Raw genomic sequence first — 57,671 nt, forward strand, 5'->3', positions numbered from 1 at the left:
CACTATTGCGCGTGAGTTAGAACTGGTGCTGACCAGCAAAGAGGCGGGCAAGGCGATCGGGCGGGTACCGTTAGCTGGCATTCCCCATCATGCTCTCGATCGCTACTGTATTCAGCTAGTCGAAAAAGGCTTTGCCGTTGCCATCTGCGATCAGGTAGAAAATCCGGCAGAAGCGCAGGGGTTAGTCAAGCGAGAAGTAACGCGCGTGATTACCCCCGGCACCGTCCTCGAAGAAGGAATGCTGAGCGCTCGTCACAATAACTTTTTGGCAGCGGTGGTCGTTTCAGGGCTGCATTGGGGGCTGGCCTATGCGGATGTGTCCACAGGCGAGTTTGTTACAACTCAGGCTAGCGACCTAGAGCAACTGACTCAAGAACTAATGCGCCTACAGCCCGCTGAAGTTTTGTGGCCGACCAATGCTCCCGATCTAGGGATGTTGTTGCGTCCGGGACAAAAATCGGAGGCTCTCCCCGCCTGCTTACCGCCACAGTTTTGCTACACGCTGCGATCGCAAGCTCCTTTTGTTCATAGCGAAGCCAGACAGCGCTTGCTACAGCGGTTTCGGCTGCGATCGCTAGAAGGCTTTGGCTGCGATCACTTGCCTCTAGCGGTACGGGCAGCGGGCGGATTGGTGGAATATTTAGAAGAAACCCAAAAAGCCACCCAAGCCCCTTTGCAGCCGCTGTGTACCTACACGCTCTCAGAATATTTGGTGATCGATCACCAGACGCGGCGCAATCTAGAAATCACCCAAACGGCGCGTGACGGCACCTTTAGCGGTTCGCTGCTTTGGGCTTTAGATCGGACGGTGACAGCGATGGGTGGGCGAGCCTTGCGGCGCTGGCTGTTGCAACCGCTGCTGCGCTTAGACGGCATTCGGGCACGGCAGTTTACCATTCAAGAGTTGCTGGCAGACGGCAACCGCCGCCGCATTTTGCAGCAGTTGCTAAAGCAAATTTATGACCTAGAACGGCTAGCAGGCCGAGCCGGATCCGGTACTGCCAACGGGCGGGATCTAGTAGCGCTAGCCGACTCCTTTGCCAAGCTGCCAGACTTAGCCGCGATCGCCGCCAATACCTCATCTGCCTATCTCAAAGCCGTTCAGTCCGTTCCCCCAGAACTAGAAACGCTGGGACAAAAGCTGCGATCGCACCTGGTGGAAACGCCGCCGCTGTATTTAACCGAAGGCAACCTGATTCGATCAGGCGTTAATGCCCAGCTCGACGAGCTGCGCCAGCAAGTAGAAACTGACCAGCAGTGGATCGCCAACCTAGAAGTGACTGAGCGAGAACGCAGCGGCATTTCGAGTCTTAAGGTGGGCTTTAACAAAGCCTTTGGGTACTACATCAGCATTTCTCGCTCTAAAGCCGATCAAGCGCCTGACGAGTATATGCGCAAACAAACCCTGACCAACGAAGAGCGCTACATCACCCCCGAACTCAAAGAGCGGGAAAATCGGATTCTCACTGCCCGCGAAGCTCTACAAAAGTTGGAATACGAGATTTTTGTGCAGCTACGCGAAGAAGTGGGACAGCACGTAGACCTGATTCGTAAAGTTGCCCGCGCCGTAGCCGCAGTGGATGTGCTAGCAGGCTTGGCTGAAGTAGCGATCGCCAAAGATTACTGCTGCCCGGAAATGGTCGCAGGGCGATCGCTAGACATTTCAGCCGGACGGCACCCGGTAGTGGAGCAGATCTTGCCTGCTGGGTTCTTTGTGCCCAACTCGACGACCTTGGGGGGAGAGGGGGAGATAGGGAGAGGGGGAGAGGGGGAGACGCGGAGAGGGGGAGACGCGGAGAGGGAGAAAGGCGGAGAGGCGGAGACGGGGAGTGCAGCCGAACGGGAAACGCAAGCAGGGCAAAAGAGAGCAACTCCATCCCCCCATCCCCCCATCCCCCCATCCCCCTATCCCCGCCCCTGACCTCATCATCCTTACAGGGCCTAATGCAAGTGGCAAAAGCTGCTACCTGCGGCAGGTGGGCTTGATTCAATTGATGGCGCAGGTGGGGAGCTATGTGCCTGCGCAGTCGGCAAGGTTGGGGATTTGCGATCGCATTTTTACTCGTGTAGGAGCCGTAGATGACTTAGCTACGGGGCAGTCTACTTTTATGGTGGAGATGAATGAGACAGCCAATATTTTGAACCACGCGACGCCTCAATCTTTGGTATTGCTCGATGAAATTGGCCGGGGGACGGCGACGTTTGACGGTCTATCGATCGCCTGGGCTGTGGCAGAACACCTAGCGAGTGAAATTCAGGCTCGCACAATTTTTGCCACCCATTACCATGAACTGAATGAACTCGCCGGAATTTTAGCCAACGTCGCTAACTACCAGGTGATGGTAAAAGAAATGCCCGATCAAATTGTTTTTTTGCACCGGGTACAGCCAGGAGGGGCCAGTCGTTCCTACGGGATTGAAGCAGGGCGCTTGGCTGGGTTGCCGCCGTCGGTAATTCGGCGGGCACAGCAGGTTATGGGCCAAATTGAGAAACACAGCAAAATCGCTGTCGGCTTGCGTAAAAGTCACCGATCTGGGCGGCAGAAAACAAATGTCCACTCTCCACCTACGGCTGGCGAAACCCCTGCTGAGCAGCTAGATATTTTTGGTTGACGCTGTCCAAGGTTGTTATAGCTAAAAAGACTCTGTCAGCGGCTTTCAGCCATTTAAGGGGCTTACAGTCTATTGGCTACGGCTATTTTTTTACGCCCATTGATTAGCCAAATCAGCCATCACCCAGACTACACGAGTAACTAAAAAACTCAAGGGTCGTTAAGAAACTGCCACTTGTAGACCTGATTCAAAGCGACTCATCTGCATTTGCTCAATCAGCTCATCGTTCTCACCCATTAGCCAGTTCGCTAAGCGAGTGGCGGTTGGCGGCAAAATCGCAAAGGGGCTGCTAAATCCGGCAAAAACCTGCAAGCCTTCCAGACCGGGCACGGGGCCTGCCAGCGGTAAGCCGTCACTGCTAAAGGAGACTAAGCACTGGTGCCAGCGTCCAGGAACCCCTTCTAAAACAGGCAGTAGAGGGGTGATGGCTGTGCGCAGTTGGGCTTCGCTGGCGGCAGCATCAACCGATGGCTGCGGACTGGTTAGCAAGCGGCTGATTTGCCCTATACACAACCGCCCATCTAAAAACTGAATCACCCCAGCGTCGAGAACGGGTGCGGCCAGTTGATGTTCAGGTTCTTGCCAGAGGGCTGCTGCTTCAGGTTGGCTAGCCTGACTTTCTAATTCAAAACGCCGTAAGCCAGCTGGCATGATCAGGCTACGAATTGAAAAATCAACGGCAGGTGTTTCTATCAGCTCAGCCTGAGTAAAGTAAAGGGGAACAATAATGCCCACTTTTTGCAAAAGCTGACGGCTTAAGGCTCCGGCAGCGACGACGACGTTGGCAGCCGCATAGGCTTGCTGAGGGGTTGTGATTCCGGTAACCCGATCGCCTATGCGCACCAGTCCCGTTACTTCTGCAATTAAGCGATCGCCCCCTAAGCGCCGAAAGGCTTGGTTGTAAGCAGCCACCAGAGCCATCGGTTCAACGTGACCATGCTTAACCGTCAAAGCGCCTGCGATCGCCTCAGGATTGAGTTGAGGTTCAAGGGCATGGGCTTCGGCTGGGGTCAGACGCTGAGGTGCGATCTCAAACTTTTGGTATTGGCGGGCGATCGCCGCTGGATCTTGCTCTGGACTAACGGTTAACAGCAGATCCAATTCTCGAAACTGAGTTTCTGCCTCTAATTCCTCAGAAAACTGGCGGTGCCGTTCAATGCCCTCCCGACAAAGCTGTCGCATCAAGTCGGTCGTCCCCGACCAGTAAGGAATGCCCCCATAGCTAAAGCGGGTCGCGCTTGCTGGTTCTAACGTGCGATCGATAAGGAGTACCGTCGCGGCTTGTCGAGCCAGTTCATAGCTCAAAGCAGCCCCAGCCAATCCGTTGCCTATTACAATCCAGTCATAGGTTTTCATGGCCTGTTCCTACTGAGAGCGGTTGAAGAGGGTGAACCTTAAGGATGAATTTGATTCAGAATTACCCGCAGGCGATCGTAGTCATCTTTGAGAACAACGCTAAGACTGCGGCCAGCTTGCACCAGCCACGCGCGATCGGCTTGGCGAAGCTGATAAATTTGGCGAATGGTAGCCCCGATCAGACTATCTGCGGGTGCCCCCCGTACCTCTAGCAACGTTCTCAAAAAATCTAGCTGTTCGCTGAAGTGAATAATGTCAGCCGCTGGGCAGCGATAGACGGCCTGATGAATTTGAGGTGGACGCGGTGGCAAGTGCTGGTAAACCATATTGCTAGCGCGATCGCCGACGTGAGGTTTAAAGCCAATAATGGCCGAACGAAATTCCGTCTTGAGCATGGCAAAAATCTGGGGCTGTTGCTCTCGTAGTTCTTCAAGCGAAAGCCCCAAAGCTCTGGCTCGATGGACTGAGTCAATTGGGCTAGTGGTAGCGTAATAAACCACAGCATAAATTTGGTTGCCCGACTCTTCATCAACTGAGGTTACCCAGCTACCAAAAGGGGGCATAGCCGGAAAGCTCAGGTCTTCAGGCTCTAAACACTGCGACAAAAATTCAGTTGTCGCTGTTTCAATGACCTCAGCAATATGATCAGCCTGTCGAGCTTGAGCAGAAAACTGCGGGAGGGAAAGACGCATACCCGTTTGCCGTCTCAACGCTTGAGATTGTCTACTTCTTGCCGCGAGATTTATCGACCAATTCCAAGTCAGAAAGCTTGAAGGTTACCAGCTTATCCCAGTTACCCCCTTCAAACAAAACCGCTATCTTACCGTCACTGATTCGCTGTACTTGGCCTTCAAAACCGTAGTAGGTGTCGTCAAGATTCACAACTTTAACGGGAGAACCTGGCAAAATCATATTCAAGCTGTCGTGATAGTTCTTTACTAATCAAGCTTACAGGCAGAAGCAAAGATTGTAAGCTTTTTCGAGCTAGACAAAAGCGTAGCCTAGCCGCTCGGTTGCCTACCGACTGGGCTAGTCGGTAAATTTGAGCCGATGGCGATGGTTAGCCACAGACTCAACCAAGCCAATCGCAATAAAGTTAGTCAGTAAAGCCGAACGCCCGTAGCTGACCCAGGGTAGAGGAATGCCTGTAATGGGAGCTAAGCCGATAGTCATGCTGATATTGACAATGACTTGAAAAATAATCATCGACAGCACGCCAATGGCCAAAAGTGAGCCAAAGTTGTCTTTAGCGTTTTGGGCAATAATCACCAACCGGAGGCAAACCAGCCAAAATACAACCAAAATGGCGATCGCCCCGATAAAACCCCACTCTTCACCAATGGCTGAAAAAATAAAATCTGTATGCTGCTCAGGAATAAAGTTGAGTTGGGTTTGAGTACCTTGGTGTAATCCCCTGCCCCAAAGCTGTCCTGCACCAATTGCAATCCGCGATTGAATTAGGTGATAGCCGCCCCCCAGCGGATCTTTATCAGGATCTAAAAATAGAATCAGTCGATCCTTTTGGTAGTCCTTGAGTATGCCCCAAAGCACATCTCCCAATTTGCCCGAAATCAGGTTTATAGCTGTAGCCGCCAAGGTACTCAGCAAACGCCACGGCAAGGTCAACCAGGCAATTACCCCCATACCAACGACCCAAACCAGCCAGACGGGCAAATAGATGTGAAACAAAATCGCAGCTACAAGCGGCGATATCATCAGCACCAGCCAGCCAGGATTGGCGTTTCCCCAGTAGAGCATGCCGATAGTGATAGCGCCAAAAACCAGCGAAGTTCCCAAATCGGGTTGCAAGAAGACCAGTGCCCACGGCACTGAGGTAATCGCTAGCGCCTTAATCATCCCCAGTAAGGTTGAAGCTTCTTTGCTCCGCAGCAAAGAGGCTAAGGTAACAATTAGCCCCAACTTGGCAAACTCAGATGGCTGAACGTTAAACCCACCAATTGTGATCCAGCGCTGGGCACCTAATCCAGAGGTGCCGATAAAAATAACGGCAAGTAGAGATAAATTGGTGGCTCCGTAGATAATCCACTGCCAGTTCAGTAAACCTTCGTAGCGCATCCGAGCAATCAACAGCGCTAATACGAGGCCAATCGTGCCTAAAAGCAGGTGATTCCAACCAAACTCAGTTGTCTCTAAGTTGATCTGAGTACTGGTAATCACGATGCTGGCAAATACGGTTAAGGCGGCAGGCAGCAAAAACAGCAGCCAGTCTACTTCCTGCCAGGCTTGGAACCACTTTTTCCAGCGTTTACTAATCAGGGTTGGTTGAGGCATGCTAACTGAGGGCGGCCACCGAAATACGGGCGGCAACTTGCTGGGCGATCGCTTTGAGAGCTTGGGCTGAAGCCGATTCAGGTGCATAGACGACAATCGGGATACCGCGATCGCCGCCCTGCCGCACAGGCATTTCTAAGGGAACACAGCCCAATAAAGGAATATTCAGCTCATCCGCTGTTTTTTGACCACCGCCAGAGCCGAAGATGTCGTATTGCTTATCTGGCATATCCGGTGGAATAAAGTAACTCATATTTTCAACAATGCCAATCACAGGTACCTGCAACTGCTGAAACATTTTCAGCCCTCGGCGCGAGTCAGCAAGCGCTACAGACTGAGGCGTTGTCACAATTACCGCCCCGGCCATCGGCACTGCCTGAGCAAGGGTCAGTTGCGCGTCTCCCGTTCCCGGTGGCATATCAACAATGAGATAATCTAACTCGCCCCACTGCACCTGATAGAGAAATTGGCGAATAACGCCGTTGAGCATAGGGCCGCGCCAAATGACGGGTTGATCGCGATCGATTAAAAAGCCCATCGATACGATCTTGACGCCGTGGTTAAAAGCAGGTTCCAGCACTTCCCCTTGCTCACCCTGGCGCACCATGACATCAGCCGTGTCTAACCCCATCATCATGGGCGTGTTTGGGCCATAAATATCGGCATCAATCAACCCCACTTTGGCTCCCATTTGGGCGAGGGCGGCTGCCATATTAACAGCAACGGTGCTTTTGCCTACGCCACCTTTGCCGCTAGACACAGCCAAAATGTTTTTGACGCCCGTAATTCCTTGTCGATCGGGAAGCGATCGCTGCTGTGGGGTTTCGGCGGTGACTTCTACCTCAACTTGGGCTACACCCGGTAGTTGACGAACCGCTTTCTCACAATCTTCGACAATGAACTCACGCAGAGGACAAGCAGGCGTCGTCAGTACCAGCGTAAAGCTCACCCGCCCTTCGGCTGCTATCTGCACATTGCGAATCATGTTGAGTTCAACTAAACTCTTGCGCAGTTCCGGGTCTTGAACCGGACGCAATACGTCTAGAACGGCATCCTTGCTTAAAGAAGAAATTGTCATTGACTAAAAGTTTTAAAGTCCCAGCCCAGCCAAGTGTCACATGCAATCAAACGATGTTTAACAATCCTAGCTTTTTGTGTTGAATTTATTGCGATTGATGTTGTCAATACTCAAACGCTTTTGCATAAGTAGCGATCGCTCATTGAGCTTAGCCCAGCAAATCTTGAGAAGGGCGTGAGGTCGAGGGTCGGGTTCCTACTAACGCCTGTCTAGCTGTTTGCTCAGCCGCATCCGCCAGGGCGGCTGCCACCTTAGCAGCGTGAGGGCGAATCAGCGACCAGGCCAAAGGAGACAACCATCCTCGTAACGTCACTGAATAGAAAATCCGAGTGCCACAAACCGTGGACTCAATCTGATAGGTCACTCGTTCTTCTAGTCCGGGTAAGACGTAAACTCGCACGCTTAAAAGTTCGCGGTGATCCACTCGCTCCACAAAAATATGAATTGGCAAGGGAAAACAATGCGTAGACGCTTTGTAAATTAATCCAGGCTTTGCCATTAACCCATTGGGAGCGTTGGTGCTTCTCAAAAGCGGGTGCCAGGAGACATCCGCCAAGTTTGCCACGACCTGCCACAGCACATCTGCTGAGGCGGAACTGACCGCTTGGTAAGTGCTGGCCAGCGATCGCTTGACATAGGTATGGGGCTGACGGGCAATTGCCTGAACGCAACCCCGCAGCCATTTCAACCAAAAGCAATTCATGGATACTGTCTCGATGGCAGAAGCTGAGGATTTGTGGATCCTACAATTTTAGTCTTTAATTATGAGGCCGTGATTTCCACTATTTGTAGGCAGAAATCGCTAGTCGAACAATGCCTGTCCGGCTTTTAGACAGCTATTGGAGGCAACACAGAGATGCAGCCTGATGTCTAAAATCTTGAAGGCGACCTCGCCACGAGCACCAGCAGCGTCACAAATCTTTTCATCAAATGGAGGGGGCTGCTTGGTAATTTTTACTGTAGGTAACATTTTGCGTCAGCATCTATGACATCTTCACTCCCGAAAATTTCAAGTCAGCCCGCTGTCCTGCCACCGAAAGATTCTCGTAAACGGGTGAGTCAAGCTCTGCAGGCGCTGCAGGACAGTATTTGCCAGAAGCTAGAACAGCTAGATGGTCAAAGCAATTTCCAAGAAGACCAATGGCAGCGTCCCGATGGCGGCGGCGGTCGTTCGCGAGTCATCAAGCAGGGTCGTATTTTTGAGCAGGGCGGGGTCAACTTCTCTGAGGTGTGGGGAGACAGTTTACCGCCTTCTATTTTGGTTCAGCGCCCAGAAGCGGCTGGTCACGGATTTTATGCTACGGGTACCTCAATGGTGCTACATCCGCACAATCCCTACATACCCACTGTTCATCTTAATTATCGCTATTTTGAAGCAGGCCCCGTTTGGTGGTTTGGCGGTGGCATTGATTTAACCCCTTACTATCCGTTTGAAGAAGACGTTGTACATTTTCACCAAACGCTAAAAGCGGCTTGCGATCGCCATCACCACGAGTATTATCCAGCCTTTAAGCATTGGTGCGATGAGTATTTTTATCTCAAGCACCGCCAAGAACCGCGCGGCGTTGGCGGCATTTTCTTTGACTATCAAGATGGTCGTGGGCACCTGTATCGCGGGCCTGACCAAGCGGGGCTAGCTGCTCAACACAGCCAAGCCGTGGGTGAACTGCCAACCCGAGGATGGGAAGATCTCTTTGCCTTTATCCAAGGCTGCGGCAATGCCTTTTTGCCTGCCTATGTGCCCATTGTCGAAAAGCGGCAAGCTCTCGATTACAGCGATCGCCAGCGTGATTTTCAACTCTATCGACGAGGGCGCTATGTGGAATTTAACCTGGTTTACGACCGAGGCACCATCTTTGGCCTTCAAACCAATGGTCGTACTGAATCAATTTTGATGTCTCTACCGCCGCTGGTACGGTGGGAATATAACTACTCAGTACAACCCAAAACGCCCGAAGCTAAGCTATACGAGGTCTTTCTCAAACCTCAAGATTGGGTTAACTGGCCGCTTTAGACGCCGCTGCCCCCAGCCCCCCTTAGCAAGTCAGTTCAAGCGATCGCCTGGGTTGGGCGATCGCCGATTGCTAACAAAGCATCGACCTTGACATTACGGAGGGGGCCGCTTGGTTATGGTGGGCATGACCCCTTAAGTATTCGGGAACATCTTAGGTGAAAATAAGGTCACGGTACGTCCGGTAATATAGGTAGCTCGTCAAAGAACATAGCGTTCGTTTGTGAGTTTACCTGGGCAACTTAAAACTGTGCCTCTCTCATTGGACGTCTAATCGGTATGCGATCAGCAGCTAGGCTAGCGCTGGCGACTTCTTATCAGAAGCCCTTCAACGACTAGCTGTTTTCGGTTGCTATCCTTCAATATTCGACTTAGCAACAGGGAGTCTGTAATCTCCATAGGAGAAAGTGGCGGCTCGAACATGGATCAAAAAACACTGACAACTGACGATGGAAAAACCGTGATTATCCTGACGCCTTCGGGTCGTCTAGATATCACCACAGCCTGGCAGTTTCGCCTGAAGCTGCAGGAATGTATTTCACGGGTTAGCCCTCATGTCGTCGTCAATCTCAGCCAGGTTAACTTTATCGACAGTTCTGGGCTGACTTCTTTGGTTGCTGGCATGCGAGATGCTGACAAAGTGAAAGGAAGCTTCCGGATTTGCAATGTGCATCCTGAAGCCAAGCTGGTTTTTGAAGTGACGATGATGGACTCGGTTTTTGAAATTTTCGAAACTGAGGAAGACGCGCTTTCTGGTGTTCCCAGAGGTATTGCCAGCTAAGCAGCAAAGTTAAACTCTAGACTATAGTCTTGCTGCTTTATCAAGTGAAACGGGCCTAACCGAGGCCCCCAAACAATTTTTTGAGTCGTTGGATCAACGCCTCTGTCATAGCTCAGCAGTTGGGTCTGGCTAATCGCCGCCTGCTGCTGAGTTTTTAGTTCAAAGCCTAGCTTGATATAGCGGGTTTGCCCTTGATAGTCAAAAGTCCCTATTGTATTTTCTAGCATTTCAGCCCTGACCGCGAATTGCGTTTCGTTAGACATCTGCACCTCCACCGCTAAACAACAAGTCGGCAGTAGAATCAAATCTTCAGCCGTGAGCGTTTGCAGTTTTTCAGGGTTAAGAGCGGCTCCACAAAACTGCGACGGCGCTTTGAGCGCAAAAAACTGTACCTTAATTTGTCCTGCCGTCTCACTTAGCTGAATCACCCGCTGACGGTAGGGGGGATGACCTGCCGCTACGCTAACCTGCTCGATAAACAGTGTCGGCCATGTCCCTATAAAACTAGGGATAGGTCTTTGCCAAACCCGAAGATGAACGTACCAGGCAGGTTCGTCTAGGGCTTGTTGGCGGTTTTCAAATTCGCCAGCCAGGGCACAGCTTAGGGCAAGCAAGTTAGGAGAAAAAGGCATGGGGCAAAGGGGGGCAAGAGATAGGCTCTCTACAGCAGCCCCCCTGCTTGCTTGGCAAACGGGACGCTAAAGTAGAGAATGGAATCACACACTCGCTAGCTTTCTACTGTGAACAACGTCCGCACTGTTTCTGACACAAAGCGTGCTTTTTACGCTCGCCATACGCGTCCCATCCATTCTATTTATCGCCGCGTTGTCGAAGAACTGATGGTCGAGATGCATCTGCTGTCTGTCAATGTGGACTTTGTCTATGATCCACTATACGCGCTTGGCGTAGTCACCACCTTTGAGCGCTTTATGCAGGGCTACGAGCCTAGCCAGGATCGGGCGTCTATTTTTCAGGCGTTGTGTCAATCGATTGAGCGCGATCCCCAGCAGTTTGAAGCGGATGCTGCCCAGATTAAACAATCGGTGGCGACACTTTCAATTGAAGACTTTAAGGCACAGATCCAAAATATAGACTCGTCTGCTGATCAGCAGCCTTGGGATACGTTAAAAGCGATCGCCCATAACGAGAAGTACAAGTATAGCCGTCTGATGGCAATTGGGCTGTATACGCTGGTTGAAACTATCGATCCAGAATTCGTTAAAAACGATAAGCAGCGAGCCGAGTTATTTATGCAGGTTTGTGCAACCCTCAATATTGCTGACGATAAGGTTCAAAAAGACCTTGACCTCTATCGCAGCAATTTAGAAAAAATTAGTCAGGCTCAGGCTGTAATGAAAGATATTCTTGAGGCTGACCGCAAAAAGCGGCTACAGCGAGAGCAGGCTAAAGCTGCCACTGCCACCCCTACAGAAGCTGAAGAACCTTCTATAGAAGACTCTAAGCCTTAAGCGCAATCAGCCGATGAAGCGAGTTGACGGTGAGTTAGAAACTGTAGTTGCTGATAAAGCATTTGAATGCGGGGCGTTGAGCAATGGCTTGCCATCGCTGCTTTGAGGGGATTGCCTAAAATCGCTTCTAGTTCTAAAGGTCTGCCAGAGTCGAAGTCGATTTTCATACTTGTGCGATAAGGTTTCATCTGCTCTGTTTGGGTGAGCATCTCTTGAATCAGGCTGGCGGGTAGAGAGCGGCTTTGTCCTGGAGAGATCTTAGCTCCACAAGCGTTAGCCGTGGCGACAACTTCTGCCATAATCTGTTGGACTAACTGCCGGATGTTAGTATCTAACATCATTTCTTGGGTAGTGGCGTTTAAGACGACTGAGAGGCCGTTAAAAGGAATATTCCACACCAGTTTGCGCCAGCGAGCCATATACAGATCGGCTGTTAATTGCAGCGGGATCTGAGCCTGTTCAAAGTCTTGAGCGATCGCTTGCATAGCCGCCGTTATGCCAGCAGGCTGGTGTGCTTCGCTGTATTGCCCCAGCATGACTGTGCCATAGTCGAGGTGGCGAATATGCCCTGGCCCCACTTTATTAGAACAGACAAAGCAAAGACCGCTGAGAATGCGATCGGCTCCCGCGATCGCAGCCGCTGTAGCTTCTACGGCTAAACCATTTTGCAAAATCAAAACCACCGTTTGTGGCCCCAACAAAGGGGGCAACAGTTCATGGAGTAATGCATTTTGAGTGGTTTTTAGCGCCACAACCACCACATCTACTGTCGGCATGGCTTGGGGCGTGGCATAGGCTTGCACCTGAGGCAGCGCAATATCTCCCCAGATAGACTCTAGATAGAGTCCATGCTGCTTCACAGCTTCGTAATCGCGATGGAGTAGAAAGTGAACCTCAGCCCCGCCCTGCTGCAAACAAGCGCCATAGAGACCCCCAATTGCCCCGGTGCCCAGAATGGCATAGCTTAGCGGCGGCTGAATCGGCCAGGTTGAAGCAGACAAAGACATGGTTACGCTAGACCTAAATTTGACAAAGCTAACTGCGATCGCGCCTGGACAGAGACGACCGCATCAGTAGCTACTAACTGTTCTAAACGCTGGTGAATCTCTTTGCGCAATTCGTCTGATCTGAGGTGTTGAACCAGGGCTTGTAACCCGGCTACAGCCGCATAGCGAACAATCCATTCAGAGTCGTGAGTGGTCTGCAACAGGGCTGCCACCGCCTTAGCCTGAACGTTGGGCACGTCTACTGCTGGCAGTTGTGTCCAGGTTAAATTGCCCAAACCACGAGCCGCCGCCCGTCTAACACTTAGGGCAAAGTCTGTTGTAGCCGCCTCCAATAACACGTCTAGCGATCGCGGATCACCAATATTGGCTAACGTGCGAATTGCCCAAGCCCGGGCTCCATAATTGTGATCATCTAGCTGCTTGAGGAGCGGTAAAACAGCCGCCGATCCTAAGTCAGTCAAGCCTGCTACAGCCGCCACGGCTGCCCCTGGGTTATTAAATCCCAAAACTTCTATCAGCGTGGGAATAGCTTCTGGGTGGCGGGCTGCTGCTAAGGCGCTGACTGCTGTCAGCATCGCTACAGGTGAAGTGGCTTGCTCTACCGCCTGAATAAGCAGACTGATTGGCTGATCTTGAGACATTGAACCCATACCCATACTCAAACTGGTTAGTGGCGGTGTACCAGGTAGGCGATTAAAATTTGGCAGTGCCGATATCGGCACTCGATTTGCCAGCTTATCAGGGATGGCAACCATTTCGGATAAATCGGTCTACGGCTTCCTTCCTCAACATACAAGGTTAAAGACAAAAGGCCAAAAGCAGAAGACAGAACAAAAGGGTTTCTGTCAGCAGCTTTCAGCAATTTGAGTGTCTTAACCTTAGACGCGACAGCTAAACCCTAAAGTAGCGACCTGAAACGACTAAGCGCTAAACATTTGGGTTGCTCAATCAAGCCTTTCTTTGTGCCACATACTTCAACACTTCACGGATAACCCCACTTTTACCCCGACAGCTCAGCGGCACAATCTCACCTGTCAAAGCTCCTGATTCTTTAAGACCATAGACATTTTTAGTCAGCTTGTGGCTCATATAGCCCGTGATCATGACAATCAAGTCGCAAGACTGAATTTTAGCTTTGACCTTGCTGCGTCCGGCACTGATGTTGCTAAAAGGCGGCACTTCCACCCAATGCTTTAAACCATGTTCGGTAGATAAAGCTTCAATCACGCCTCGGCGCGTGGCTTCATGCCCCCCCACTAACGCCAAAGTGAGCGTGGATAAGTCTACAACATCAGCCGTTTCGATTAGCGGCAAGTCGGCTGCATCTTCTGAGTCGAGGTCTTCTTCTGTTTGAGCGATATAGGCTAACAGTTCGTTGATTTGCTGTTCTTGTTCCCAAACCTTGAGCTGCAAGTCATCTCGCTCGCGGGCTAGCTGTTGATTACGTTTCTGAATTTGTTGGATTTCGGAGTTGATCGCATGGTCGATCTGCCTTTCCGCCAAAAGCTCATCAATATGCTCTTCTTGTTCTAAAACCTGAAGTTGCAAGTCATCTCGCTCTTTAATGAGCTGCTGATTGCGCTTTTTCAACAACTGAATTTCTGAATCAATCAGACGCTGTAAGCGATCGCGTTCGGTTATGAGTGCTTGGTTTTGTTGAGCTAGCTGCTGGGTTTCGGCGTCGGCTTGCTGTAAGAGGGTTTGAATTTCGTTCTCTAGGCTGCTGTTGGCTAGCTGAAGATCGGCTATCGTACGCTGTGAAGCCGCTTGTGCTGTCGTTAGCTGCTGAATTTGCTGGTTGAGGTGTTGGTTTTCGGTAGCAACTTGCTGGAAGCTTTCTAGGCGACGGGTTAAAGCCTGATTTTGTTGGGTTAGCGTGCTGTTTTGTCGCTTCAGCCGAGAGTTCAAAGTTTGCAGTTTTTCAACTCGAGTCTGCAAAGTCTCTAGCTGGCGACGCAATTTTTGATAGTGCCGCCGAGTTTGACCAGAAATGTCGTCGATTGCTAGCTGGATCAATTGGCGTAATCCAGCCAGTCTACGTTTAAGCCACCGAGACATCTCATGGGTCATGGGTTTCTCTCCGACAGCTTCGCCCGCAGTCAGGCTCTCAGTCAGTTAGGCGATCGCTGTTAATCTTCAAAGGCGCTGTTGAGGATACGGCTGGGCGTGAACCGTTCTGCTCTAGAAGGCTGTTTTTTGAGATCTTAGCAAGCTCTAGTCAATCGCGTTGATTGCCAAGCTATTGCTCAAGATAGAAGGGCAAGGGCCAAGGACAAAAGGAAAGCTTTTCTGTTAGCAGCTTGCAGCTATGGAAGTGGCTTAATATCAATTCTCGATTTTGGATTTTCGACTTTGAATTGAACAGTCTTTGCTCTGCATACGTTTCGTCATTCTCCTCTGTACCTTTCTTTTGAAGAATCGGTATAACGCAGGTGGCTACAGCTATCGCTCATGACAGCCCGCAGAGACACCGCGCCGCCCAACTAGGCGAACCCACCTAACCGATGCGTGTGATGGACTCAATTCACGCTTAAATGGATTAGTCCTTGTTACAAATTGTGATCTCTGTGTCAGAGCCTTCTAAGCCTGCCCGTTCACTCGCTGGTATCGCCGGAATTGTAGCGATCGCCACGCTGGTCAGTAAAGTTTTTGGTTTGCTACGCCAGCAGGGAATTGCAGCCGCTTTTGCCGTTGGGCCAGTAGCGGATGCTTACAACTTTGCCTATGTGATTCCTGGCTTTTTGCTGGTGCTGCTAGGCGGCATTAATGGCCCCTTTCACAGTGCTATTGTCAGCGTTGTCGCTAAGCGCAAAAAAGCAGAGATTGCGCCGTTGGTTGAAACGATTACAACCCTCATCGGTATGGCCTTACTGGTCATTACTGTTCTCATTATTCTTTTTGCTGGGCCGCTGATAGACTTACTCGCTCGTGGTTTGAGTGAAACTACCGTCGGGTTACAAGCCAGGGCGATCGCCGTCCAACAGCTACGCATTATGGCTCCGATGGCGTTTTTTGCTGGGCTGATTGGCATTGGCTTTGGCACGCTGAACGCCGCCGATCAGTACTGGCTGCCTTCAATTAGTCCGCTGTTTTCCAGCGTGACGGTGTTAGTCGGGCTGGGGCTTTTGGCGCTCTCGTTGGGTAGCGACATGACCGCGCCCCAGTATGCTGTGTTAGGCGGTTCGGTGCTGGCAATTGGAACCCTAGCGGGTGCCGTGTTGCAGTGGTTGGTGCAGGTACCCGCCCTGTGGCGCTCAGGCTTGGGAACGCTGAGGCTGCGCTTCAATATTCACGAACCCGGTGTCGCAGACGTTCTGAAGATTCTGGGGCCAGCGACGTTTTCTTCAGGCATGATGCAGATCAATGTCTATACGGATCTGTTTTTTGCTTCTTATCTGCCCCAAACTGCGGCTGCGTTGGGTTACGCCAACTTGCTGGTACAAACCCCTTTAGGCATTATTTCTAACGTCATTTTGGTGCCGTTTTTGCCGATTTTTGCTCGTCTTGCAGCTCCTGAAAACTGGCCTGAGCTAAAAAGTCGCATTCGCCAAGGACTGCTGTTTACGGCGCTGACGATGCTGCCGCTCAGCGCTTTGATCATAACGCTGGCGTTGCCGATAGTTAGAGTTGTCTACGAGCGCGGTGCTTTTGACCAAACGGCTTCTGAGGTTGTTACGTCTTTACTGGTGGCGTATGGCATTGGCATGTTTGTTTACTTGGGGCGCGATGTTTTAGTGCGGGTATTTTATGCCTTAGGAGATGGGGAAACCCCTTTTCGCATCAGCCTGTTTAATATCTTCCTAAATGCCTTGCTAGACTACCTTTTGATCAACTGGCTAGGGGCACCCGGTTTAGTCCTGGCTACGGTGGGGGTCAACATTGTTTCAATGCTGCTGATGCTCGTTTTGCTCGATCGACGCTTGAACGGCTTACCCTGGCTGGCATGGGCTCGTCCAATTTTGGGTCTGATCGGGTGCAGCGCTATTGCTGGGGTAATTTGCTGGGGTACGCGCTACGGTCTAGAAAGCTGGTTGGGAACAGAAGGCATTGGGGTGCAGCTATTGCAGCTTGCGATCGCGAGCTGTCTGGGGTTGGGCAGCTTTTTGGCTGGGGTAACTCTGCTAAAAATCCCTGAAGCCGACTTGCTGGCTAACCGCTTAAAACAGCGCTTTTTGTCTCGTTAAGCTCATCTGACCGTCAAAATATGAGGTGTACCCCATTAGCCGTTTGCGCAAACATCTCAGCCAATGGCCGTTTCACCTTTCTTTACCGCCAAGGCATCGCCGCTGCCCGTGACCATCGCACTGTTGCCCTCCCATTCATGACCACTGTTCTTGTCATTGACGATCAGATTACAGCCCGAGAAATCACCACTGACATTTTGACGGCAGTGGGGTTCAAAGTTGTGACGGCAGCTAGCGGTCAGGCAGGGATTCACATCGCCCGTACTCAGCGCCCCGACTTGATTTTGTGCGATATTGCCATGCCCCAAATGACGGGCTACGAAGTTTTGCAAGCCATTCGGCAATATCCGGCAACGGCGATGACGCCTTTTATTTTTTTGTCAGCTCAAACTGAAAAAGTACATCAGCGCAAAGGTATGGAGTTAGGGGCTGACGACTACCTCACCAAGCCATTTACGCCTAGTGAACTCATTCAGGCTCTCAAGGCACGGCTCGAAAAACAAACTGCCCTACAAACTTTTTCCCAGCAAGCATTAGATACGTTACGCCATAGTTTGTCAGCGACTTTGCCCCATGAACTGCGAACCCCTTTACACGGGATTACCGGGTTTGCCCAACTGCTCAAAATGAGCGCGATCGCTCAAGATCCGGCTGAGGTGGCTGAAATTGCCGACTGTATTTTGACTTCGGCAGCGCGTTTAGAACAACTGATTGACAAATTTTTGCTCTATGGCCGACTTAACAGTTTGGTCAGTAGCCCCCAAGTACCCAAAATGCTACAGGTTCAACCCTGTGCCGTGTCTCAACTGGTGGCTTTACCAGCCCAGCAGCAAGCTGAGAAAGCGGATCGCTTAGCCGACTTGGAGCTGATTTTGCCGGATATTGATGAGCTAGTGTGTAGCCAATTTAGTTTGAGCAAAATCACTGAGGAGTTAACCGAAAACGCTTTCAAGTTTTCGGCAGTTGGCGATCGCGTTGAGATCCATTGCCAAAGTGAGCCAAACTGGCTAATTTTGACAGTTACTAATCAGGGACGCGGGATGACTGCGACTCAAATTGCGGAAATCAGCGCTTATCATCAGTTTGATCGCGCCCACTACGAACAGCAAGGCTTAGGGTTGGGGCTGGCGATCGCCCAAAGGTTGGCTGAATTACAGGGCGGCAGCTTAACCATTACCAGCACGCCTGAGAGCGACATTAGCGTTAGGGTGAAACTGCCGATTCTGAGCGCTGCGATCGCTGAAGCAGAGACACCATCCGAGGCGTAATCTCAGTAATGGCCTGCACATCACCGAAGGCAGCCGCAAGTGGCCCAATGACGAGCAGCGGTACCGGATTACGCGTATGACTCCGAGTGGAGAGATCCTCCAAGTTACCGTGGTCGCTGCTGACGATTAACGTCACTTCTGCAGAAATGGTCTGAATTAAACTGGCCAAAAATGTATCGACTCGCTGCAAAACCTCTAAGGCGGGCAGCCAAGCTTGAGCATGGCCGACAAAATCGGTCAGGTAGCACTCAAATAGAGAGAGCTGATACTGATCGGCCAAACGAGCCAACCGTCGCCCCGCTTCGCCAGCCGTGATCGGTGGGGCTGTAATGCCCCGATGGTGAGCCAACTCGCCAGTGATATCCCAAAAGATTGCAGCACCTTGTTCGTAATCAGGCTGTAGGCGAAAAGGTACTTCAGCCGTCAAGCTTAGCAACGTTCCCACCGAATAGCGCAGCCGTCGTTGGGCGATCGCCTCAAAATAAGCGGGTGAATATAGATTGGCATGGGCGACCGTTCCACCCAACTGTTTGACCTGCTTAAACAGGCCGTTAGTCTCAATCAACTGCCGCAGCGATCCCCCCGGAAACGCGGTTAAATGTCGTCCTAAAAACTGCGCGGCATTAAGCCCTGTGTAAAGCGCCGTTTGCCCAGTAGCACTTTGCGGTAATCCTGGCACCCCCAGACAGGCATCAATCGCTTTGCATAGCCGTCGGGGTTGACTAAGCTCTACCTCGTTAATCAACGGCTGGCCTAACAAAGCCGTTAACCAGGGCATCGCCTCAGGCGCGGCTAGCGGATTTTGCGGCTGGGCTGAGCCTAACCCCACGCCATCTAGAAACAAAAAAATAAATCGAGGGGTTGAGGCTAGCGTCATAGCGAATGGAATTCAGGCAGCGATCGCCAAAGGATGGCTAAATTTTTCAGCCTTTCTGCTTTCATAGCGTCAAATTTGCTCAGGATCAATCCCCCTTAGGGCTGAGCGGCTGTCGGCAGCGATCGCTCACGGCAACCAAAGGTAGAAGGCTGAGGGCAGAAGGCAAAAAGCTTTTCTGCCAGCGATGTTCGGCAATTTAAGGGTTTCAACCCTGGTGGCAACAGATCTATTTCAATTTCAATTTTCTGGCAAACGCATAATCTGCACATTGGGGGCGTTAGCCTCTAAGCAGTAGTGAGTTAACAAAAAGCCCACAAATGTCCAGGTTTGGTAATTGCGTGACTGTTGCCCTACCCAACGTCCGCTGGGGCCGTCAAAATATTCGGCCCACTTTTGTTGAGGAAGCAATTGCAAACGGCTGTAGCAGTTTTGTAGAACATGTTGACAGGCCACTTCTAAATCCGGATCTAAAGCTTTTGCCTGACTTTGATAGCAGCGAAAGGCGATCGCCCAAAACCAGGTCAAACAAGGCCAGTGGCCGCCGTTGTGATAGCAGCCTGGACGGTTTTTAGGGTCAAAACCAGTCAAAATTTGCCATTCAGCCCCCGTCAGCGGCGGATGACAAATCCGCAGCGGCATTTGCCCAACTAATTCCTGTTGATTTTGCACCATAAGCTGAAACAGGTGAGCCTGCTGCTGCTCGGTCAAGATGCCAAACAAAGCAGCCAAACAGTTTCCTAGGGTAAAAAAGCGAAAATCGGGTCGCCCGGTGCGAACATTGCCCATCAAGTAGCCACCGCGATCGCCTAGCCAGTCTTGCAGCCAAGCGGGGATGACTTCAGGATAGACATTGTACTCGTTAGCAATGCGATCGCCATACTGTTCGGTAGGCTGCTGGCGGGCTTTTTGGATAGTCCGTGATGTGATCCAGTAGTACTTGAGTAAATATTGCCGCAGTCGCTTAGCCCGCTCTTGGGCGGCGATCACCCAACTCTCGTCGGCGGCTAAATCGGCACTGCCTAACTGCAATAGCGCAGCGGTGCTTCGCAAAGCGCCGTACAGCAGCACTTGAATTTCCAGTGGGCTACCCCAAACATCCAGCGGGCGATCAATCATAAAAGCCCCGTCTGGAACCTCCAACACAGGCGTTGGGCGAAAATGAGGTCGTAAAACCAGCGCTAAAAAACGCTTCAAGGCTGACTGCACTTCTGGCTGGCTGACCCACGTGCGATCGCGCGTCTGCTGCTCGTACATCCACGCCAAAATGGGTACCCACAAGCTAGCGTCAAAGGCGCAAACACGCCCAATTGCCCGCTGCCCGTAATCAGCCACCAACTGCCCCTGCTGCTCACAAAAACTGTTGGGAAAAACACCGCACGATGGCCCAACCGATGCCTGCAGCCCAATACAGCATTCCAAAAAATGGCGCACAATCTCAGAGCGCCCATCTAGCAATAGATAGACCATGACGGGCACGTTATCGCGCACAAAAATTTCGCCGTAGTTCAGGTCATCATGAAACTGACTGGCCTGTTTAGAAACCGCAGCCACCGCCCCAATTGAGCGCCCTTGGTAGCTGACAAGTGCCCGGTCATAGAGCAGCGATCGCGCGGATTGCAGCAGAGTATCAAGGTTTTGCATAGATCAAAGATACGCTAGAGATACGTTGCCTTTAATTAGCCTAAAGCTTGCCTATGCCGTCTGAGATAACCCGTGCCGCTCTAGAAGAAAAGGCGTTGGCGCTAGGTTTTGACAAAATCGGCATTGCCGCCGTAGCGCCGCTGCAAGCGGATCAAAGCTTGCCCGCCGCCGAAGCCACCACTCAGCACTGGCTCCAGCACTGGCTCCAGCAAGGCTACCAGGCGGATATGACCTGGATGGAAAATCCCAAACGCCAAAATATTCGCCAAGTGATGCCAGAAGCGCGATCGCTGATTTGTGTAGCCCTCAACTACTACACCCCGCACCAACGGCCTGACAAGCCTCAATTTGCCAAAATTTCTCGCTATGGCTGGGGTCGCGACTATCACCGCGTTTTGCACCGAAAGCTCAAAGCTTTGGTTCAGTGGCTGCAGGATCAAACCCGTACAGAACAAATTCGTTACTACGCCGATACTGGCCCTGTACAAGACAAGTTTTGGGCGCAGCAAGCCGGGATTGGCTGGATCGCCAAAAATGGCAACGTCATCACCCGCGAATACGGTTCCTGGGTGTTTTTAGGCGAAATTCTAACGCCGTTGGTGCTGCCGAGCGATCGCCCCCATACAGCCCACTGCGGCACCTGCACCCGCTGCTTAGACGCTTGTCCGACCCAGGCTATCCGTTCAGCGGGCATTGTAGACGCCAATCGCTGCATTGCTTATCACACAATTGAAAATCGCGCCGAAGAACTACCCGCGGCGATCGCCCAAAATCTCAACGGCTGGGTAGCTGGCTGTGACATCTGCCAAGATGTTTGCCCCTGGAACCAGCGCTTTGCTCAACCAACAGACGTTGAAGACTTTCAGCCCTATCCTTGGAACATTTCGCCCACTTTAGACGAACTAGCCAACCTCACCGACGAAGACTGGCATCAGCGCTTTCCCGCCTCTGCCCTCCGTCGCATTAAGCCTGCCATGCTGCGCCGCAACGCCCGCGCCAACCGCTAGCTTAACGGTACAGCCGTCTCTAACGGAGAAAGCGGCAGCGAAAAGTAAAAAGTTGTGCCGTGACCTACCTGGCTTTCAAAGCTAATACGCCCCCGATGGAGTTCTACACACTGCTTAGCGATCGAAAGCCCTAAACCTATGCCCGGAATATGGGCGACTTTGTATCCTCGATAAAAAGGTTCAAACAGATAAGCCCGGTCTTTTTCCAAAATGCCTGGGCCGTTATCGGTGACGCTAAAGTGAATCTGATCGATTTGTAAGTCTAGCTTGACTTCAATTTGCGAGGAGACGGGCGAGTATTTGACACTATTAGAAATCAGGTTAGTCAAAATACGCTCCAGTAAGTGTTCGTCTAAATAAACGCCTTCAGCTAACCGGGTAGCCGTGCGGCTAATCGTCAAACGCAACTGATGCTGGGGCGCATCTAACTGCATTTTCTCGACCAACTGACGACACCAGCTCAATAAATCTAAAGCTATCGGCTTAAACGGTAGCTGATTCGTCCCCGCCTGATTGATAAACAAAAGATCATCTAGAAGCTGGGTTGTGTGACGAACGTAGGTTTGAATTGTGTCGAAGTGCTTTTGCTTTTTGGCTTCATCTAGGCGATCGCTGAAGTCTCTAAGAATCCCTGCCGAAGAAGAAATCACCGCCAGCGGCGTGCGAAACTCGTGGGAGGTTGTTGCAATAAAACGCGACTTGAGTTCATTGAGTTCCCGTTCTTTAGCGATCGCCTTTTGAATTTCTTCTTCAGCGCGGCGGCGGCGGCTAATGTCGATTAGCAAACCGTCCCACAGGGTTGAACCATCCGCTTGGCGTTCCGGCTCGGCAATCCCTTTAACCCAAACGATACCGCCAGAAGCCGAGACAAAACGGCCTTCCCAAGACCAGCGCATCAGCCGCCGAGCGGACACAGCAATTGATTCCTCTAGCAAAATGCGATCTTCGGGATGAACCCGATCCCACAAAACCGCCGCCTCTTGCTGAATCATCTCGGGTTCAAGTTCAAGAATCTCTTGCACCCGACTGCTGATATAGGGAATCTGTTGCTGGCCATCGGCAGACAAAATAAACTGATAAATGGCACCAGGAACGTTGGCAGCAATTCGCTTGAACCTGGCTTCACTACGGCGTAGCTGAGCCTCAGCCTGTTTACGAGCCGTAATATCCTCAACAACTGCCAAAGAATAAAACGCCGCCTCAGAAGTGCTACAAAGGGCAGAAACACTCAAATTGACCCATACCGTCTTACCCGTTTTGTGCAAATAGCGCTTTTCTAGGGTAAAGGTAGAAATCACCCCAGCCTTCAACCGCTCGTGCAGATCAAGCCCCAAGCTACTGTCTTCTGGATGCGTAATCTGGTCAAACGACATCTGCAACAGTTCAGCTTCTGCATACCCCAAAATGCTACACAGGCGTTGATTCACCTGGACGAAGTAGCCGTCGGCATCAACCCGGCACATGCCAACCGCTGCCTGCTGAAAAATAGTGCGAAAGTTTTCCTCACTAGCGCGCAGGGCTTGGGTCATCCGCTGGCGCTCTAGCTCAGCGCTAGCACGAGCCGCAAAGATTCGCAGTATTTTTTCAACTGCTTCTGAATACTGAAAGGGTTTGTCATCAATTACGCTGAGCAGCCCGATGGACTGCCCCATACGATCCACCAGCGCTACCGCAAAATAGCTCACGGCACCGAGTTGCTGTAGCGGCTGACACTGAGGAAATTGCCGCTGAATACGCTCTGGACAGCAGTAGATTCCCTGCTGTAGGGCGATCGCATCGGGGGTATTCGCTGTAGCGCCGCTAACGGTGTGTGTAGCGCCGTCATTAGCCCAAACGGCAATCGTTTCTAGCTGGTTGGCACGTACTTGTTCAGTGACGGTGGCATATTGCACCCCCAAGGTTTGAGCCAGATGCCGCACCAAAGCTGGGAAAAAAGCTTCGCCCACTGTGCTAGCTGTTTCTTCGACTAACGCTTCTAGAACGGCCTGGTTGCGCTGACATTCAGTAATATCGCGGGCATTGATGACAACGGCCTCAACATCGGCGTTTTCAGTAATGATAGGACTCAGCGCATATTCAAAAACGCGATTACCTTTTACGGTAGCCACTGTCGTTTGATAAATACCCGGTTGGCGGGTGGCAAACACCTCTTTAATCTGCCGTTCGAGCTGGATCACCAGTCGCTGAGGTAAACCCACTTCGCTACAGGTGCGGCCAATCATATCTCCTGGCTGCAAGCCCATACTGCCTGCCCCTGGGCGGGCTGCATACAAAAACCGATATTGGCGATCGACACAGTAAATATGATCAGGAGACGATTCTAAAATCGTATTTAAGGTGCGAGCCTGCTGCTGTAGCCGCAGCGTTCTCTCCTGAATCAAAGTTTCCAAATTTTGGTTTTGAGTAGACAAGCGCTGTAACAAACGGTCACGCTCCTGCTGCGCCTGCCGTTCGGCGGTGATGTCAGTGTGCAAACCAACATAACCCACGAGTTCCTGGGCTTCGTTGTGGATGGTATCGACTTTGACCAAAACCACCCGGCGATCGCCTTGGTGGTTGCGCATTAGCGCTTCTCCAGACCAGTTTCCCTGCTGAGAAACCGTTTCGCGAATGGTTTGTAGCTGCTGTGTGTCTTCATACAACACCTCCGCCCCGCCTGCAGTTTCCAGCGCCGCCAGACTATAGCCAAACAAGTTGATCCAAGCCGGGTTGGCGTAAACAAAGTTGCCGTCTTTGTCAGTAATGATGATACCGTCGCTAGCGTGCTCTACAGCTTTGGCAATCTGACGCCAGTAAGCCCCAACAAATGGCTTTGCAGTTTCATCTGAATTCATAGTAAGTGCCTACTATCGGCAACGAAACAACCCGCAAACAGCAGCAGTTTAGCCAAAGCAATCTCTAATGCGATCGCTGTACCAATCGCTATCGTCCTAGCATCTATCGTTTGCCCCTTTGTCTTCAACCGTTGAACTGCCGTTTTTTAGTCTATTTAAATTTGGTTTAAACCCGCATCACAACGGCGATTAAACTGTCTAACCCCTGTTGAGCTTGCCGAGAAAAGCCGTCTGAGACATACGGGATATTGCAGAAACCCGTCTGAGCTAATTTACGCAAACTCAGAACCCAGGATACCCATTGTTCAGCCCCACCCAGAGGCTTGCCCCTAGCAAAATACCAGCAAAACGTTGACGATGAGCTATGCTAGCTGCAAGTGCGTTAATTTGAGTTGCTGAATCTGTGCTAAAGCGTATTTCTCTAGTCTCCTGTCTGGTTGCCGCTGGTTTCTTCATTTCTCCCAAGCCAGCCATCTCCCAAGCACTTGTGCCTTATACGCTACCGCTAGACTTTGAACAGCTCCAGCAAGAGGGGCTACTCCTGGCTCAAGAGGCAGCCCAACTCGCCCAATTTCAGCAGTATCAAGCAGCTCTATCTAGAGCGCAGCTCGCCGTTCAGTTAGCCCCTGGTGAAGCGGATATCTGGGGGTTGCTAGGGACGCTTTACTTACAGTCAGATCAGCCTGAAAAGGCCATCAACGCCCTAGAAACAGCGCAAACCTTAGCACCCGACAACGCCGCCGTTCTCTTTGCCCTCGGTACGGCTTATTTTCAAGAATCTCGTTACCTGCAAGCGGTTGAGTATATTGAATCGGGTCTGGCGATCGAGCCGGATAACGCTGGCGCTCTTTTTGACTTGGGCAACGCATACTACAAGCTCAATCGTTATGACAAAGCGATTACCAGCTATGAGCAAGCCGCTGCCCAAGAAGCAGAATTTTGGCCTGCGATCAACAACATTGGTCTGGTTCTCTACGAAATGGGTCGCCCAGAAGACGCTATTGAGCAGTGGCAAGACGCGCTAGCCATTGCTGCAGGTGAATCTGAACCTCAACTGGCGATCGCCGTTACCCTCTACAACCAGGGGCAACGAGAAACCGCCATCAATCTAGCCACTGAAGCCCTAGAGCGGGATAGTCGCTACGCGGATATTAGCTTTTTGGAAGAAAATCTTTGGGGTGAGCAGTTGCTAAGCGCCACTCAGCAGTTTTTTGCCACCCCTGCGATGCAAGCTTTAATTGCACAGCTATAAAAACAGGAAAAAGCCTTGCAATCATAGGGTTTTCAGGGCTGAGCTTTGAGATTGGTTGAGTCAGCCCGCCGCTCAATCTGCAAAGCGGTTAACTAGTTGGCGCTAACGCTTAATCCACAGAAAACTTGACAGCGCTAAAGCCGTACCTTGAAAATTAGGCTTGCTAAATTTCAGTTCTAGTCGTACAAGTGTACTTATCCCTAAAAGCTTCAGTTAGTCTTCGGTGGGCAGCAGAGCTAAAATATCATCTACAAATTTTTGGTGATCGACCACAGGTTTGGAGATATAACCATCTGCTCCGCTTTGCTGCAAGAAGTTTTCGCGATCGCCATCCATCGCATGAGCCGTGACCAAAATGACTGGCAGCTTTGCTGTCGCTGGATTAGACTTCAGCATTTGCGTAATGGTAATACCGTCTACAGGCTTGCCCTGATATACGCTGTGCGCTAGCGAGACATCCATCAAGATAATATCGGCTTCCTGATTATGGGCAATTTGCATCACCTCTTCCACATTTTCGGTGTGCTTCACTGCTAGCCCGCCACGCTTGGTCAAAATTTTGGAAAAGACACGGGCATTAATCATGTCATCTTCCACAATCAGAACAGTTTTCATAGAGCCTTGAGGTCAAAGATTTAGGAAAGGTCAAGCAGGTAAAAACAGCATGAATGGATTTGTTCAAGTACCCCTGAAGGTTTTTTTCCTACCCTGGGTAGTACTGAGATAGACGCCCTACAGCAGAACCAGTTGTGAAGTTAAGCCTTAGCTTGCGCATTGAGTATTATCACTTTTCTGCTCTGCATATAAGTTACAGCATTGTTACAGACGATTCGGATTTTTAGCTCAAATTTCAAGGAAAACAGCTCATGGCGAAGCAGCTCAATCGGCCTTCCCCCGGCCAGGTTATAGTCACCTCCCTTCATTCTGAAGTACAGCGATCGTACTTGGAATATGCCATGAGTGTGATCGTGGGGCGGGCGCTGCCGGATGTCCGCGACGGCCTTAAGCCCGTTCATCGCCGCATTCTCTACGCTATGTATGAGCTGGGTTTGACCCCCGATCGCCCTTTCCGCAAGTGCGCTCGCGTGGTTGGGGATGTTTTGGGTAAATACCACCCCCACGGCGATCAAGCTGTCTACGACGCCCTGGTAAGGATGGTGCAGTCGTTTTCGAGCCGTTATCCATTGCTAGCGGGGCACGGCAATTTTGGTTCGGTAGACAATGATCCTCCCGCAGCAATGCGTTATACCGAAACGCGGCTGGCCCCTATTGGTTATGAAGCTCTGCTCGGTGAGATTGGCGAAGCCACCGTTGACTTTACGGATAACTTTGATAGTTCTCAACAGGAACCCATTGTTTTACCGTCTCAGTTACCCAATTTGCTGCTCAACGGTAGTTCTGGCATTGCCGTTGGTATGGCAACTAACATTCCGCCTCATAACCTGGCGGAAGTGATTGACGGTCTGATTGCTCTAATCGATCAGCCGATGCTATCTGACGATGACCTTTTTGCTTTAATTCCGGGGCCAGATTTTCCCACCGGGGGCGAAATTATCAGCAAAGAGGGGATTCGCGAGGCCTATCGCACCGGGCGCGGCAGCATTCCCTTGCGGGGCATTGCCACGTTTGAAGAAATTCGACCTGGACGGGGTCGGCAGCGGCGCAACGCTATTGTGGTGACTGAACTGCCTTACCAGGTGAATAAAGCTGGCTGGATTGAAAAAATTGCTGACCTGGTCAACAACAGCAAAATTGAGGGCATTGCTGATATTCGCGACGAGAGCGATCGCGATGGTATGCGGGTTGTCATTGAGCTAAAACGAGAAGCCCAGCCGCAATTGGTTTTGAATGCGCTCTACAAACTGACCCCTTTGCAGAGCAATTTTGGCGCAATTTTACTCGCCCTCGATCAGGGTCAACCCCGGCAAATGCCGCTGCGATCGCTGTTAGAGGCTTTTCTCAACTTCCGCGAAGAAACCCTAACGCGCCAGTACCAACACGAACTGGAAAAAGCCGAAAGTCGCCTGCATTTAGTAGAAGGGCTGCGTACCGCGCTGGCTAATCTAGACGCTGTCATTGATATTTTGCGGCAGGCGGCTGATGGCACCACTGCTAAAGTTCAGCTTAAAGCCCAGTTTGAACTCAGCGATCGCCAAGCCGATGCCATCTTAGCCATGCCGCTGCGTCGCCTCACCGATCTAGAGCAGCAAAACCTCCAAACCGAATATCAAGAGCTATCGGCGCGTATGCGTCAGCTCAACCAGCTCTTATCAAACCGCAAAGAACTGTTGAAAGCGCTCAAAAAAGAGCTGCGATCGCTGAAGAAAAAGTTTGGCGACCCTCGCCGTACCCGTATTCAAACAGAAGCCGAGCGCGCCGAAGAAAAACAATTAATTGCCGAAATCGTAGCGGAAGAAGTCGAAACCGAAGTCGTTTTAGAGTTTTCGGCGCGGGGATACGTCCGGCGGTCTTCACCGCGCTCGTTTCAACGGCGACAGGCGCGACAGACAACCGAGGCTGCTGCCACCCTACAAGAAACGGAAGATTTCTTAATTCAAACTGAATCAGCATTGACGTCACAAGAACTGCTGGTGCTGACCCAAGACGGCAAAGCTTATACATTCTCGGTCGGTGACATTCCTCAGACTTCACGCCAGTCAAAAGGCACGCCTTTGGTGAGCCTTTTGCCAGACTCAGTCCCCCCTGACCCAGAGGCCATCGTCACGCAAATTGTGCTGACGGAAAGCTTGCTGCCCAAAGAGCTAATACTGATTACTCAGGCAGGACGGATCAAGCGGCAGCCACTTTCAGACTTTACAAACCTCACAGGACGCGGACTGACAGCGCTGAAGCTTAAAGGAGACGACAAGCTTCAGCAGGCTGTACTGGCTCAAACCGGAGATCTCCTGGTTCTAGGAACTTCGGGTGGGCGACTGCTCAAGTTTGTGCTGGATGACGACCAACTGCCGATTATGGGTCGCAATGCCCAAGGCCCCAAAGCCTTACGACTGCGCAAGCAAGAAACGCTGGTGGGCTGTCTGGCGGTTCAGGCGGACGATACGCTGCTGTTGATCTCGGCGTTGGGTTTTGCTAAACATATGCCTGTTCAAGCGCTACGATTAGCCAATCGAGGCGACATTGGTACACAAGCTTTTCGCTTTAGTCTCAAGTCTGATAGTCTGGCGGCCATTGTTCCGGCCCTGCCCGAAACCGAGGTAACGCTTAGCACAACTGAAGGACGCATTGCCCAAATTTTGCCGGATGCAGTGCCGCGTCAGGGTAAAGATACGCCTTGCGATCGCCTGCTTAGCCCCGGTCGAGGTGAAAAAATTGTGGCTGCCATGATTTCTTCTCTGGTAGACGAGCAGACCGAAGAAGAATAAGCGTAACCAGGCTTGGTAATCCGCTACAATCAGGCGACAATCAATTGAAAACTGGCTGAATTTGCTGTGGCTCGCGTTGTTTTAGAAAACATCTACAAAACCTTTTCACGTCACCACCGCGATCGCACGGCTGAGTTAGAAGTCGCTGCTGTGCCGCTGGTTAATGAAGCGGCGATCGCCACAGAATCAGCCGCCGTCACCCATACGACGGTTCTCAAGCGGATTAACCTCACGGTTGAAGACGGTGAGTTTATGGTCTTGGTAGGGCCATCTGGCTGCGGGAAAAGTACGCTACTACGGCTGATCGCTGGGTTAGAAGCGTTAACAGCTGGCAATGTTTGGGTGGGCGATCGCTTGGTTAATCAACTGCCGCCCAAGCAGCGCGATATTGCCATGGTGTTTCAAAGCTATGCCCTCTATCCTCATCTGAGCGTCTACGATAACCTGGCCTTTGGGCTACGGCGCATGCCCCAAGTCACCTTAGAAACGGGTTCTGTTGATGGGGGGGGTGAAGCCTCTAGCGAAGCGCAAACAGCTTGGTGGTGGGAATCGGTGCTGGTTTCGCTGAGCCGACCTTTGCCCAAAGCATGGCGCTACCTTTCTCAGGCTGAACGTCTTATAGACGAGCGCGTGCGGGCAGTGGCTCGGATGCTACAAATTGAACCGCTGCTCAACCGGATGCCGCGACAACTCTCCGGCGGGCAAAAGCAACGGGTAGCTTTGGGTCGAGCCATGTCACGCAACCCTCAAGTTTTTTTGATGGATGAACCCTTATCCAATCTAGATGCCAAGCTTCGCAATGAAACCCGCTCCCAAATCGTCAACTTGCAGCGATCGCTGGGAATTACGACGCTCTATGTCACCCACGATCAAACTGAAGCGATGACAATGGGCGATCGCATTGCCGTTATGAACCAAGGCCAAATTCAGCAAGTAGCCCCTCCTCTAACGCTGTACCACCATCCGGCTAATCGCTTCGTGGCGGAATTTATTGGCTCTCCGCCCATGAATTTTATGCCTGTTCAAGTCAAAGGCGCGCCCGTCATTAGCCACCCCCAGTTTCGCCTAACGCTGCCGGGCCATTGGGAAGAGACGCTAACCCCCTACGAAGGGCAAACCGTTTTGCTGGGCATTCGTCCCGAACATCTGACGGTGGGCTTACCAGCCCCTAAAAACCTATGTGTAAAGGTGAGTCGGGTAGAAGCTTTAGGCAGTGAAACCTATGTGACGGTCGATTTGGCTGGTGAAAGCTTACAAGCCAGACTAGAAGGCAATCGTACCTTGCAGTTGGGTGAAGAACTGTGGCTAGCGATCGCAGCCGATCACGTCCATCTTTTCGACATCACCACCGAACAAGCCATTCATCCTTAAAACGGAATTTTTTTCTTGCTGGCTTTTTCGCGTTCGTAGTTAAGTTCTTTCAGCTTTTTCATAATCCGGCTGAAATACTCTTGCATGTAGGCTTCTAGCGTCGTCATTTCTGAGCGATCGATGCCGAAGGTTTCATAGACTTCATCCATCGATGCATCAATCGGCTGACCACTTGCGATTACTTCTGCAAAGGCCAATCGATCAGAAAGGTTCCAGCCCCACTGGAAAAACCTGGCAACCCGGCGCACCCCCTTGAGCAGCCCTAAAGGCATTTGCGAAACCTTAGCTTCTTGACCCGAAAGCCGTTCGCAAAGTCGAATAATTTCGTAAGCCCCCCAGGCGCGAGTACCTGCCATCGGAAAAGTTTGATTTTCGGCTGCAGCTAGCTTTAGCGACTTCACCGCAAAGCGAGCAATATCTTGCGTGTTCATATAGGCAATGGGGGCTGCTTCTCCCATCACCCAAACAGCTTGCTTTTCCAGTATTGGAATCGCATATTGGCTAATCAACCCCTGCATAAAGCCACAGGGGCGCAGTACGGTGTAGGTTAGTCCCGACTCTGCCAAAAATTTTTCTGTGCATCGCTTAATATCCATCAGCGGCACATGGGGATATTTATCCGCGTTTAGAATAGATAAAAAGACAAATCGCTCAACCCCTGCTGCCTGAGCCGCTTGAATTAAGGCTACTTTACCTTCCCAGTCAACCTGATAAATACTGGCTGCATCCGTAGGCCGGGCCGTTGCCGCATCAATAACAGCCGTTACCCCCTCTAAAGCAGGGGGCAAAGTTTCTGGTTTACACAAGTTAGCTCTTACCAGGGTGGCGCCCCACTCTCTCAAAAAGGCGGCTTTTTGAAAACTGCGCACCAAGCACCGTACCTCGTATCCCTCATCCAGGGCACGGCGAACGATTTGCCTTCCTAAGGTGCCAGTGGCACCAACAATGAGTAAAGTCATGAGGGAAATGTAACAAAACTTAGATTTTCTAAGAATATCAGATTATTCCATTGCCGGGGGTAATCTACCCGCTTGAGCCTACTCCTCGCCGCCTTGAATCCGCAGCATTAGAAAGCCCAAAGCTAGACCTACCAGGATGAGGGAAAATGCTAAGACTGCTGAGTTAAAGATTTCGCCGCTCATAATTTTTAGTTGTGTTCCTCCCACTAAATCAGCCTTAAACTGAGGCTGATGAAAAATAACTTTACTTGCAGACTCAATTCTAAAACAGTTTGGGGCTTCTTCCGAGAAGTCAGGCAGTTGCGTTTGGGCAAAGCCAAAGGGTGATTGGTGTTCTACTCTTCTGACTGGTAGCCTTCGTCAGCCGACCTGTTTTGCCCCGTTTATGAGACGCTAGGAAAAAAAGCTTATGTGTTCAGCGATGTTCTCTCGCCGTCCCCGCTTAGCTATTACCCTGGGTGATCCAGCCGGAATTGGGCCTGAAGTGGTGCTTAAAGCGCTGGCAGACCAACGCTGGCGATCGCAAGCTGACATTACCCTGGTGGGCAATGCGGCTCTACTACAGCAAACCTATCAGCAGCTATCCCAGCTTGCGCTACCCTTAGCCGACCCCGCCACGTTTCCTCACATAGACATTGCGGTAGCCCCTGCGATCGCCGCCCAGGTGAAAATGGGTATTGGCAATGGAGCCAGCGGCGACATCAGCTTTCAGGCTTTGCAAACCGCTATTCGGCAAACGCTCAGCGCTCAGTTTGATGGCATTGTCACAGCTCCTATTGCCAAATCGGCGTGGCAACTGGCAGGACATCGCTACCCCGGTCAAACTGAATTACTAGCTGAAGCAGCCGGATGCGATCGCTTTGGCATGTTGTTCGTAGCGCGATCGCCCCATAGCGATTGGCAGTTGCGGACGCTACTGGCCACAACCCATATTCCCTTAGCCGAAGTACCAACGACCCTTTCACCTGCGCTGATGAGTCGAAAACTAGATCTGCTGATCGAGTGCCTACAGCAAGATTTTGGCCTCGCTCAGCCTCGCATCGCCATTGCCGGACTCAATCCCCACAGTGGCGAACAGGGACAGCTCGGCTCCGAAGAACAAAGCTGGCTCATTCCCTGGCTACAACAGCAACGCGATCGCTATCCCTCGCTAACGCTAGACGGCCTGGTTCCACCCGATACGCTGTGGGTTAATCCTGGACAGGCTTGGTTCAACCAGCAGCCCGCTCACGATGCTTACCTAGCGCTTTATCACGATCAGGGTCTTATTCCCGTCAAGCTTTTAGCATTCGATCGCGCGGTGAACACGACAATTGGGCTACCGTTTGTGCGCACCTCGCCCGACCACGGCACGGCTTTTGATATTGCTGGGCAGGGAATCGCTGCCGCAACCAGTATGACAGCGGCTATCGAACTTGGAATTGAGCTATGCTGTCAGCGTCAGCAGCGATCGCTAGGACAACACAACCTGGCTTAAAAGCTATGATTTGATGACTTTGTAACGCCTGCTGTTTTGGCATATTTGCGGCTCGTTAACTGGTAGAAACACGTAGGCGTTTAACCCAGTCCTTAAATTTAAGCAAGTTTATTGGAAGATTAAGAGAAGGCAATGGCTTCTCCCCGTTCTAATTGCTACCGTCGTAGAATTAGCTAGGCTTACAGCCTTAACAACTAACAATATTTATTAATCCTACGAGGATTGATTTGGAGAGACAATATCGGAGCTGCCAGAGAAGGCAATAGCAGAAAAAAACAGTATGATCTGTTACAGAAATGTTTCCCAAAGTTCAGTCTTTCACTAAATCTCCCATAGGGTTTTGAATCTACATCGGTTAGACTCAACTGACCAATTTATTCCCACTGATGTCTTTTGACAGGGTGAATTATGCTTCAGTCGCTTTCTTATTCGGTTGACTTCATTCAAGATGAAGCCCGTCAACTCGTCCAAAAAGGTACCGTTAGCCGTCAGCAGCCCATCTACACGCTGTGCAAATATATTCCTGCGCGTGAGTGGGCAGGGGTCGAAGCTGAGTTAGAAGCACGGGGTTTCTTACTCAGAGATCGTATCAGCGACCTGATGGGGCGTGAAGACTGGGACAACGACTAGTTTTAACCCTAAAACAGCGTTAGCTGTGTAGGGGGTTGGCTTAGCGGTTGCCAAGGTAAAGGTTGTTGCAAAACTCCCTGTTGCTGTAGAAGCTGATAAAAGTGATAGGCGATCGCGGGTGATTTAGCTTCAATAGGACAGTGGACAAAAAAGTAGGTTTGGGTTCCTTGGTTTAGCCATTGCTGTAGCTGGGGAACCCACGCTGCTAAATAGGGCTGGTTAAGGGCTAGCTCAGGGTGGCTAATATAGCGCACCAGGGTAAAAGAAGCGGTTACAACTGGCTGTAGGGGTACCTGCGGCTTGCGGCGCTCCGAATTTAGCTGTGGATCGCGACTTCCTGTCTTTAAGCCGTCATAAACGGGTCGAGTATCTAGTAATACTCGGCCAGTGTTGTGCTGAGTTAAAAGTTGATTGAGCTGAGCCACATAGGGAGGCTTAAACCAGTCTAAGTGGCGCACCTCAACGGCCAAGGAAAAATCTGAATGCGGCCACTGAGCCAGAAAGCTGGCTAGATCGGCTAGGGCAGCAGGGCTATAGCTAGGCGGTAGCTGGGCAAAACAGGGGCCAAGGCGATCGCCTAAAGGCGCTATGCGGTGTAAAAAAGCGATCGCTTCTGCCAGGTGAGGACTCAAAGCCCCTCGATGGGTAATCAGACGCGGCAATTTTAGGCAAAACTTAAAAGTTTCTGGCGTCTCCACCGCCCACCGATGCACCATCGCTGCACTCGGCACCGAATAAAAGGTTGTATTGCCTTCAACGGCAGTAAGCCGTTGGCTGTAAAGCTTGAGGAAATCTCTAGCCCGACTGTTCGGTGGAAAAAACTCACCCACCCAATCTTTGTAAGCCCATACGGCACAGCCAAGCAAGAAAGAAGCACCCATCACACCGGAGGAAAATGTAACAATTCAAGAGAAGCCAGCCTATTCTCAGTATGCCGTTTATTCACACTCCTCAGCCGTGGCAGTTGCCAGCACGCACTATCACCCCTGAGTCTGCCTTTGTCAATCGCCGTCGATTTATTAAAACCCTGGTGGGAGCCGGAATTGGCACCACTGCTGCATTGGCGTTAGGGGGATGTCAGCAACCCCTAACCGATGAAGATATTGCACCTGAATTACGCAAAACACTAGGCCAACCGCTAAAAAGGATCACCACTAACCCAGCGTTTGCTGAGGTTGATCGACCCATTACCCAGCAAGTCTACGCCAGTAGCTATAACAACTTTTACGAATTCGGCAGTACCAAGCGCATCTGGCGTAAAGCTCAAGACCTCCCTACTGATGACTGGCAGGTTGAGGTGTCTGGATTGGTCAAAAATCCACGTACCTATGACCTTGACGATCTGAAAAAGCAGTTTCCCTTAGAAGAGCGCGTTTATCGGTTTCGCTGTGTTGAAGCTTGGGCGATGGTGGTGCCCTGGATTGGATTTCCGATGCGTCTAGTCATGGCAGCCGTAGAACCGACTTCAGAAGCTCAGTACGTCCGCTTTACCTCGTTTTACGACGAACAGGTTAGTTCTGGCCCTGCTTGGCCGCCTTCTGCCTATATGCCCTGGCCTTATACAGAGGCGCTAACAGTCGCTGAAATGGCGAACGACCTTGCTTTCTTTGCGGTGGGTGTGTACGGTCGTACGCTACCGAAGCAACATGGGGCACCCATTCGCATGGTTGTACCCTGGAAATATGGCTTTAAAGGAGCCAAGTCAGTTGTCAAAATTGAGTTTGTTAAAGAGCGTCCGGAAACGTTTTGGCATACTCTTAGCCCTAACGAATACGGTTTTGTCTCCAATGTTGATCCCAACGTTCCTCACCCTCGCTGGTCACAAGAGACAGAACGTGTTCTCGGCGAAGGGACTAACCCGTTTAATTGGGAGCGGCAGGAGACGCTGCTTTACAACGGCTATGGTGAGTATGTAGCAGATTTGTATGCGTAGGTTGCCAGAACGGAGGAACGGAGGAACAGCTAGGAAAAATGGGGACGGTGGTTTTGCCAGCAGGGTATGATTTGCGGCCAGCGATCGCGGCTGATATCTGGCCTATTCGCTGGCAAGTGCTGCGATCGCGGCTAGATCCAACCCAGCTTCGCTGGCAGCAGTTTTGGGTGATTGAGTACCAGGGACAGATGGTAGCCTGTGGTCAGTTACGGCAGTTTGAGCAGGCTCAAGAACTGGGCAGCTTAGTGGTGGTTCCAGCCCATCGCAATCAGGGCTTGGGTACTTACCTTACCCAGCATTTGTTTGAACAAGCCAACCAGCCTTTATATTTAGAATGCTTGGGCGATCGCCTTGCTAGTTTCTATCAGCGGCTGGGCTTTAGCATTGCTAGCTGGGACACCATGCCAATAGCGATGCAGCGAAAATTTAAGCGATCGCGTTTAGCAGCGCGTTGGTTGGGGTTACCGCTACAAATTTTAGAATATAGCGGTAGCTTTTAGCCATTGAGGCACTTCAATGGCTAAAAGCTGCTGAGCGCAAAGCTTTCCTTCTGCCCTTAGTGATAGCTATATATTCCATAAAAAAAGCGCTGAATGGCTTCAGCGCAGTGACCTAGATGCAGTTGTTGAAAGGGTCTTTAGCCACCTGCAACCGCAGGCACAATGCTAACTTCATCCCCATCACTTAGAGGCGTTTCCTTGCCGTCGAGAAAACGAATGTCTTCGCTGTTGACATAGAAGTTGACAAAGCGGCGCAGTTCGCCGTTGTCGTCGCAAAGCCGTGCTTTAATACCCGGACAGTTGGCTTCTAAAGCGTTCAGCATTTCGACAATGTTGCCGCCTTCACATTCGAGGGTGGCTTGGTTGTTGGTGAACTTTTGTAGCGGTGTAGGAATCAGAACTTTGACAGACATGATGACTCGAACAGATAAATAAACAATCAAAACCAGACTATGCCGCAATTCTCTGAAAACTAGACTGAAGTTTGCTGCCACTCCAAACGCTCTAAGGTACGAGCCCGTTCTAAGGCTCGCTCAAAGCTATCTAGTTTCGGTTCAATCGTCAGCGGCTCACCAATATAACCTTGAACGGCTTCTTGGGTTTTCAGCCCGTTGCCTGTAATGTAGGCCACTGTCGTTTCGTCGGGGTCAATTTTGCCCGCTTCTACAAGCTTTTTCAAAACGGCAATGGTCGTACCGCCTGCGGTTTCGGTGAAAATGCCTTCGGTTTCAGCTAGCAGCTTGATGCCATCGACAATTTCGGCATCGGTGACCGACTCAATGTTGCCATTGGTTTTACGCGCAATATCGAGCGCATAAATCCCGTCTGCAGGGTTGCCAATTGCGATTGACTTAGCAATGGTGCTGGGCTTAACAGGGCTAACAAAATCCCGACCTGCTTGAAAGGCTTGGGCAATAGGCGAACAACCTTCAGCCTGAGCACCGCTAAAGCGCACTGCTTTGTCGTCTACCAGACCGACTTTAATAAACTCTTGGAAACCCTTGTAGATTTTGGTGTAAAGAGAGCCAGAGGCTAACGGCGCTACGATGTGATCTGGCAATTGCCAGCCAAGCTGTTCTGCAACCTCAAAACCTAGCGTTTTAGAACCTTCAGAATAGTAAGGACGCAGGTTGATATTAACGAAACCCCAACCGTGGGTATTGGCAACTTCAGAACACAGGCGATTGACCTGGTCATAGTTGCCCTGCACTGCCATTACGGTTGGGCCATAAATCAGCGTTCCTAAAACTTTGCCTGCTTCTAAATCAGAAGGAATAAAAACACAGCAGTCTAGCCCCGCGTGAGCTGCGATCGCGGCTGTAGAGTTTGCCAGGTTGCCTGTACTTGCACATGAAACCGTGGAAAAACCCAGTTCTTGAGCTTTGGTCAGTGCTACAGATACGACTCGATCCTTAAAGCTCAACGTCGGCATGTTGACCGCATCGTTCTTGATATAAAGATTTTTGAGGCCAAGGCGACGGGCAAGGCGATTGGTTTTGAGCAAAGGGGTCATGCCTGTGCCAACATCGATGGGGTGATCAGTGGCAATCGGCAAAAATTCTTTATAGCGCCAGATAGACTTAGGCCCAGCCGCAATTTTTTCCCGGCTAACGCGACGACGAATTTCGTCGTAGTCATAAGCAACCTCTAAGGGGCCAAAACAGACATCTTCACAAACATGTTTGGCTCCGAGTTCATAGGTTTCACCGCACTCCCGACACTTGAGGTTGGTGAAGGTGGTTTTAGCCGTGAGCTGCTTTTCAATTGCCTGAGTCATGGTTCTAACTGCGCTAGGTCGAGACAACAACAATCGATTTTTCAACCGACTCGCTGGATAGTAACACAGTCAAAAAAACTCAGTCAAACATACCCGACTTTTTTGGTCGGGTATTGTCAAAGGTGCTTCAGATAAGGCTTGGCAGCCAATGCGATCGCACCAAGTCAAAACTTTGGTTCTATAAAAAAGTTCAGTTTGCTCAAAAATTTGAGGTTTCAGCTATAGCTACAGCTGAGAGCCAGCTTTTCTGTCAGGGGCTTGCAGAAAAACTGCTTACTTTTTGTAGCCAAGTTCATCTGCGATCGCGCTTCTTCGGGACAGGTTACTGACGCGAACCCAGTTCTGAGCCGACGTTCGCCTCGTAGTCATAGCTCGTAGTCATAGAAAGGCTGTCAAGTTTGATCAACGTCATCATCGTTTCTGCCAGTCAGCCGTCTCTATAAAAACTTCGTGCCACAACAAAACCCCACTTTGACCAAAGTGGGGTTTTGTTTAACAGAAACATAAAGCTGAGAAGATTCAAGCTAGTCTAAACCTTGTATAAGGCTTGAGTAACTTTGTCACCCAGCTAGCCAGCTCAAGCTAGCCTACTAGGGAGTTACGTTTTCTAGCGCTTCTTCTACTTTTTGCTCAACGGACTCAGCCGAGCGTGAGTTTTCAGGCCGATACATTTTCTCGGCATCTGCAGCCCCTTGAATTTCATTAGCCCCTTCAGCGGCTTCAGACTGGACTTCAGCACCAGAGCGAGGCTCGCGCTTGAGCACTTCTTCGGAACGATCTCGGACGTTGGGCAGCGCGTCAGTCCCCTCGTGAGGCGAACTTTGGCGACTACCTAAGGCAGCAGCAGGCAGCGCTTGAGAAAATAGCAGCACAGCCCCAATCGCAATACTTAAGAAGAAACGTACAACTTTAACCTTAGAAAAATTAAAACCTAGCAATTTCATACAAAGTTCCTCCAGAACTATGTTTTCAACAATAAAGGGACACCACACATCCACCTGCTGTGAGCTTAAGTGGTTGCCTGTTTAGACTATTTGTTTATGTGACCCGTAGTCTTTAAATTTAATGAATCCGCTTCAAGCCCACAGACGTTCGAGCATATCCAAGCCATGCCAGCGCTTGATAGTGACCTAATCCAGGTTTTCCTATCGCTTAACTGACGCTCAAACACCTAGCTGCACAAAGCTGTAGCTCAAATTAAACGGTCATCGTTAAAGACCTTACTCTTTATAGTTGAGCGATCGCCGTTGTCACATCTCCCAGAAGAACGAATCGGCTAGAAGAAAACCTTAGGGAAGCTCAATCTTCTGGCAGAGGCGGTTAGAATACAAAGTTCTGTAGCAAGCGCAACTTTTTAAGCTAGGATTGTAAACAATCATCTAAACTCCGACCGGAAAACCGGGGTTTATGGCAAGATAGCTTAGTAAATTGGCTGAGCTTGTTCTTTAGTCTTCTCCTTGCAAATCATTTAGGTAACAGCGATATGACGCTTCAACTTGGCGATACAGTCCCTAACTTTACCCAACAGACCTCTGAGGGTGAAATCGACTTTTATGACTGGGCCGGTGATAGCTGGGTTGTTTTGTTTTCTCACCCAGCCGACTACACGCCTGTCTGCACCACCGAGCTAGGCGAAGTCGCTAAGCTCAAGTCTGATTTTGAAAAGCGCAATGCTAAGGTTATTGCCCTCAGCGTTGATGATGCGGATTCTCACAAAGGTTGGATCAGCGACATCAATGAAACGCAGAAAACCAACGTCAACTATCCCATCATTGCGGACGCTGACCAAAAGGTTTCTAACCTTTACGGCATGATTCACCCCAACGCCAACGCTAAGGTGACTGTGCGTACGGTATTTGTCATCGATCCCAACCGGAAACTGCGTCTCACCATCACCTATCCCCCCAGCACCGGACGGAATTTTCAAGAAATTCTGCGAGTGATCGATTCACTACAGCTAACAGACAATTACAGCGTGGCCACGCCCGTTAACTGGCAAGAAGGCGAGGACGTTGTGGTTTCTCCCGCCATTCCTACCGAGGAAGCTAAGCAGAAGTTTCCCAAAGGGGTTACTGAGATCAAGCCTTACTTGCGCATGACGCCTCAGCCTAACAAGTAAGTTCTGATTCGTCTGGGATATTTAAGAGTACACATCAGTGTGCTCTTTTTTTTACCGTGTGGCTGGGACACTTCACTCTGTGTCCCAGCAAACATTATTTTGGGGAATTCTGTAGCTAGAACTGTAGTGAAACCAGATCAGCGTGAATTCCATCAGGTTATTTATGAAAAAACGGACACAGTGCCCCCATTGCGAAAGCGCTCAGTTACTACGAATTGGCGTTCGGGGCATTAAAAAATGCGCCAATTGCGGCTCATTCGTAGATGTCCGTCGTCGCGGTTGGCTATCTAACCTGCTTTCTGCTAAAGCCAGTTAGTCTTCTAGATATCCCAGTTCTTGTAGTCGTCGCTGTACTTCCGGATCGTCAAAACCGGGTGCCCGCGCTGCCACTGCGGCTAAGGCTGCTGCCGTTGAGCGATCGCCGACAAAGGCTTGTAAGCATTCCTGTAGCACTTCTACATTTTCTGGCAAAATATCGCTGAGGTTAAGGTCTTCGCGGGGGTCTTCGATCACATCGTACAGTTCCACGCGATCGCGTCCGGTTTCGATTAGCTTGTGGCGACCCATCCAAACCGCTCGCCGGGGCTGATCACAAGCGCGATCGCGCACTAAATCGGGTTGGCGCTTTTGCATTAGGTTCACCACATTTTGGGGGGGTATAGCTTCTGAAAATACATGGTCAGGCGTCGGGCGATCGCTGGCCTGCACCAAACTTAAAGCAGCTTCTGCAGGCGTTGCCAACCCGGCTGCGGCCAGTGCCGTATGAAACAATCGGCGCGTAGAGACAACCTGCTCAATCCGCACACCTTGCGGCAGTTGGTTGTTTGGGTCACGAATAATGAGCGGCACCTGAACCAGTTCGTTGTAAATAGACAAACTGTGACCCATCAACTGCTTTTCGCCTAGATGTTCCCCATGATCTGCGCAAATAATCACCAGGGTTTGATCAAGGCGTCCTGACTGCTGGAGTTGCTGAAAAAATTTGCCCAACTGCATATCTTGGTGAGCTACTTCAGCGTCATACATGCCATCTAGAGTTTTCTTTTGCTGCTCATCTAAGGCTCCTGTCAAAGGAGCTAACCAGCCATAGACATCGCTGTTAAAACGCTGCAAAAAATTACGGGCATCGCGATCTTGCAGCACATGGGGTGCAAACTGCTCAATGTACTGTCGGGGTGGATGGTAGGGCATGTGGGTGCCCATCAAATTCACAAAGGTAAAAATCGGCTGATGGGGCTGAACGCCTTTACGTTCAATCAGCAGCCGCGCCGTATCTTCAAGCGACTTGGCTGTATTCCCCTTAAAACTCAGTGCCGTTTGCCACAGCGGCACCATGAGCGGCGTAAATGATAGCGCCAGCAGCGTATCAGATCGGGCAAAGGCATCTTGTACGCGGTTGAGTAGCTTAGCCAAAACGCCTTTAAAGAACTGGCGATAACGCCCAATCAACCCCGGTGATTTACCAGCCTGATTGGGTCGCGAAGTGAGCAAACCGCTGTAGTTCAAAAAGCTGTCAAATCCTCGCCGCAAGCCATTATTAATCACCCCGACTAAAGGATTGTTGCAAAAGCCAGCCGTGTAATACCCACCTTGCCGCAGACGCTCAGCCAGTGTTTCAACCTGGTCTGACATGACTGAATAAGACTGAAACATTTGATGCTCAGACGGATACAGCCCGGTAAACATAGACGCATGGGAAGGTACCGTCCACTGAGCAGCCGCGATCGCGTTGTTAAAGAGGGTCGCCTCAGCCGCTAGTGCATCTAAATGAGGTGAGGTGGGCTGATCATAGCCATAGCACGACAAGCGATCGGCTCGCTGAGTATCGAGAACCAAAAATAGGATGTCAGGATGCTGAGTAGACATAGTAGGAATAGGCAGGGTCAAAGACCTGGGCAGCTAATTGGCTAACTTAGAGAATTGAGGTAAATGAGGCTAATCTGCATTTACCCTAGCGTATGGATGGGTGAGCTGTAGCGCCTCTCAAGACAGGAATTTAGGTTGGACAAGATGGCTAAGCCCTGGGCGGGCTACCTCACAAAGTATTAGCGAGAAGCGAGGGAGGCTAGGATGTCAGCCGCAGGCGATACTGTAACCCAACGCAGCCGCCCAACTAAGAGGGCAGCTAAGATCGAGAATGGTTCTCAATTAGAAATTAAACACAGATCTAATTGGCGCTTAGAATTTGCTCATCGGTTGAAAAGTCAATTTCTGCTTGATGACGCTGAGTCGCGAGATAATCGTGCTGAAAAGCGTCCTTTAAACCGCTAATTAGGTCGAATGCAGGTCGCCAGTCAAGATCAGCTTTAGCTTTTGCAATCGAGGTGAAGAAGTGCTGCACCCGCATGGGAAAGGCTTTGCGTTTGCCAAAGTCAAACTGCTTAGGATTGTAGTGAACAATTTGTAAGCGATCAGGTGATTTGCCTGCCGCCTCGGCGCAGGCTCGGGCCAAGCCATCAAACGTGACGGCTTTTTCACCGGAGATATTGTAGATCTGCCCGATCGCTTTTGGATTGCCCAGAATAGCCGCCATTGCCTGAGCTAAATCATGCACATGGCCGAGTTGGGTAAGGGCCATGCCTTGCCCTGGAATCAGAATGGGGCGATCGCGAACAATTCGATCAAAGAACCAGGCTTCTAAGTCGTTGTAGTTTTGGGGGCCATAAATATAAACAGGGCGCACCGCAGTAAAAGGAATGCCTTGAGCTTGGAGATAGTCTTCAGTTGCAAACTTACCTTTGTGACGACTGTTGGGATCTACAGCGTCGCCTTCCATGTGGGGCATTTGGTCAGATTTTTGGTACACTCCAGCGGAGCTAACATAGACAAAATGCTGTAGCTTGTCTTGAAAAATTTCGACTAGCGGTTGGGTATCGCTAAGTTCACGGCCATTGTTGTCAAAAATGGCGTCAAAGGATTCTCCTGCTAGTTTCTGCTTGAGCTGGGCTACTTCTTTGCGATCGCCGTGAATTTGACTTACACCTGCCATTGGGGCGGGTTTGTTGCCCCGGTTAAACAGCACTACCTCATGGCCTTGCTTTACTAAAATCTGCGTCAGGTAAACCCCAATAAAGCGGGTTCCCCCCATTACTAAAATCCGCATGACATTCTCCCAAACGGCCATCACTCTTTAATCTTAAGCTGCAGTGGGCGGATCATCGTGCACCAAAGTGCTACCGTGACTGAAGCACACCTTTCAACCGCGATCGCATGACTGCTTTTCAACCGCTCTCTTCGGCTGTTCCCCTGGATGAAATTCGCTACAACGATCAGGGCTTAGTGCCTGCGATTGTGCAAGACTATTTAGACGGTGCGGTACTGATGCTGGCCTGGATGAACCGGGAGTCGCTACAAAAAACGCTGGAAACGGGAGAGACCTGGTTTTGGAGCCGATCGCGGCAGGAATTTTGGCACAAAGGCGCAACGTCTGGGCATCTGCAAAAAGTTCAGTCTATCCGCTATGACTGCGATAGCGACGCGCTGCTGGTTACGGTGGAGCAAAGGGGGGATGTGGCTTGTCATACTGGAGAGCGCAGCTGCTTTCACCAAACGAACGGTGAGATTCACCCCCCCCCTGCAGATACGCTATCTCAGGTGTTTGCAGTCATTAGCGATCGCCGTGACCATCCTAAGGAAGGGTCTTATACCAATAAACTATTTGAGGGGGGTGACAACAAAATTCTGAAGAAAATTGGCGAAGAAGCGGCGGAAGTGGTGATGGCTTGCAAAGACGACGATCCAACTGCGATCGCGGCGGAAGTAGCAGATTTGCTTTACCACACTTTAGTAGCCCTCTCACACCACAATGTTGACCTGAAGGCGGTTTATCGTAAGCTGCAAGAACGACGGCGTTAAAAATCTCCGGGCGGCTTTATCACGCTGGGCTTCGGCTTTGCTCAGTATCAAGTCTGGTTGCTTAACAGTGCGGCAGCGTGGACTGTTGCTTCGGGCAGTTAGTAGGATGGATATAGCTCAGGGCAGACGTTAGAGGGCAGCAGGCAGTAGGAAAACTTTTCTATCAAAGGCTTTCAGAAAATTTTTTATGCGGCCTTAGCGGTAACTTTGCTTCATTACTCCAATAGACGCTAGCACAAAAAATGAGCTTAATAGAGCCAAAAACCCGTTAAAACGGCTGAAGCACAGTTGTCAGAAAGTGATTTAATCAACTAACTTTTCTAGCATGGATAGGCAATTCGATAAAAAAGCTAGTCCCCCTAGTGGGCGTAGAGTCACACCACAGTTTGCCTTGATGCTTTTCAACTACGATTTGATAGCATACGGATAAGCCCAAACCTGTACCCTGCCCGACAGGTTTAGTGGTGAAAAAAGGATCAAATAGCTTAGAACGAATTTCTTCAGGAATCCCAACGCCATTATCAGAGATAGCAATCGTGACAGTATCTTTTTGCGTTTGAGTAGCTTTAATCCAAATCGTATTTGGCTTAGCCATAAGCTCTTGAAAGGTTCGTTCTTGATTAGCTTCTTCTAAAGCATCAATTGCATTACTGAGAATATTCATAAACACTTGGTTGAGGAATCCGGCATAGCATTCAACCAACGGTAGCTGACCATATTCCTTGAAAACTTCAATTTCAGGGCGATCGGCTGTCGCTTTTAGCCGATGCTGCAAAATTACCAAGGTACTATCAATGCCTTCGCGGATATCAACTACTTTTAATTCAGCTTCATCTAGTCGAGAGAAATTACGTAGCGATAACACAATCGCTTGAATACGCTCAGTCCCAATTTGCATAGACTGAACTGTTTTTAGTAAGTCTTCAGCTAAAAAGTCTATTTCGAGTTCGTCTAGTTCTTTTTGTAACGCTTGTGGAGGGTGAGGGTACTGCTGTTGATAAGAGCGGATTATTTTTAATAAGCTTTTAGAATACTTAGAAATGTGAATTAAGTTGCCATAAATAAAGCCAACGGGATTATTAATTTCATGGGCAATACCTGCTACCATCTGGCCCAGAGCAGACATTTTTTCACTCTGTAGCATTTGCAGTTGAGTTTGCCTGAGTGTTCGCAGCGTTTGTTCTAAAACGGCGTTTTTTTCGTGCAGTTCTTCGGTTCTCTGATGAACGCGAGTTTCTAAGGTTTCATTGGTTCTGGCCAGCTCAGCAAAAGCTAGCCGTAATTTGTCTTCTGCTTGGGCGCGTTCTGTCATAGTGGCTGTAACCACCAAAACAGTCAGCGTCACCACCCCAATGAAAGACTGTAGTTGCGTCAAAGACTGGTTTAAATCTGCGCTGGCAAAGCCGCCTTTACCGTTGACGGTTGCAATCACTGCGATCGCGGCCACGATAAAGCTCAGCAGCGTTGCCCCCGGTTGCCCCAAACGAAAGGCAGACCACAGCAATATTGGAATTAACACATATTCCAATCGGTGTCCGGCGGTAAAAGCTACCCTGCCTGCGAAAATGACCAACCCCACCAAGAGCAGTGACTCAACCACAGGCCAAAATTGCCAGCGCCCTAAGCGAGACCAGTTGCTATTTTCAGGAAGCTGGGCAAACGGCTCTAAAACGGAAGGCCAGGGTAGCCATTTTTGAGGTCGATTGCGATTTGTCCGAATGAGCTGTCCCCAGCTCAACATCACGGGGGTAACGATAAAAATGCCTGAGACATTGGAAATCCACCAGGTTACCCAAACCATTCCATAAGCTGACCAGCCAACCTTGCCACTCAGCGCTAAGCAAGTGACTCCCACGGTGGCATTCACGGTTGGCCCCACCATACCAGCCAAGATCAAAAACTTAAATACATCAACGACTTGTTCTAGCGGATAGCGAAGTTTAGTAGATTTTCGTAATAAGTAGGCACTGAGCAGCGTCCCCAGCGTGGTGCCAACTGCAATACCTAACACAGGCAAGGTAGAAATTATTAGAGACAGAAAACTCGTTGGATCTCTGAAAGCCCAGAAGTTGGCAAGGAAAGAACCCAGCAGAACTCCGTAACTAATCCAGTTGCCAAACAATAAAACAGCCCCAACCGCAATGCCATCCGGCGGCCAAACCGGAGTCACATCTTGAGGTGTAGAGGCAAGATATCGAGAGACTTCTGCCATCACGTAGTAAGCGATCGCCAAAACTGCGATCGCCCCAACCTGCCTCAGCCTACGGGGAACTACAGAGAACTTTTGTGAGAGCATTTGATTCGTGTTATACCGGACTGCCACTGCCCGCTTTAGCATGCCCTCCCCTCTTTATGCCATAAACTCAGACACTTGAGGTCTAAAAGATGAGATTTTTAAGGAGGCATAAGTACTCATCAAAAGCTTTATTTTTCCATCTTAAGAGCCAAATTATAGAGGGAAAAGCTCTCATATTTCTATATATCTAATTACAAATTCTCTTTCGTCGGCCATTACTTAAAGTTTCTAATCACTTGAGATGGCCAGACTGGCTAGCCTATAACGTCTTGGCTTTGCCGTAACGGAATTTGAATGATAAACTCTGTCCCATGACCAAAAGTAGAAAAACAATCTAATTTACCGTGGTGTTTCTCTACTACAATTTGGTGGCTGATAGACATACCCAGACCAGATCCTTTACCAATTGGTTTGGTGGTGAAAAATGGATCAAAAATCTGTTGTTGTTGCTGCTCAGAAATGCCTACACCATTGTCAGCTATCGAAATTTTCACCCCTTGAGAAACTAGCAAAGCAGTTTGAATTTTAATACAAGGTGGCTTAGCTAGATTTTCTGACTTAGCGGCCTGTGCAACGCTTTCTTCAATCGCATCTATAGCATTGACTAAAATATTCATAAAAACCTGATTGAGGGCACTCGGATAACATTCAATGTTGGGTAGGTTATCATAGTCTTTTTCTACCTCAATTTTAGGCCGCTCTGATCTAGCCTTAAGACGATTTTGTAACAGCATTAAGGTACTATCAATACCCTCATGAATATTAACGTCTTTTAACTCGGCTTCGTCCATGCGCGAAAAGCTTCGTAAAGACAACACCATTTGTCGAATACGATTGCTACCTTCTCGCATAGAAGTCAGTAACCTGGGCAAATCTGCTTGAATAAAATCTAGATCGATTTCTGCTGCTAGTATTTCAGCTTCTTCTAGAGGAGTCGGGTAATGGTTTTGATAAAACCTGGTAATTTCTAGCAAGCTTTCTGCATATTCTTGAACATGAAACAAGTTGCCATAAATAAAGTTGACTGGATTGTTAATTTCATGCGCAATACCGGCAACTAATTGCCCTAAGCTCGACATCTTTTCTCGCTGCACCAGTTGGGAGTGTGCTTGCTTCAGCTCTACCATTGCCGTTTCTAGTAGCTGATTTTTGTTTTCTAGCTCTATTTTGGAGCTAAAAATTTGGCTAAAACGGGCAAGCAAATCAAAACTTTGATAAAAGCTCAGAAATCGCAGGGCAATCACAACTGTGGCAAAATCAGCAAGGGTTTGTAAAAAAAACGACCCTGGTAATCCTAACGCTCCAACTGCATGCAAACCGTGGCCAAAGGCACAACTAAAAAAAATCAGAGCTACTGTTACAACCAGCGAATCAACGTTGTTTGAGCGATTTCGCCAAATACCGTAGGCAATTCCACTGCCGATGGCAAAATAGCAACAAGAAATGATTAAGTTTTCTCCCACTAACAACCAACTGAGTTGGTTGACTTCAAATACTTGATGCATGTGCCACCGCTTAAAAAGTTGACGTTTAAGAATGCTCCTCTAATCTTTAGCAAGTCTAAAAATGGTATCAATGATAGCCAAAATTAATTTAATGATGCCTTATCATTGGATTAAAGCTAAATCATGCTAAACCACACAAATATAACTTTTAAGTCTGATTCAATTTTGCTTTAGCTAATGGGTCATTCTGAGCTAAGTTTTGGAGCAAATACTGCTACTTTAATAGACAAACTCTTTAACCCACAAGCTAGATTTTGTCTGAAATATTTAGGCTTTAAAGCGTATTTTTAGGTTTTCCAGTTGCCAGCAGCGCTGAATCTCTCAGGAAGTGAGCAGCTTTTGGCAGTTTAAGCTTGCCGCGTCTGGTTGTGGAGCGGAGCCAATTTAGAAAGTATTGCCTTGTTTTATGGCTCTATATCAGCTAAAGGTGATGCGCTAATGAGTCGCGAAGGCTGACTTCTGAAGCAAACGGGGCACAGTTCGCCAAACTTGCTGTAATAGATGAAGCTGACGGCTGTTGGTTCGCAATTGATCAATTTCTGTTTGTAGCTGGCGGCTGATTTGTATCCAATCAAAATCGGCGATCGCACGGGCTTTTCCTTGCTGCCCTAAGCGACAACGGAGCGTATCATCACCGAGTAGCCGACTAATCGCCATCGCAATGGCTTGAGGATCAAACGGATCAACGAGAAGGCCCGTTTCTCCTTCGACTACCGCATCCGGTACACCGCCACTGCGTCCCGCCACTACAGCTAAGCCACAGGTATTGGCTTCGAGATAGACAATGCCAAATCCTTCTACCTCGTGGCTACCGACAGGCTGACGGCTAACCATGACAAAGATATCGGCTAAAGCGTAGTAGGTGGGCAAATCTTCGTTTGTGACCTCACCTACAAATCTGACCGATTTCGACAAATCCAAGCTTTGCACTAGCGCTTCTAAGGGGGCACGCGCTGGGCCATCTCCCACTATCAAATAAACCGTGTCTGGATGTTGCTTCAGGATGTCAGGGAGCGCTTTGATCACCTGATCATGGCCTTTACGCTCAATTAGCCGTCCCACTGTTATCAAAATTGAACCCTTGCTGAGGCCATGTTGCTGGCGTAGGGCTTGTAGATGGCTCGGATTAGGAGCGGCCTGCCATTGGTTAGGGTCAATGCCGGGATGAATCACGACTCGCTGGGAGGGAGCGATCCCTAGCTGAGCGACCAAATCACTGGTATAGTGACTATTTGAGATAACTAAGTCAGCTTCAGCCAAAACCAGATTCATCAGCCGAGCGCTTTTGGCATCAGCCTGATATTCTAAGACTTCTTTGCCGTGGGTATAAACCACATAAGGAATGCCCAGGGTCTGCTTCAGCCACCAGCCAGTCAAACCATCCGGTAAAACCAAACCGCAGTGAACTAAATCTATCTGGTGCTGTCGCACCAAAGGTAGCAACGTCCGAAACCAGCGCCAACGTCCGGGTCGTCCCCAGCAGGGCCACAACTGGCTGAGTTTGTCTACCCGATAGACAGGCAGCGGGTAATGAGCATCGTGCTGCAGCCAGTCACCTAAGTGGTCGGGGGTGAGCACAATGGTTTTTTCTTGCGGCAGGTTGGTAAACAGATAATGATAATAGTTTTCGCGACCTCCTACACGCGGTAAGAAGGTATTAGTTAGCAGTAAAGAGGTCATAACAAAAACCTGAGGCTAGCTGTCTGCGTTGAATGTTAAGAGCAGACCATCTTGTCTCAAGATGCCCAAAGACAGCTAACCCTCACAGTTTGATTATTGGCGGGCGATCGCACTTTTTCCATTGCTATAGCCGCTGATTTGGGCTTGAGTAACGTACCCAGCCCAAAGCGGTATTACGGCGTCACCAGGTAAGGGGATGAAACGCTTTCTAATTCGCCTGAATAAACCAAAGCCTGGTTCAAAATTGCCGCAACTTCAGCCCGTGAAGCGTCTTGATTGGGTTCTAATACGGCGGTATTGGGATGGTTGACAATTAGCCCTGCCTCTAATGCCGCAGCCATTTGCCCAACAGCCCAATTGGGAATAGCATCTGCATCACTAAAGGTAGAAGCTAAAATCGCTTCGGCATCATCAGGAGCTTCTAGCCCAAGACCGCTGGCGATCGCGGCTAAAACCTGAACCCGTGGAACCGATTGCTCTGGCTGAAACGTATTTTCAGGGTAGCCCTTCATAAAGCCAGACTCAACGGCCTGATTGATCGTTTGAGCTGCCCAGTAATCGGCTGGGATATCACTAAAAGCGATCGCCTCTTGACGAGACGAAGCAGCAAAGGCATTGGTAATTTGAGTGGCGAGTTCAGCGCGGGTAACGGGCTGTTCAGGCCGAAAAGTACCATTGGTAAATCCAGAAATGATCTGGCGAGAGCTAAGGCGATCAATAAAAGCTGCCGCCCAGTACCCTTCCGGGACATCGCTAAACTCAAGCGGTTCTGAAACTTCCCGTTCAACACCATTGCGCTGTGCGGGCAAGGGCGGTGGGGTTCTATCGGTGGCAGCCGTATTGGCATCAAAGGTATCGGTCGGTTGGGCGATGATTGTTGTTTGGTTTTCTATTTCTGCTTCTGCTTCATCGTCAATCACATTGCTTTGTCGCCCTAAATTACCTAACTGAGCTGGAAAAAGTCCAAAAGGGCGATCGCCTGTTGCTGGCCCTATTGCGGTAGGATCGTCCATGTCTCGATTGTTCAAGGCATCGTTGGCTGCTTCCCGCTCTCGTAAGGCTGAATCAGCTTCAGAGGGGGTTGCATCAGAAGGTTGAGTTTGAAAGCCTTCTACCAAGCTAAATTGCGTACCCCGACGAGACAAGCCAAAGAGTAAGATGAGTCCAACTGTCAGCAGGGAAATGACGACGGCTAACAGTTCGTCAAAGTCTAGCGGAGAGCGATTAGAGGGAGGTTCTTGGGGAGAATGTGACACGGCTGATTTGCTATGAGCGCAACAGTTTTTGTGTCCTCATCTTACCTAAACTGCGCATAGACGCTATCTTTCTCTGTTCAAGAATCTATCTAGCGTATGAGTCGAAGCCAATGGTTTGCTGCTGTCACTGTGACTGCTTGCAGTGCGGTAGCGCTAAATGTATTGTTTCGGGGTCAACAGCCACACCTTGTTGCTGCAGCAGAGCGTCTAGCGGCTGAAATATCGCCTTTAGAAAACACTTTTCGCCGACATTTGAGCCGTACGCCTCTATTAGTCAGCCGTCCTGTTTACTTACTGGCTCATGCAACTGCTGAAAAATTTGACTCCCTGGCAGAACCCCTGAGCCAGTCTGAGATAACCCTGGCTGGGGTAGGGCCACTAAAAATAGGTATGGCTTTGTCAGAAGTGGCTGAGTTTACGGCAGCACCGCTTATTCCAACTGTAGAATCGAACTCTAGTTGTCAATATTTTCGGCTGCAACAGGCGAACGTAGACTTGGGGCTGATGGTGGTAGAAGATGCCATCATTCGAATTGATGTTTGGGCAGGTGCCCAACTAAAGACCCCAAGTGGTGCCCATTTAGGAGCAACCGCAGCGGACATCCAAGAAATTTATCCCAGCCAAATTGAAGTGAGCGATCGCCCCTTAGGTGGCCAGTATCTGACCCTGGTGCCTCAGACAGAAAGTGAACGATTATTTCGTTTGGTCTTCGAGACAGACGCAAGTGGCAAAGTTGTACAGGTGAGGACAGGGCAGTTTCCGGCGGTGACCTGGCCCGGAAGTTGTAGCTAGCGTTAACCGCTTGTTCACGATAGTCTGCTATCGTTCCTGATCAGTTTGTTTGCTGCTTTTAGAGGAAAGCTCATGCCGAATCGTCTTGCTCAGTCTAAAAGCCTCTATCTGCGTAAACACGCTGAAAATCCGGTTGACTGGTGGCCTTGGTGTGATCAGGCACTGGCTAAAGCGGCTACAGAAAATAAACCCATCTTTTTATCGATCGGCTACTCTAGCTGCCACTGGTGTACGGTCATGGAAGGCGAGGCTTTTTCTAACCAGGCGATCGCTGACTATCTCAACACTTACTTTGTGCCCATTAAAGTTGACCGAGAAGAGCGGCCCGATCTTGACAGTCTCTATATGCAAGCGCTACAGCTAATGACTGGACAAGGCGGCTGGCCGTTAAATGTGTTTCTTTCTGCCAGCGATCGCGTTCCTTTCTATGGCGGCACCTACTTTCCAGTTGAGCCAAGATATGGCAGACCGGGTTTTTTGCAAGTATTACAAGCGCTGCACCAGTTCTATACAACCCGCCACGCTGACGTCGAAACTGTCAAATCAGAAATTCTCAATAGCTTGCAGGGTTCGGCTGGGCAGTTGCCTACGGCAACCCTGTCAGTAGAAGCGTTACAAACCGGACTGATGGCCAATGTACGCTTGCTAATGCCCACACCGGGTAACAGCTTTCCTATGATTCCGCAGGCTTTGGCAGCCTTGCACGCCATCCGGTTTGAAACTGCTGAGGTCAATCAAGAAGCAGCTCAAGTCTGCCAGCAGCGAGGGCTAGATTTAGCTTTAGGCGGCATTTATGACCATGTGGCAGGGGGCTTCCATCGCTACACGGTTGATGCCACCTGGACGGTACCTCACTTTGAAAAAATGCTCTACGACAATGGCCAAATTGTGGAGTATTTAGCCGAACTCTGGAGCGCTGGCTTTCAAGAGCCTGCTTTTGAACGGGCGATCGCGGGTACAGTGCAGTGGCTTCAGCGTGAAATGATGGCTCCTGAAGGCTATTTTTATGCTGCTCAAGATGCAGATAGCTTTGTATCTTCTACAGCCGTCGAACCCGAAGAAGGCGCTTTTTATGTTTGGTCTTACGCAGATTTGCAAGCTGGCTTGAGTACCGCAGAACTCCAGCAGCTAGTTGCACACTTTACGGTTTCCGAGGAGGGTAACTTTGAGGGGGCTAATGTGTTGCAGCGGCGTCAGCCTGGAAGCTTGAGTGAAACGGTTGAACAGATTTTGGCAAAACTGTTTACTCAGCGCTACGGTACCTCACCTGCTGAACTTGCTACCTTCTCTAGCGCTCAAGACAATCAAAAAGCAAAGTCTACTGCCTGGTTGGGGCGAATTCCCCCCGTGACCGATACCAAAATGATTGTCACCTGGAATAGTTTGATGATTTCAGGGCTAGCCAGAGCCGCAGCGGTATTTCAGCAAGCCACCTATCTAAAACTGGCCGCTCAAGCTGCTCAGTTTATCTTGCAGCATCAGTGGTTGGACGGCAGGCTGCACCGTCTCAACTACGCCGGAGAAGCTGCTTTGCCAGCCCAATCTGAAGATTATGCCTGCCTGATCAAAGCCCTGCTTGACCTCCAGCAGGCTCAGTTAGCCTTTACCGATTGTTTAAGTGAGACTGACTGGTTAGCGGCTGCCATTGATGTGCAAACTGAGTTTGACCAGTGGTTTTGGAGCTTAGAGCTAGGCGGCTATCAAAACACGGCTCAAGACGCTAGCGAAAGTCTGTTGGTACGCGAACGCGCCTATCAAGACAGTGCCACCCCAGCGGCCAATGGGGTAGCGTTGAACAATCTGGTGCGGTTAGCTTTGCTCAGTGAAGATTTAAGCTATTTAGATCGGGCTGAAAAAGGTCTACACGCCTTTAGCGCTGCTATGACCCAAGCGCCCCGGGCTTGCCCCAGTCTATTAAGAGGGCTAGATAGTTACTATCATCCGGTTTTAGTGCGTTCAGAAGCGCAGATCCTGCGATCGCTGCTGAGCGAATTTTGGCCCACTAGCGTTTACAAACTTGAAACTCAGCTACCTCAGGCTAGCGTCGGCCTTGTCTGTCAGGGATTGACCTGTCAGGCTCCGGCAACCAGTCTGGCAGAACTCAAACAGCAACTAACTGCCAGCAGTTTCACTGCCGCCACCGGATGGCAGTCGGCAAGCCGTCCGTTCTAAGGTTGGATAGTTTGTTCTAGGGCGATTTTAAGATCATCCGTCAGTTGAGCAACCGCCTGACGAGCAGATCGAGAGCCCGCTTGGTAGCTAGGCCAGCGATCGCTGACTGACATTGGCTCACCGATGGTCATTTGTACCCAGCGATCGCCCAAGCGAGGTCGTTTGGGCAGTTTGTCTCCGCGAATGCGAGCCAGCACGTCAAACATCAACAAAGTAGTTTCTGCCATCCGTTCAAACGATGGCTTTTCAGCTACATACCGCCCCGTAACGGCAACGACGCTTTCTACCAAACGCATGTGCAACAACCGCAGGCTGGCCTCTTCTGCCATCCAATCTGCTAAGCCACGCTCTAATTTTGACAGGGTTGGCAAATCGTCGATGTCTTCTCGGTAGATATGCGTCCAGCCTACCTCTTCCAAACGACGGCAGCGATCCACCTGATTGCCGCGAGGTCGAATGTTAAAGTAGTCTTCTGCCACTGCAAGGGCGACTTCACGTAATCGGTCTAAGCGATCAGCCAATAGCCCAAGCGACTCAGTAGCAGCCGGCAGCTTTACAGTCGCCCAGCTACGAGGATAAAACCGCTGATAAAACTGTTCTAGCTGAGTTAGCAAATGTTCGCCTAGGTGCAAAAGCCGCTGATAGCAGCGATCGCTAGCTTGAGTGTTACTGAGTGGAGCAGGAGAGCTAAGGCCGCTGTCCCCTTCTAATTGGCTGAGGAGTTGGCTGAGGCGCTGCCAGTTAGCCTGCTCATAACGATAGCGAATGCCAACGGGTACAATCACAACCGTCTCAGGACGGTGCGCTTTTTGCAAATCCTCTACACACCAAAAACCAAGTTGTGCCACCCCCGGCTCTAGCGGCCCCAACTGCTCACTGTGACCATTGGTTGCCCCCTCCGGAGCCACAACCAGCGGAAACTGCCCGTTGACCATGAGCTGACGAGCAGCCCGCAATCCCGTCCAGTCAGGCCGTCGCCCCCGGTGAATCGGAACTCCACCCAGCCGTGACAAGAGCCAACCTAACCAATTCCCCCCCCAAAGGGTCATGCCCCGTTCATAAACAAAATGGACGTGGAGGGGTTGTTGTAAGTAAACGCCCTGCCGTTGCGCTGCTTGCGGCAAGGCGCGAGACAGCAAATAAAGCCCACACAGCGGATCGTCAATTTCTGCATGACGACAAGCCAGTAAGCAGCGAATTTTTCCCGATTGAAACTGCTGAAACAAATTCACTAGCGTTTCAACCTGCTCAACCTCTACCCGTGAAATACCCGCTGGCAGCCAAGAACGCAAGCGCAGCCGCATCACCAAAGGCAAAGCTCCATAAACCAGTCTGAGCACCCACGGATTAAACGCAGGCGGAATGAAGCGAAGCTTGGGCTGAACCTGACGAATAGATTGCGGCAATCTGAATCTCCAAAGTTGAATACAGGATTTGAAAGCTTAATGTTTTGCTGATGGGGGCGTCAGGCCACTTTGATTAAGCCGCTGATTGAGCTGAAAAATGACTTCAAAATCGGCTTCAGGCAGAAAGGCATTATCAGGGGCAGCGGGCAAACCGGGCTTTTCTAAAAAGTCGAAGGCTCGCCGAAACTGCACTGGACTGGCTGGCACCGGACAGTCTAAATGACAGGGAATAACTTGATAAAACGGCCACTGGGCAACGGCATCTGCCCAATTCAAAACGGTTTCGGGCCCTCGATTAAAAATGAGCGCTTGCAAAATGGGCGCAACAAACAACCGTCCTTGACCGCGCAACGTTTCAAAACACTGTGGCCAGCCAGCCCGCCAGCGAAAGGGATACAGGCCGAAATAGGCTTTTTTAGAGCGATCGGGTGCAGTGAAAACATTGCGTAAGCTTTGCCCAATACTGACCACATCTAAAACACTAGGACGAAAATAAAAGGCGAACAAAGCAATGCGATGCCAGCCCTTAATCCGGTTCGTGGGAGTATCGACGATCGCCTCGTTGGCATCATCACGGGCATGAAAGAGCAACGGATAAGGATCAGCTTGTAGAATAGCTGGCGGATCGTGGGGAATAGACATCACCGCATCGGTAATCAAAAGCGTTTGCGATCGCCGATGGAAAAAAGCCGCCTCTGCATAAGGTCCCAAATTCAGATTAATTGGCCCTAAGAGGGCATAGTCAAATTCGTCACTAAAGGGGGCTTGCGTGCTGTCAAGCGGCAGAAAGACAGTGCGTTTCAACGGTAGCCCTAACCAGTTGAGCGGCAAATTGAAGGGAAAGCTCCACTGATTAGGCGTCACAAAAACCTGAGCAAAAGGAAAACGACGAGCAAACGGCCCTACAAATACTTTGTGCTCCACCGCAGAAACCGTGGGCAAAATGATGTATTTAACCTGACCGTGGGCTGCCTCCAGTTCGCGCATCAGCCGGATACACTCTGGCGTTGGAGCAATAGGCGCATAAACCAATAGCCCCCCTGCCGCCAATCTAACCACCGTCATCCGAATGGGCACAACAACATAAAAAATGCCCTGGCATTGATCGAATGTCCAGATCGTTTCTTTAACAACTTCTTGACGTAGCGTTCGCCGCTGGCCGTAAGGATAGAGCGGAACAGCAGGCCAAAAAGGCCAAGACCAATCTGCCGCCAACGCTGACTGGGGCTGTACTGCCGAACCGCCTCTCATGGATTGCCTCAAAACTTTCACCAGAAGCTTATTGTAGGCTACTGGGAAATATCCTCAAACGCTAAAGGCGCTTAAACTTAACGACGACCAGGATAGCGATGGAGCAGACTAAAAAAGAGTTGGGAGTTGAAGCTGCGCGGATCAATCCGATTGCCGGATCGATCTACAGCCCGATGAGTTGTAATTCGACTGTCTGGGATGCTGCTGCGGGCGATGAGCCAAGCAAGAGACTCGTACTGGGCTTGCGTATAACCGCTATGGCTGCGGCCATTTCCCCGGCCATCTGGAGGGGTTTCTAACGAGACATGGTAAGCAAAGTTGTTAACTGAGGCGGGAAACGCCGGATTAGTCAGCACGGCCTCTGGGCCATTTGGGCCATCAAAAACAGAATTACCTGCACCAAAAGCTCGTTTTTCGGGCGGGACAATGTAGATAACGGTACCGTCTCGATCAATTAAGGTATGGTAGCTAACTTGGTCGTCATCCCTGGGGTGAGGCGTTTGAAACAAATTAATAGCGCTGCGGGCAGAGCCAACTGTTTCGTGAATGACCGCAATAAATTCGTTATAAACGGGGCGACCATAGGCATCCGTAGCATAGCGATCGCCATAGTTAGTGGGATCTGCCAAGGCCATTTCTTCTCGTGGCTGATAGTTAGGCGCATTTTGAGCGATTTCAGGAGGCGTTTCAACCTGAAAATCTTGAGGGGCTTCTGGACTGGCTATTGGCGTTAAAGCGGCACTGGCAGAGCGCTCCATCAGAGGCAGCCCAGTGACTTCTTCAATTGGCTGTAGCTGATTAAATGCAGGCGATCGCACAATACCCACTGTAGCGATACAAAAAACCAGAAAGCTTAGACCCCAGACCCACAATTGTCGTCTCATAGCGCCCTAAATTGAGTCGTAGACTATAAAGATTTATAACTTAAATTTTCGCTATCTGCCTGGGGTTCTGTCAGAGATTTTGGGAGTGTCCCTGCTTAAGATCAACACTACTCACCGCTGAAGCAGCTCTGCTAAGAAGACCAGCGATCGAGGGCACGCTTACCGCCCCAGCGGGTCACAATCTCGTCGTCAAAGCTATCTGCCAGTTCAATCACGGTTGTGACTGAGTGCTTTAGCTCATCGCGATCGCAGGTTGAACCCAACAAACTGTGTTCAAAAACAATGTCATTTTCGCTGTCAAGAGCAAATCGGCCAAAATAGATACCGTTATTTTCTCGCAACAGATAGTAGGTTAAGTCTGGAGTGATTTCGATATCAGTCACCACATAGGAGCGTGTGGTCACCAGCGCTTCGTCTTCATGCCAAGCAATAACGCGAGTTGAAGCAACAGCCGACCCTAAGTTAATAATGAAAAGGGGTTCGTCTTCGAACGTAACGACTGAGCCGTCAAATAGTTCATGCATCCAAGGGGTAATACGCTCATAGCAAATTTTCTGAGCGGCTGTTTTGAACTCCATGCGGTTTCGCATCCTTGATGGGCAACTCCAATTGTCTCATTTCTCTTATAGGTATCAATTGTATTGAGGCAAATTCCAGGTAAAGCAAACCAGCAATTGCTAGAGTAGGCTGATTTCAAACAAAAACCTTTTGCTCGCTGACAGCAGCGACTCAATGCAATTTGTCATCATAGTAGAG

General features: G+C 50.2%; 48 protein-coding genes and 1 pseudogene. 19 read left to right on the plus strand and 30 right to left on the minus strand.

The genetic code is table 11. The features are described 5' to 3' along the window. A partial coding sequence (mutS, locus tag ACTS3T_RS13165; RefSeq protein ID WP_462935123.1) for a DNA mismatch repair protein MutS occupies positions 1-1,921 on the plus strand: 1,921 nt, incomplete at its 5' end. After that, positions 1,911-2,612 (plus strand): annotated as a pseudogene (locus ACTS3T_RS13170) (MutS-related protein); the annotation flags it as partial. The gene mutS and the pseudogene ACTS3T_RS13170, both read left to right, overlap by 11 nt. Positions 2,613-2,771: 159 nt before the next feature. Here ACTS3T_RS13170 and ACTS3T_RS13175 read toward each other — a convergent pair. The 6 genes from ACTS3T_RS13175 to ACTS3T_RS13200 form a co-directional block, all read right to left on the minus strand. Continuing rightward, positions 2,772-3,968 carry an NAD(P)/FAD-dependent oxidoreductase gene (locus ACTS3T_RS13175; protein ID WP_462935124.1) on the minus strand — a complete coding sequence of 399 codons (1,197 nt, stop codon included), beginning with the start codon at positions 3,966-3,968 and terminating at the stop codon, positions 2,772-2,774. 38 nt (positions 3,969-4,006) lie between these two features. After that, positions 4,007-4,660, minus strand: coding sequence for an HAS-barrel domain-containing protein (locus tag ACTS3T_RS13180; RefSeq protein ID WP_462935125.1), 654 nt, complete (start codon positions 4,658-4,660; stop codon positions 4,007-4,009). 31 nt (positions 4,661-4,691) lie between these two features. Continuing rightward, the gene (locus ACTS3T_RS13185) at positions 4,692-4,880 is read right to left on the minus strand and encodes an NAD(P)H dehydrogenase subunit NdhS (protein WP_462935188.1); all 189 of its coding nucleotides are present in this window, start codon (positions 4,878-4,880) and stop codon (positions 4,692-4,694) included. 117 nt (positions 4,881-4,997) lie between these two features. After that, complete coding sequence (gene rodA / locus ACTS3T_RS13190; RefSeq protein ID WP_462935126.1) at positions 4,998-6,260, minus strand: rod shape-determining protein RodA; 1,263 nt, start codon at positions 6,258-6,260, stop codon at positions 4,998-5,000. 1 nt (position 6,261) lies between these two features. Further along, positions 6,262-7,338, minus strand: a complete 1,077-nt coding sequence (locus tag ACTS3T_RS13195) for an Mrp/NBP35 family ATP-binding protein (protein WP_462935127.1) — start codon at positions 7,336-7,338, stop codon at positions 6,262-6,264. Positions 7,339-7,486: 148 nt separating this feature from the next. Further along, a complete protein-coding gene (locus tag ACTS3T_RS13200; RefSeq protein ID WP_462935128.1) occupies positions 7,487-8,041 on the minus strand; it encodes an SRPBCC family protein in 555 nt (184 codons plus the stop codon). Positions 8,042-8,323: 282 nt separating this feature from the next. Between ACTS3T_RS13200 and hemF the strand changes: the two genes are divergently transcribed. After that, positions 8,324-9,352 carry an oxygen-dependent coproporphyrinogen oxidase gene (gene hemF / locus ACTS3T_RS13205; protein WP_462935129.1) on the plus strand — a complete coding sequence of 343 codons (1,029 nt, stop codon included), beginning with the start codon at positions 8,324-8,326 and terminating at the stop codon, positions 9,350-9,352. A 418-nt stretch (positions 9,353-9,770) separates the two neighbouring features. Continuing rightward, on the plus strand, positions 9,771-10,130 hold the full coding sequence (locus ACTS3T_RS13210; protein ID WP_462935130.1) for an STAS domain-containing protein: 360 nt from the start codon (positions 9,771-9,773) through the stop codon (positions 10,128-10,130). Here ACTS3T_RS13210 and ACTS3T_RS13215 read toward each other — a convergent pair. Continuing rightward, positions 10,127-10,762 carry a CpcT/CpeT family chromophore lyase gene (locus ACTS3T_RS13215; protein WP_462935131.1) on the minus strand — a complete coding sequence of 212 codons (636 nt, stop codon included), beginning with the start codon at positions 10,760-10,762 and terminating at the stop codon, positions 10,127-10,129. The genes ACTS3T_RS13210 and ACTS3T_RS13215 overlap by 4 nt on opposite strands. A gap of 108 nt (positions 10,763-10,870) precedes the next feature. Between ACTS3T_RS13215 and psb29 the strand changes: the two genes are divergently transcribed. Continuing rightward, the gene (gene psb29, locus ACTS3T_RS13220) at positions 10,871-11,599 is read left to right on the plus strand and encodes a photosystem II biogenesis protein Psp29 (protein WP_462935132.1); all 729 of its coding nucleotides are present in this window, start codon (positions 10,871-10,873) and stop codon (positions 11,597-11,599) included. Here the strand turns inward: psb29 and ACTS3T_RS13225 are convergent. The 3 genes from ACTS3T_RS13225 to ACTS3T_RS13235 all read right to left on the minus strand — a co-directional run bounded on the left by ACTS3T_RS13225 (position 11,596) and on the right by ACTS3T_RS13235 (position 14,676). Then, positions 11,596-12,606: a putative 2-dehydropantoate 2-reductase gene (locus tag ACTS3T_RS13225; protein ID WP_462935133.1), complete on the minus strand. Its 1,011-nt coding sequence runs from the start codon at positions 12,604-12,606 to the stop codon at positions 11,596-11,598. The two genes, psb29 and ACTS3T_RS13225, sit on opposite strands and share 4 nt — an antisense overlap. Before the next feature lie 2 nt (positions 12,607-12,608). After that, complete coding sequence (locus tag ACTS3T_RS13230; RefSeq protein WP_462935189.1) at positions 12,609-13,247, minus strand: HEAT repeat domain-containing protein; 639 nt, start codon at positions 13,245-13,247, stop codon at positions 12,609-12,611. A 307-nt stretch (positions 13,248-13,554) separates the two neighbouring features. Then, positions 13,555-14,676: a hypothetical protein gene (locus tag ACTS3T_RS13235; protein ID WP_462935134.1), complete on the minus strand. Its 1,122-nt coding sequence runs from the start codon at positions 14,674-14,676 to the stop codon at positions 13,555-13,557. A gap of 497 nt (positions 14,677-15,173) precedes the next feature. Between ACTS3T_RS13235 and murJ the strand changes: the two genes are divergently transcribed. Together murJ and ACTS3T_RS13245 are read left to right on the plus strand one after the other, a co-directional pair. Next, positions 15,174-16,790 (plus strand): murein biosynthesis integral membrane protein MurJ, encoded by a 1,617-nt coding sequence (gene murJ / locus ACTS3T_RS13240; RefSeq protein WP_462935135.1) that lies wholly within the window; start codon positions 15,174-15,176, stop codon positions 16,788-16,790. A 137-nt stretch (positions 16,791-16,927) separates the two neighbouring features. Next, positions 16,928-18,058: a hybrid sensor histidine kinase/response regulator gene (locus tag ACTS3T_RS13245; protein WP_462935136.1), complete on the plus strand. Its 1,131-nt coding sequence runs from the start codon at positions 16,928-16,930 to the stop codon at positions 18,056-18,058. Here the strand turns inward: ACTS3T_RS13245 and ACTS3T_RS13250 are convergent. Next, on the minus strand, positions 17,994-18,935 hold the full coding sequence (locus tag ACTS3T_RS13250; RefSeq protein ID WP_462935137.1) for an alkaline phosphatase family protein: 942 nt from the start codon (positions 18,933-18,935) through the stop codon (positions 17,994-17,996). The genes ACTS3T_RS13245 and ACTS3T_RS13250 overlap by 65 nt on opposite strands. 237 nt (positions 18,936-19,172) lie before the next feature. Continuing rightward, positions 19,173-20,576 carry a glycoside hydrolase 100 family protein gene (locus ACTS3T_RS13255; RefSeq protein ID WP_462935138.1) on the minus strand — a complete coding sequence of 468 codons (1,404 nt, stop codon included), beginning with the start codon at positions 20,574-20,576 and terminating at the stop codon, positions 19,173-19,175. A gap of 53 nt (positions 20,577-20,629) precedes the next feature. On the opposite strand from ACTS3T_RS13255, the gene queG reads away from it, so the two are divergent. Next, positions 20,630-21,583 (plus strand): tRNA epoxyqueuosine(34) reductase QueG, encoded by a 954-nt coding sequence (queG, locus tag ACTS3T_RS13260; protein WP_462935139.1) that lies wholly within the window; start codon positions 20,630-20,632, stop codon positions 21,581-21,583. Here queG and ACTS3T_RS13265 read toward each other — a convergent pair. Beyond that, positions 21,580-24,417, minus strand: coding sequence for a PAS domain-containing sensor histidine kinase (locus tag ACTS3T_RS13265; RefSeq protein ID WP_462935140.1), 2,838 nt, complete (start codon positions 24,415-24,417; stop codon positions 21,580-21,582). The genes queG and ACTS3T_RS13265 overlap by 4 nt on opposite strands. Positions 24,418-24,820: 403 nt before the next feature. Between ACTS3T_RS13265 and ACTS3T_RS13270 the strand changes: the two genes are divergently transcribed. Next, complete coding sequence (locus ACTS3T_RS13270) at positions 24,821-25,669, plus strand: tetratricopeptide repeat protein (protein ID WP_462935141.1); 849 nt, start codon at positions 24,821-24,823, stop codon at positions 25,667-25,669. A gap of 213 nt (positions 25,670-25,882) precedes the next feature. On the opposite strand, the gene ACTS3T_RS13275 is transcribed toward ACTS3T_RS13270, so the two are convergent. Next, positions 25,883-26,284 carry a response regulator gene (locus ACTS3T_RS13275; RefSeq protein WP_462935142.1) on the minus strand — a complete coding sequence of 134 codons (402 nt, stop codon included), beginning with the start codon at positions 26,282-26,284 and terminating at the stop codon, positions 25,883-25,885. Positions 26,285-26,535: 251 nt separating this feature from the next. Here ACTS3T_RS13275 and gyrA point away from each other — a divergent pair, with 251 nt between their 5' ends. Beyond that, positions 26,536-29,052, plus strand: a complete 2,517-nt coding sequence (gene gyrA, locus ACTS3T_RS13280) for a DNA gyrase subunit A (protein ID WP_462935143.1) — start codon at positions 26,536-26,538, stop codon at positions 29,050-29,052. Between the two features lie 66 nt (positions 29,053-29,118). Continuing rightward, on the plus strand, positions 29,119-30,423 hold the full coding sequence (locus ACTS3T_RS13285; protein WP_462935144.1) for an ABC transporter ATP-binding protein: 1,305 nt from the start codon (positions 29,119-29,121) through the stop codon (positions 30,421-30,423). On the opposite strand, the gene ACTS3T_RS13290 is transcribed toward ACTS3T_RS13285, so the two are convergent. Next, positions 30,420-31,382 (minus strand): SDR family oxidoreductase, encoded by a 963-nt coding sequence (locus ACTS3T_RS13290; RefSeq protein ID WP_462935145.1) that lies wholly within the window; start codon positions 31,380-31,382, stop codon positions 30,420-30,422. The two genes, ACTS3T_RS13285 and ACTS3T_RS13290, sit on opposite strands and share 4 nt — an antisense overlap. Positions 31,383-31,460: 78 nt before the next feature. After that, the gene (gene petM / locus ACTS3T_RS13295; RefSeq protein ID WP_462935146.1) at positions 31,461-31,565 is read right to left on the minus strand and encodes a cytochrome b6-f complex subunit PetM; all 105 of its coding nucleotides are present in this window, start codon (positions 31,563-31,565) and stop codon (positions 31,461-31,463) included. Between the two features lie 226 nt (positions 31,566-31,791). Between petM and pdxA the strand changes: the two genes are divergently transcribed. Together pdxA and ACTS3T_RS13305 are read left to right on the plus strand one after the other, a co-directional pair. Continuing rightward, on the plus strand, positions 31,792-32,859 hold the full coding sequence (gene pdxA, locus ACTS3T_RS13300; protein ID WP_462935147.1) for a 4-hydroxythreonine-4-phosphate dehydrogenase PdxA: 1,068 nt from the start codon (positions 31,792-31,794) through the stop codon (positions 32,857-32,859). A gap of 408 nt (positions 32,860-33,267) precedes the next feature. Beyond that, entirely contained in the window at positions 33,268-33,489 is a 222-nt protein-coding gene (locus ACTS3T_RS13305) for a DUF4327 family protein (RefSeq protein WP_462935148.1), read from the plus strand. Positions 33,490-33,497: 8 nt separating this feature from the next. On the opposite strand, the gene ACTS3T_RS13310 is transcribed toward ACTS3T_RS13305, so the two are convergent. Next, positions 33,498-34,370, minus strand: a complete 873-nt coding sequence (locus tag ACTS3T_RS13310) for a DUF72 domain-containing protein (protein WP_462935149.1) — start codon at positions 34,368-34,370, stop codon at positions 33,498-33,500. 50 nt (positions 34,371-34,420) lie between these two features. On the opposite strand from ACTS3T_RS13310, the gene msrP reads away from it, so the two are divergent. Next, positions 34,421-35,422: a protein-methionine-sulfoxide reductase catalytic subunit MsrP gene (msrP, locus tag ACTS3T_RS13315; RefSeq protein ID WP_462935150.1), complete on the plus strand. Its 1,002-nt coding sequence runs from the start codon at positions 34,421-34,423 to the stop codon at positions 35,420-35,422. A gap of 38 nt (positions 35,423-35,460) precedes the next feature. Continuing rightward, complete coding sequence (locus tag ACTS3T_RS13320; protein ID WP_462935151.1) at positions 35,461-35,922, plus strand: GNAT family N-acetyltransferase; 462 nt, start codon at positions 35,461-35,463, stop codon at positions 35,920-35,922. Between the two features lie 137 nt (positions 35,923-36,059). Here ACTS3T_RS13320 and ACTS3T_RS13325 read toward each other — a convergent pair whose 3' ends face one another. The 3 genes from ACTS3T_RS13325 to ACTS3T_RS13335 all read right to left on the minus strand — a co-directional run bounded on the left by ACTS3T_RS13325 (position 36,060) and on the right by ACTS3T_RS13335 (position 38,643). Further along, positions 36,060-36,335: a MoaD/ThiS family protein gene (locus tag ACTS3T_RS13325; protein WP_462935152.1), complete on the minus strand. Its 276-nt coding sequence runs from the start codon at positions 36,333-36,335 to the stop codon at positions 36,060-36,062. A 59-nt stretch (positions 36,336-36,394) separates the two neighbouring features. Next, positions 36,395-37,699 (minus strand): threonine synthase, encoded by a 1,305-nt coding sequence (thrC, locus tag ACTS3T_RS13330; protein ID WP_462935153.1) that lies wholly within the window; start codon positions 37,697-37,699, stop codon positions 36,395-36,397. Between the two features lie 590 nt (positions 37,700-38,289). Next, complete coding sequence (locus tag ACTS3T_RS13335) at positions 38,290-38,643, minus strand: hypothetical protein (RefSeq protein ID WP_462935154.1); 354 nt, start codon at positions 38,641-38,643, stop codon at positions 38,290-38,292. Positions 38,644-39,182: 539 nt separating this feature from the next. Here ACTS3T_RS13335 and ACTS3T_RS13340 point away from each other — a divergent pair. Next, on the plus strand, positions 39,183-39,818 hold the full coding sequence (locus ACTS3T_RS13340) for a peroxiredoxin (protein ID WP_462935155.1): 636 nt from the start codon (positions 39,183-39,185) through the stop codon (positions 39,816-39,818). A gap of 312 nt (positions 39,819-40,130) precedes the next feature. Here ACTS3T_RS13340 and ACTS3T_RS13345 read toward each other — a convergent pair whose 3' ends face one another. Together ACTS3T_RS13345 and ACTS3T_RS13350 are read right to left on the minus strand one after the other, a co-directional pair. After that, complete coding sequence (locus ACTS3T_RS13345) at positions 40,131-41,684, minus strand: sulfatase (RefSeq protein WP_462935156.1); 1,554 nt, start codon at positions 41,682-41,684, stop codon at positions 40,131-40,133. Positions 41,685-41,985: 301 nt separating this feature from the next. Beyond that, positions 41,986-42,921, minus strand: a complete 936-nt coding sequence (locus ACTS3T_RS13350; RefSeq protein ID WP_462935157.1) for an NAD-dependent epimerase/dehydratase family protein — start codon at positions 42,919-42,921, stop codon at positions 41,986-41,988. A 107-nt stretch (positions 42,922-43,028) separates the two neighbouring features. On the opposite strand from ACTS3T_RS13350, the gene hisIE reads away from it, so the two are divergent. After that, positions 43,029-43,673 carry a bifunctional phosphoribosyl-AMP cyclohydrolase/phosphoribosyl-ATP diphosphatase HisIE gene (gene hisIE, locus ACTS3T_RS13355; RefSeq protein ID WP_462935158.1) on the plus strand — a complete coding sequence of 215 codons (645 nt, stop codon included), beginning with the start codon at positions 43,029-43,031 and terminating at the stop codon, positions 43,671-43,673. Positions 43,674-43,980: 307 nt separating this feature from the next. Here the strand turns inward: hisIE and ACTS3T_RS13360 are convergent, their stop codons facing one another. The 4 genes from ACTS3T_RS13360 to ACTS3T_RS13375 form a co-directional block, all read right to left on the minus strand. Then, a complete protein-coding gene (locus ACTS3T_RS13360) occupies positions 43,981-46,011 on the minus strand; it encodes an MASE1 domain-containing protein (RefSeq protein ID WP_462935159.1) in 2,031 nt (676 codons plus the stop codon). 212 nt (positions 46,012-46,223) lie between these two features. Then, positions 46,224-47,474, minus strand: coding sequence for a sensor histidine kinase (locus ACTS3T_RS13365; RefSeq protein ID WP_462935160.1), 1,251 nt, complete (start codon positions 47,472-47,474; stop codon positions 46,224-46,226). Positions 47,475-47,909: 435 nt separating this feature from the next. After that, on the minus strand, positions 47,910-49,154 hold the full coding sequence (locus tag ACTS3T_RS13370) for a glycosyltransferase family 4 protein (RefSeq protein ID WP_462935161.1): 1,245 nt from the start codon (positions 49,152-49,154) through the stop codon (positions 47,910-47,912). Between the two features lie 173 nt (positions 49,155-49,327). Next, entirely contained in the window at positions 49,328-50,410 is a 1,083-nt protein-coding gene (locus ACTS3T_RS13375; protein ID WP_462935162.1) for an S-layer homology domain-containing protein, read from the minus strand. Between the two features lie 96 nt (positions 50,411-50,506). Here ACTS3T_RS13375 and ACTS3T_RS13380 point away from each other — a divergent pair, with 96 nt between their 5' ends. Continuing rightward, positions 50,507-51,202, plus strand: a complete 696-nt coding sequence (locus ACTS3T_RS13380; RefSeq protein ID WP_462935163.1) for a hypothetical protein — start codon at positions 50,507-50,509, stop codon at positions 51,200-51,202. Between the two features lie 72 nt (positions 51,203-51,274). Then, a complete protein-coding gene (locus ACTS3T_RS13385) occupies positions 51,275-53,374 on the plus strand; it encodes a thioredoxin domain-containing protein (protein ID WP_462935164.1) in 2,100 nt (699 codons plus the stop codon). Here ACTS3T_RS13385 and ACTS3T_RS13390 read toward each other — a convergent pair. The 4 genes from ACTS3T_RS13390 to ACTS3T_RS13405 form a co-directional block, all read right to left on the minus strand. Beyond that, a complete protein-coding gene (locus ACTS3T_RS13390; RefSeq protein ID WP_462935165.1) occupies positions 53,371-54,780 on the minus strand; it encodes a 1-acyl-sn-glycerol-3-phosphate acyltransferase in 1,410 nt (469 codons plus the stop codon). The genes ACTS3T_RS13385 and ACTS3T_RS13390 overlap by 4 nt on opposite strands. Positions 54,781-54,816: 36 nt before the next feature. Continuing rightward, positions 54,817-56,031 (minus strand): DUF4336 domain-containing protein, encoded by a 1,215-nt coding sequence (locus ACTS3T_RS13395; protein ID WP_462935166.1) that lies wholly within the window; start codon positions 56,029-56,031, stop codon positions 54,817-54,819. A gap of 77 nt (positions 56,032-56,108) precedes the next feature. After that, complete coding sequence (locus ACTS3T_RS13400) at positions 56,109-56,915, minus strand: peptidoglycan recognition protein family protein (protein ID WP_462935167.1); 807 nt, start codon at positions 56,913-56,915, stop codon at positions 56,109-56,111. 131 nt (positions 56,916-57,046) lie between these two features. After that, a complete protein-coding gene (locus ACTS3T_RS13405) occupies positions 57,047-57,493 on the minus strand; it encodes a T3SS (YopN, CesT) and YbjN peptide-binding chaperone 1 (protein ID WP_462935168.1) in 447 nt (148 codons plus the stop codon). Positions 57,494-57,671: the final 178 nt, after the last annotated feature.

This window comes from Almyronema sp., from assembly GCF_052168255.1.
GTDB classification, from domain to species: Bacteria; Cyanobacteriota; Cyanobacteriia; order Phormidesmidales; family Phormidesmidaceae; genus Sphaerothrix; species Sphaerothrix epifaneia.

Bases quoted from the DNA above. Each gene is read 5' to 3' on its own strand.
- petM (WP_462935146.1), bottom strand. From the start codon at position 31,565: ATGAGCGGCGAAATCTTTAACTCAGCAGTCTTAGCATTTTCCCTCATC.
- ACTS3T_RS13235 (WP_462935134.1), bottom strand. From the start codon at position 14,676: ATGACCCATGAGATGTCTCGGTGGCTTAAACGTAGACTGGCTGGATTA.
- ACTS3T_RS13175 (WP_462935124.1), bottom strand. From the start codon at position 3,968: ATGAAAACCTATGACTGGATTGTAATAGGCAACGGATTGGCTGGGGCT.
- ACTS3T_RS13325 (WP_462935152.1), bottom strand. From the start codon at position 36,335: ATGTCTGTCAAAGTTCTGATTCCTACACCGCTACAAAAGTTCACCAAC.
- ACTS3T_RS13245 (WP_462935136.1), top strand. From the start codon at position 16,928: ATGACCACTGTTCTTGTCATTGACGATCAGATTACAGCCCGAGAAATC.
- ACTS3T_RS13275 (WP_462935142.1), bottom strand. From the start codon at position 26,284: ATGAAAACTGTTCTGATTGTGGAAGATGACATGATTAATGCCCGTGTC.
- ACTS3T_RS13210 (WP_462935130.1), top strand. From the start codon at position 9,771: ATGGATCAAAAAACACTGACAACTGACGATGGAAAAACCGTGATTATC.
- thrC (WP_462935153.1), bottom strand. From the start codon at position 37,699: ATGACTCAGGCAATTGAAAAGCAGCTCACGGCTAAAACCACCTTCACC.
- queG (WP_462935139.1), top strand. From the start codon at position 20,630: ATGCCGTCTGAGATAACCCGTGCCGCTCTAGAAGAAAAGGCGTTGGCG.
- ACTS3T_RS13225 (WP_462935133.1), bottom strand. From the start codon at position 12,606: ATGTCTTTGTCTGCTTCAACCTGGCCGATTCAGCCGCCGCTAAGCTAT.
- ACTS3T_RS13340 (WP_462935155.1), top strand. From the start codon at position 39,183: ATGACGCTTCAACTTGGCGATACAGTCCCTAACTTTACCCAACAGACC.
- pdxA (WP_462935147.1), top strand. From the start codon at position 31,792: ATGTGTTCAGCGATGTTCTCTCGCCGTCCCCGCTTAGCTATTACCCTG.
- ACTS3T_RS13255 (WP_462935138.1), bottom strand. From the start codon at position 20,576: ATGCAAAACCTTGATACTCTGCTGCAATCCGCGCGATCGCTGCTCTAT.
- ACTS3T_RS13400 (WP_462935167.1), bottom strand. From the start codon at position 56,915: ATGAGACGACAATTGTGGGTCTGGGGTCTAAGCTTTCTGGTTTTTTGT.
- ACTS3T_RS13360 (WP_462935159.1), bottom strand. From the start codon at position 46,011: ATGCTAAAGCGGGCAGTGGCAGTCCGGTATAACACGAATCAAATGCTC.
- rodA (WP_462935126.1), bottom strand. From the start codon at position 6,260: ATGCCTCAACCAACCCTGATTAGTAAACGCTGGAAAAAGTGGTTCCAA.
- ACTS3T_RS13395 (WP_462935166.1), bottom strand. From the start codon at position 56,031: ATGAGAGGCGGTTCGGCAGTACAGCCCCAGTCAGCGTTGGCGGCAGAT.
- ACTS3T_RS13320 (WP_462935151.1), top strand. From the start codon at position 35,461: ATGGGGACGGTGGTTTTGCCAGCAGGGTATGATTTGCGGCCAGCGATC.
- ACTS3T_RS13310 (WP_462935149.1), bottom strand. From the start codon at position 34,370: ATGGGTGCTTCTTTCTTGCTTGGCTGTGCCGTATGGGCTTACAAAGAT.
- ACTS3T_RS13180 (WP_462935125.1), bottom strand. From the start codon at position 4,660: ATGCGTCTTTCCCTCCCGCAGTTTTCTGCTCAAGCTCGACAGGCTGAT.
- ACTS3T_RS13195 (WP_462935127.1), bottom strand. From the start codon at position 7,338: ATGACAATTTCTTCTTTAAGCAAGGATGCCGTTCTAGACGTATTGCGT.
- hemF (WP_462935129.1), top strand. From the start codon at position 8,324: ATGACATCTTCACTCCCGAAAATTTCAAGTCAGCCCGCTGTCCTGCCA.
- ACTS3T_RS13200 (WP_462935128.1), bottom strand. From the start codon at position 8,041: ATGAATTGCTTTTGGTTGAAATGGCTGCGGGGTTGCGTTCAGGCAATT.
- ACTS3T_RS13350 (WP_462935157.1), bottom strand. From the start codon at position 42,921: ATGCGGATTTTAGTAATGGGGGGAACCCGCTTTATTGGGGTTTACCTG.
- ACTS3T_RS13250 (WP_462935137.1), bottom strand. From the start codon at position 18,935: ATGACGCTAGCCTCAACCCCTCGATTTATTTTTTTGTTTCTAGATGGC.
- msrP (WP_462935150.1), top strand. From the start codon at position 34,421: ATGCCGTTTATTCACACTCCTCAGCCGTGGCAGTTGCCAGCACGCACT.
- ACTS3T_RS13365 (WP_462935160.1), bottom strand. From the start codon at position 47,474: ATGCATCAAGTATTTGAAGTCAACCAACTCAGTTGGTTGTTAGTGGGA.
- ACTS3T_RS13185 (WP_462935188.1), bottom strand. From the start codon at position 4,880: ATGATTTTGCCAGGTTCTCCCGTTAAAGTTGTGAATCTTGACGACACC.
- gyrA (WP_462935143.1), top strand. From the start codon at position 26,536: ATGGCGAAGCAGCTCAATCGGCCTTCCCCCGGCCAGGTTATAGTCACC.
- ACTS3T_RS13380 (WP_462935163.1), top strand. From the start codon at position 50,507: ATGAGTCGAAGCCAATGGTTTGCTGCTGTCACTGTGACTGCTTGCAGT.
- ACTS3T_RS13290 (WP_462935145.1), bottom strand. From the start codon at position 31,382: ATGACTTTACTCATTGTTGGTGCCACTGGCACCTTAGGAAGGCAAATC.
- ACTS3T_RS13345 (WP_462935156.1), bottom strand. From the start codon at position 41,684: ATGTCTACTCAGCATCCTGACATCCTATTTTTGGTTCTCGATACTCAG.
- hisIE (WP_462935158.1), top strand. From the start codon at position 43,029: ATGACTGCTTTTCAACCGCTCTCTTCGGCTGTTCCCCTGGATGAAATT.
- ACTS3T_RS13385 (WP_462935164.1), top strand. From the start codon at position 51,275: ATGCCGAATCGTCTTGCTCAGTCTAAAAGCCTCTATCTGCGTAAACAC.
- ACTS3T_RS13405 (WP_462935168.1), bottom strand. From the start codon at position 57,493: ATGGAGTTCAAAACAGCCGCTCAGAAAATTTGCTATGAGCGTATTACC.
- ACTS3T_RS13335 (WP_462935154.1), bottom strand. From the start codon at position 38,643: ATGAAATTGCTAGGTTTTAATTTTTCTAAGGTTAAAGTTGTACGTTTC.
- ACTS3T_RS13230 (WP_462935189.1), bottom strand. From the start codon at position 13,247: ATGTCTCAAGATCAGCCAATCAGTCTGCTTATTCAGGCGGTAGAGCAA.
- ACTS3T_RS13265 (WP_462935140.1), bottom strand. From the start codon at position 24,417: ATGAATTCAGATGAAACTGCAAAGCCATTTGTTGGGGCTTACTGGCGT.
- ACTS3T_RS13215 (WP_462935131.1), bottom strand. From the start codon at position 10,762: ATGCCTTTTTCTCCTAACTTGCTTGCCCTAAGCTGTGCCCTGGCTGGC.
- ACTS3T_RS13370 (WP_462935161.1), bottom strand. From the start codon at position 49,154: ATGACCTCTTTACTGCTAACTAATACCTTCTTACCGCGTGTAGGAGGT.
- ACTS3T_RS13305 (WP_462935148.1), top strand. From the start codon at position 33,268: ATGCTTCAGTCGCTTTCTTATTCGGTTGACTTCATTCAAGATGAAGCC.